Source organism: Micromonospora sp. C51, from assembly GCF_018070435.1.
Taxonomy (GTDB): Bacteria; Actinomycetota; Actinomycetes; order Mycobacteriales; family Micromonosporaceae; genus Micromonospora; species Micromonospora sediminimaris.
This window is the reverse complement of the sequence record NZ_JAGPXQ010000043.1, coordinates 1-50,102: the sequence shown is the minus strand read 5'-3', so window position 1 is coordinate 50,102 and position 50,102 is coordinate 1. Positions and strand designations below refer to the sequence as shown.

Here is a 50,102-nt window from a genome sequence, read left to right as displayed (position 1 = left end):
GGCGAGGGGGAGGCTGGCGGGAGGGTTGGGAGGGTGCGGGAGGGAGGGGGCGGGAGAGGTGTTTGGGGCGGCGGAGGTTGGCACCGCGCAGGAGGCGGACGATGTCGCGGCTGGGTACGACCTGAGCACCGAGCCAGACGGCCATCGAGAACCGCTCCGCGGGAATGTCGTAGTGATCCCGATCGAAGCCCCGCCCCGGGGCGCCCAGCATCTCGGCGAAGACGTGCACTTCGGCGAGGGAGACGTCGCTGATCAGGTGCGACCAGAGCCGGCCCCGCCCCGGCCAGGCCGGCCGGTCCACGTAGATCACCCAGCCACCGTACCCGCCGCCGACTCAGGTTGATGATCACAAGTGGCCGGTCGTAACCTCGGCCGCATGGCCACCTCCCCGCTCCTCGACGACCTGCGTGCCGCCCTCGGGCCGGACGCGGTGCTCACCGATCCTGACCTGCTGCGCGGGCACGAGCGGGACGAGGCTGACCTGTGTGCCTCGGCGACGCCGCTGGTGGTGACCCGCCCGCGCAGCACCGAGGAGGTCGTCGCGGTGGTCCGGGCGGCCGGGCGGCACGGCGTACCGGTGGTGCCGCAGGGTGCCCGCACCGGGCTGGCCGGCGCGGCGAACTCCGTCGCCGACGCGGTGGTGATCAGCACCACCTCGATGAACGCGATCCTGGAGATCGATCCGGTGAGCCGGATCGCGGTCGTCCAGCCGGGGGTGGTCAACGCCGCGCTCACCGCCGCCGTGGGTGAGCAGGGTCTGTGGTACCCGCCCGACCCGGGTTCCTGGGAGTCGTCCACGATCGGCGGCAACGTCGCCACCAACGCGGGCGGCATGTGCTGCGTCAAGTACGGCGTGACCACGGAGTACGTGCTCGGTCTGGAGGTGGTGCTCGCCTCCGGCGAGGTGCTGCGCACCGGCCGGCGCACCGCCAAGGGCGTGGCCGGCTACGACCTGACCCGGCTCTTCGTCGGCTCGGAGGGCACCCTCGGAGTGATCACCGAGGTCACCGTGGCGCTGCGCCCCGCGCCGGCGGAGTCGCTGACCCTGGTGGCCGTGTTCGGCTCGACCGCGGGCGCCGGCGAGGCGGTGGCCCGGATCGCCGCCCAGGGGCTCTCCCCCAGCCTGCTGGAACTGCTCGACCGCACCCATCTGCGGGCGATCGAGGCGTACCGGCCGATGGGGTTGCGTACCGACGCCGAGGCGCTGCTGCTGGCCGCCGCCGACACCGGTCCCCGGGCGGCGGCGGACCTGGCCGAGTTGGCTGCGGTCTGCGCGGCGGCCGGTGCCGAGGAGGTGTACGCGGCCAGCGACGCCGTGGAGGCCGCCGCGCTGTTGCAGGCCCGCCGGTCGGCTCACCCGGCCATGGAGAAGTACGCCGCGGAGGCGTACCCGGGCGGCAGCGGTGGCCTGATCATCGACGACCTGGCGGTGCCCCGGGGAGCGCTCGCCGCGCTGCTCGACGGGGTGGCCAGGATCTCGGCCGAGTGCCAGGTGCCGATCGGGGTGGTCGGTCATGCCGGTGACGGCAACATGCACCCCAACATCGTGGTCGACCGAGCCGATCCGGCGAGCCTGGAGCGTGGCCGACGAGCCTTCGACGAGATCATGCGGTTGGGGCTGGACCTGGGCGGCACCTGCACCGGTGAGCACGGCGTCGGGCTGCTGAAGCGGGACTGGCTGGCCCGGGAGATCGGTCCGGTGGGCGTACGGGTGCACCAGGCGATCAAGGCGGCGCTCGACCCGACCGGCCTGCTCAACCCCGGAAAGGTCCTCTGACCCGCTCAGCCGTCAGCCGACCATCTCGGCGGGCGTGTTCTGCGTGAGCAGCAGCAGGATCTCCTCGGCCACCGGCGGTCGCTCCTCCCCCGGACAGTCCTGCGAGGTGATCAGACCGGCTGCGGTCAGCAGGCTGGAGGTGAGTGAGCCGACGCAGCTGACCCGGTAGCCGCGGGCCTCGTCGGTCTCCCGCGCCAGCTCCGGCTCGGCCAGCAGCTGCTGAAGCCGCTCTCGCTGCTCATCGGTCAACGCGCCGGTCGAGGTGACTCCGTCGCCGGCACAGTTGGCGCACTCCCAACGCCCGTCCGGTTCCACGTTCAGGGTGCGCAGCGGACCGTCGGCCCCGTCGTTCTGGAGCAGGCTGACCCGGCCCTTTCCGGTGGTGGCCCCCGCGCCGCCGGGTTGCCCGGCGGCCGGCGCGCTCGCCTCCACGGGCGGTTCGGAGTTGTCGCCGAAGGGCGCACAGCCGCCGAGAGCGACCGCCAGTAGGACGATGCCGGGCAGGAGGGCCAGTCGTGATCGGGAAAGCGCCATCACTCGCGGAACTTACCCCACCGTAGGTAGGGAGCGTAACCCGTCGGAGAGATATCCATGCTCGACGATCTCCAGAGTGGATCTCTCAGCGGGCCACCCCCGCCGCGCCGTCGTCAGCGCCCCGATCCGCAGCGTAGCCGCGCACGTCCGGCGCGCCGAGTCGGGCGGCGTCGGCGGTCGCGTCGTCCGGCATCAGCTGGGACTGTCGCTCGGCCTCCACCCGGCCCCGGTAGTGGGTGACCTCCCGCGCCCGCCGAGCCGCGTCCCAGCCCAGCACCGCACCCATCAGCTCAGCCGCGTGCTCGGCCGACTCCAGGCCCCGGTGGTTGGTCTCGATCGAGATCCGGGTACGCCGGGTCAGCACATCCTCCAGATGCAACGCCCCTTCGGCGCGGGCCGCGTACGTCACCTCGGCGGCGAGATATTCCGGCGCGCCCGCCAGCGGGGAGGCCAGCAACGGGTCGGCGTCGATCAGGGCGAGCATGTCGAGGGTCAGGCTTCCGTAGCGCTCCAGCAGGTGCTCCACCACGCCCACCGGCAGGCCGTGGCGGCGGGCCAGGTCCGCCCGGTCCCGCCACATGGCCGCGTACCCGTCCGCGCCGAGCAGCGGCAGATCGGCCGTACGCGACACCCGTTGGCCACCGAGCCGTCGCATCGCCCGGTCGACCACGTCGGCGGCCATCACCCGGTACGTCGTGTACTTGCCGCCGGCCACCAGCAGCAGCCCGAGCATCGGCTCGATGACGGCGTGCTCCCGGGAGAGTTTCGAGGTGGAGTCCGCCTCGCCGGCCAGCAGCGGACGCAGCCCGGCATAGACCCCTTCGATGTCGGCGGTGGTCAGCGGGCGGTCCAACACCGTGTTGACCTGCCGGAGCAGGTAGTCGATGTCGCTGGCGGAGGCCGCCGGGTGTGAGCGGTCCAGCCGCCAGTCGGTGTCCGTGGTGCCGATGATCCAGTGCCCGCCCCACGGGATGACGAAAAGGACACTGGTGGCCGTACGCAGGATCAGCCCGGTCTCGCCGGTGATCGCCGAGCGGGGCACCACCAGGTGCACCCCCTTGGACGCCCGGACCCGGACCCCGGGCCGCAGCCCGACGTCGTTGAGCATGCGGGACATGTCGTCGGTCCAGACACCGGTGGCGGCGATGACCGTACGGGCGCGTACCTCGAACTCGGCTTCGGGTGAGCCGGCGGGCGCCTCCAGGTCACGGACCCGGACCCCGGTGACCTCCCGTGCCTGCCGGATCAGCCCGACCGCCCGGGCACTGCTCACCACGGTCACGCCCAGGCTGGCGGCGGTGCGCGCCAGGGTGACCACCAGGCGGGCGTCGTCGACCTGCCCGTCGTGGTAACGGATCGCGCCGGCCAGGCCGTCCGAGCGCAGGCTCGGGAAGACCCGGCGGGCACCCTCCCGGCTCAGGTGCCGGTGCAGCGGCATGCCCCGACCGCCGCCGAAGAGGCCGGCGAAGGCGTCGTACGCGGCCACCCCGGCGCCGTAGTAGGCCCGCCGCAGCAGTCGGGCGGGCAGGTCGCGGACGCCCTGCCCAGCGGGGAGCGGCACCAGGAACGGCACCGGCCGCACCAGGTGCGGCGCCAGCCGGGTGGCCAGCAGCCCGCGCTCGGTCAGCGCCTCGTGCACCAGGCCGAACTCCAACTGCTCCAGGTAGCGCAGGCCACCGTGGATCAACTTGCTGGACCGGCTGGAGGTGCCGGCGGCGAAGTCGCGGGCCTCGACCAGGGCCACCTTGAGGCCCCGGGACGCGGCATCGACGGCCGCTCCGGCACCGGTCACCCCGCCCCCGATCACCAGCACGTCGAACCGCTCGGCGCGCAACCGACGCAGGTCGGCGGCGCGGCGGGCGGGCGACAGCTGCCCGGCAACGGACCGCAGAACGTTCGGATCACGCACCCGTCCACGTTAACCGGCCCGGTCCTCCCCCGACACGTGCCGGCCCGGGGACCTCGATCCGTTGCCCGCCGGATCTGTCCGACGGCGCGGCGGCTGCGTCGTACTGTGTGCGGATGCGGGCGGAACCCACCACACCCGGCTCGACCGCCAGCCCCTGGGCGATCGTCGCGGCGGTTCTCGCCGGCTGCTGGACGGTCGCGGTCACGGTCCTGGCCCAGACCGGCGGCTGGGCCGTGGACCAGGTGGTGCTGATCGGCGGGCTGGACCGGCTGGTCCCGCTCTGGCCGGTGGCCTGCCTGCTGACCGTGCTGCTGATCGCCGCCGCGACGCTGCCGTTGGCCCTCGTTCCCCGCTCGGCGGCGGTCCGCGTCACCGGCCGGCTCTGGTTCGCCGGTGCGCTCGTACTCGGCCTGCTCGGGCTGCTGCGGACGATCCCCCCGGTGCACCACGAGGCGTACCTCGGCGCGCTGGCCCTCGTGGCCACGCTGCTGGCGGTGGTGACGACCCGGCTGCCCTCCCACGTCCTCGGCCCCGGCCGGCTCGCCGAGACCTGGCGGCCCGCGCATCCGCCCGGTGACTTGGGGGGTAAGGAAACCGCCGCGCCCGGGGACGGCTCGGGCTCAGGCACCACCGAGCACGCAGACGCCTCGGGCGTCCGGGTGGGTGTCCCGACCGGGCGTCCGGCGCGACTGGATGGACAGCCGTCGGTGGCGGCCCTGCTGGCGGTGGCCGCCGGGCTCGCCCTGCTACTGCCGTGGGTCTGGTGGGGGGCACTCGGCGGACTGGTGGAGACCGTGCTCGCCGGGCTGGCTGCGGCGGCCGTCGGCGTGCTGGCGGCGACGCTGCTCGACGTTCGGTTCTGGGGCCACTTCGGGGCCGACGAACCACCTCGACCGGCCCGGCTGGTGCTGCTGGGCGGGCTCGTCGCCGGGGTGGTGCTGCTGCTGGTCGGCGCCGGCACCGGCCATTCCGGCGCGCAGTTGCCCCTGCTGGTGACGCTGCCGCCGGCCGGTTTCGCGGTGGCCGCGTTGCGGGCCGTGAGTCGCCGGCCGGCCGCCGGCCGTGGTGTCGCCCACCCGGGCACGAGCCGTGTTCTGCCGGATCAGCCGGTCGCCGGGGGCGTCGTGGCCCACCATCCGGCCGGGCCAGGCGGTCGGACGCCGACCGCCTGGCTGGTCGGGCTCGGTGTGTTCGGCCCGCTTGCCTTCACCGACCCGGAGGAGGTCAGCCTGCTGCTGGTCGGCAGCCGCGACGTGCCGTTCTGGGTCGCGGCGGCGACCGGTGTCGGCCTCGCCGTCGGACTGGTGCTGGCGGTCGGCTACGGCCTGCTGCTGGCGCGCCGCTCGGCCCGCACGCCGAGCCGGTTGCTGGCCGCGGCGAGCGCCCTGACGCTGCTGGCCACGGTCGGTCTGGTCGGCGCGACCGCCGGTCAGCCAGGGCTGCACGGGGAGCGGCTCTTCGTACTGCTCCGCGAACAGGCGGACCTGAGCGGTGTGCCCGGCGGGCCGGGTCAAGCGGGCCGGGACGCACGCGCCGAGGAGGTCTACCGGCGGCTGGTCGACACCGCCGACCGAACCCAGGCCGACCTGCGGCGGGACCTGCGGCGGGCTCGACTGCCACACACCCCCTACTACCTGGTCAACGCGATCGACGTGGCTGGTGGGCCGGCGGTACGGGCCTGGCTGTCCAGCCGACCGGAGGTGGATCGGGTACTGGTCAGCCAGCGACTGCGTCCGTTGCCGGCGCCAGCCGACAGCGCCACCGGCAGCGCTCCGCCCCCGTCCGGCCCGCCGTGGAACATCACCATGATCGGCGCGGATCGGGTCTGGTCCGAACTCGGCGTCACCGGCGACGGAGTGACCGTGGGCAGTTCCGACTCGGGAGTGGACGGGCGGCATCCGACGCTGGCCCAGGGTTTTCGGGGCGGCGACGACTCGTGGTTCGACCCGTGGAACGGCAGCGGAGCGCCGACCGACCGCAGCGGACACGGCACCCACACGATGGGCAGCGCCGTCGGGCGGGGCGGCATCGGTGTGGCCCCCGGCGCGCAGTGGGTCGGTTGCGTCAACCTCGACCGCAATCTGGGGAACCCGGCCGCCTACCTCGACTGCCTCCAGTTCATGCTGGCGCCTTTCCCGCTCGGCGGCGACCCGTTCCGACAGGGGCGGCCCGCCCGGGCGCCGGAGATCCTGACCAACTCGTGGGGCTGCCCGCCGATCGAAGGCTGCGATCCCTCGGCGCTGCGGCCGGCCACCACAGCGCTGGAGGCCGCCGGGATTCTCGTCGTCGCGGCGGCCGGCAACACCGGCCCGTTCTGCGGCTCCGTGCAGGATCCGCCCGCACCCTACGCGGACGTGCTGACCGTTGGCGCGGTGGACGACCGGCGGCGGGTCACCGCCTTCTCCTCCCGTGGTCCGACGGTCGCCGGAGTGACGAAACCGGATCTGATGGCGCCGGGGGCGGAGGTCATCTCCGCGATGCCCGGCGGCGGGTACGCCGTGCTCGACGGCACCTCGATGGCCACACCACAGGTGGCTGGCGTGGTCGCGTTGATGTGGTCAGCCAACCCGGAACTCGTCGGCGACCTTGACCGGACGCGGCGGATCCTCCGCGACACAGCCGACCCGATCGAGACCAACGACCCGGCCCGGGCGCGGACCGACGAATGTGGCGGCCCGGCGAACATCGTGGGCGCCGGCCTGGTCGACGCGTACGCGGCCGTCTCGGCGGCCCGTGGTTGATCGCCATTCGGGCCGGTACCGGCGTCCGGGCCGAACGTAGCTTCTTACGGACGTAGCGCTCTTGACCACATCAAAAGTGCAAATAGTAAATAGATCCTGATAATGCCGTTCGCCCGTCCTGGTGCTCGGCGCGCCCTACCGTTTCGGTAGAGGAGGCAGCGATGAGCACGGACGACGATCAGGCTCGGGAAGCCCCACCAGCCACCGGGGCTGCGGTCCACGGACTCCCCGGCCAACTGCCGATCGACCGGCTCGACTACGGCGACGCCGAGCAGTTGGCCGAGATGACAGGTGTGGACGAGCCACCCGAGGAGCCGCTCATCCTGGTGGACGAGCCGGTTCAGCACCGACCACCGTACGACCGGGCCCGGAAGCGACGGAACCAGCGGCCGCTGCCGACGTAGCCGACCAGCCACGACCGCCGACGCGGGGTCGGCCGGCCACCGCCGACAAAGCGGAAGGGGCGGACCGCTGACGCGGCCCGCCCCTTCCGGCGTTGGAGCTGGACTCAGAAGTCCATGTCCCCGCCGCCCGGGCCAGCCGGTGCGGCCGGGGTCTTCTCCGGCTTGTCCGCCACGACGGCCTCGGTGGTGAGGAACAGCGCGGCGATCGACGAGGCGTTCTGCAGCGCGGAACGGGTCACCTTGGCCGGGTCGATGATGCCCGCGGCCAGCAGGTCGACGTACTCGCCGGTCGCGGCGTTGAGGCCGTGACCCGCGTCGAGGTTGCGGACCCGCTCCACCACGACGCCGCCCTCAAGGCCGGCGTTCACGGCGATCTGCCGCAGCGGGGCGTCCAGCGCGATCTTCACGATCTGCGCGCCGGTCGCCTCGTCGCCGGCCAGGTCGAGCTTGTCGAAGGCGGTCTTGCCGGCCTGGACCAGCGCGACACCACCACCCGGGACGATGCCCTCCTCGACGGCGGCCTTGGCGTTGCGGACCGCGTCCTCGATGCGGTGCTTGCGCTCCTTGAGCTCGACCTCGGTGGCCGCGCCGACCTTGATCACCGCAACGCCGCCGGCCAGCTTGGCCAGCCGCTCCTGCAGCTTCTCCCGGTCGTAGTCGGAGTCGCTCTTGTCGATCTCGGCCCGGATCTGGTTGACCCGACCCTGGATCTGCTCCGCGTCGCCGGCACCGTCGACGATGGTGGTCTCGTCCTTGGTCACCACGACCTTGCGGGCCCGGCCCAGCATGTCGAGGCTGGCGGCGTCCAGCTTGAGGCCGACCTCCTCGCTGATGACCTGGCCACCGGTGAGGATGGCGATGTCGGTCAGCATGGCCTTGCGGCGGTCACCGAAGCCCGGCGCCTTGACGGCGACCGACTTGAAGGTGCCGCGGACCTTGTTGACCACCAGCGTGGCCAGGGCCTCGCCCTCCAGGTCCTCGGCGATGATCAGCAGCGGCTTGCCGCCCTGCATGACCTTCTCCAGGATCGGGAGCAGGTCCTTGACCGACGAGATCTTGCTGTTCGCGATCAGGATGTACGGGTCGTCGAAGACGGCCTCCATACGCTCCGGGTCGGTCATGAAGTAGGCCGAGATGTAGCCCTTGTCGAAGCGCATACCCTCGGTGAGCTCCAGCTCCAGCCCGAAGGTGTTGCTCTCCTCGACGGTGATGACGCCTTCCTTGCCGACCTTGTCCATCGCCTCGGCGATGATCTCGCCGACGCTGGCGTCACCAGCGGAGATGGAGGCGGTGGAGGCGATCTGCTCCTTGGTCTCGACGTCCTTGGCGAGCTTCAGCAGCTCCTCCGAGACGTTGGCGACCGCAGCCTCGATGCCCCGCTTCAGGGCCATCGGGTTGGCGCCGGCGGCCACGTTGCGCAGGCCCTCGCGAACGAGTGCCTGGGCCAGGACGGTCGCCGTCGTCGTGCCGTCACCGGCGACGTCGTCGGTCTTCTTGGCGACCTCCTTGACCAGCTCGGCGCCGATCTTCTCGTAGGGGTCCTCGAGCTCGATCTCCTTGGCGATGCTCACACCATCGTTGGTGATGGTGGGGGCACCCCACTTCTTCTCGAGCACGACGTTGCGGCCCTTGGGGCCGAGGGTCACCTTCACGGCGTCGGCGAGCTGGTTCATGCCCCGCTCGAGGCCGCGGCGCGCCTCTTCGTCGAACGCGATCATCTTGGCCATACGGCGTTGTCCTCCTGGACACTCACGGGCCACCCGAGTGTGTGCCCCGGATGGGCCGTCTGGTGTACGCACCTTGGGACGTCGCCACCTGGCGACGGCGACGTCTCCTCGGCCGGGCCGGATAGCCCGCGACGACCGGCCACGTGCCACACCCGTGGTTATGTCACGAGCGCGACCGCAGCCCCACCGTCCCGACCAGCTGGCACTCACGCCATGCGAGTGCCAATGACTTGTTTAGCACTCTGCCCTGCCGAGTGCAAGCACGATGGCCCGGGTCAGCCGAGTTCGGCCGCCAGTTGGGCGGCGTTCACCGGGCCCTCGTGTGCCCGCTGCTCGGCGTAGGTGACGACCAGCCCGACCAGCTGCGCGAGGTACGCCGGCAGCGTCAGCACCGCGACCACCGCAATCGTCAGCACCGCGCCCACCGCCGTGCCCGGCGAGTCCAACGGAGTGGTGCCGAACGGCAGGATCGCCAGCGACTCCAGCACGCTCGCGGCCAGTGAGAAACCGATCACGGCGGCACCCACCAGCGCCACCCGGCCGAGCAGCAGCCCCAGCCGGTCACGCAGCATGCGGTGCGACCTGCTGAGCGGGTCGTGCCGCTCGAAGAGGTAGACCGGGCCGGCCAGGGCCAGCGCGAACGCCGCGTACACGCCGGGCAGGAAGCACAGACAGAACCCGAAGGTGACGATCAGGGTGATGAGCAGTGTCCAGCCCCACAGACCGAGCGCCCGACGCGCTCCGTAGCGCAGGGCGGCACCGAGACCGGCCGACTCGCCGACCGCCTGCCGGGCGATCACCCAGGTGCCGGCGGCCCAGCCGACGGCCTGCACCACACCGAGCAGCAGGCTGCCACCGAGCACCACGACCAGGAGTGTCGCGAGATCGGACCAGAAGTTCGCCGGCAGCGCGGCGGAGTCGCTGGCGAGCTGGGCGTCCCAGCGGGCCGAGGGGTCCACGGCCAGCACGAGCACCGACAGCACCGCGGCCGGCAGCGCCTGGGTGAGGACGAGAATCGGCAGCAGGGGTCGCCAACCCCGGCGGGCGGCGCCCACACACCGCGTGAACCAGCCGCCCAGCCCGGACCCGGGCGGGGTGACCAGGGCGTCGGAGGGGTCGAGGCCGTAGCCGCCCGGGGGGTACCAGCCGTAGAACGGCTGGCCGGGATACGGCGTCATGCCGGGGTGGGGCGGCTGCGTGGGATGAGCCGGCGGTACACCGTGCGGAGGCTGGCCCGGGAGGGGTGGTTGGCCGATCCATCCGGCGGGCGGCTGCGGCTCGCCCGGAGGCGGAGAGGACGGACCTGTCGGGGGCGGCTGGTCGGACATGGGACCTCCTCAGCGACGGCTGGCTCGGCCCATGATCTTCCCTTGTGGGGCGCCGGCACCGCTGCCCCCTCCGGCGATGGTCACGCCACCCCGAACGACGATCGGTCGGTGGGGTGGGTGGTCGGCGCTCAGGCGATGACGCGTACCCGCTCGGCCTGTGGGCCCTTCTGGCCCTGGGCGATCTCGAACTCCACCCGCTGACCGTCGTCCAGCGCCTTGTAGCCGTCCATCTCGATCGCGGAGAAGTGAACGAAGACGTCCTGCCCGCCGTCGACGGCGATGAAGCCGTAGCCCTTCTCGGCGTTGAACCACTTCACGGTGCCTTGTGCCACGGTGTTTTCCTCACTCTGCACGGCGTTCCACTACCTCGGGTCGCCGGCGCGCCGGCACCCGGAAACCACCGGTTTCGGCAGTCGGCGACGACCACTGAAACGGGTGACCGAAATCGCACGCTACACGAGGAGTGACGACGGCGCACGACCACAAATCGGGCGTATTACAGTCGCCCGTATCGTCGTACGTCATTGTGATAAGCATTCCGGCATGACGAGCGTCACCGACGGAACGGGCTTGCGCCGGGCCGTCATCCGCCGAGTCGAGCCAGCCGACACAGCTCGGATGCGGGCACTGCGCCTGGAGATGCTCGCGGACGCGCCGCTGGCCTTCCTGGAGACGATCGCCGAGGCCGCCGCCCGACCACACGCCGAGTACGCCGCCCGGGTCGCCCGGGTCTCCGCCGGCCCGGACACGGCGCAGTTCGTGGCGGATCCGGGCGGCCGGCTCGTCGGGCACGTCGGTGGCATGGCACACCCGGCCGAGCCGGGGGTGACCGTGCTCTACGCCGTCTACATCACGCCGAGCTGGCGGGGCACCGGCCTGCTCGCGGAGCTGGTCGGTGGGGTGGCGGGCTGGTCCCGGGCCTGCGGACGGAACGAGCTGATGCTCGAGGTGGTGGTCGGCAACGACCGCGCCTACCGGGCCTACCAGCGCCTGGGATTCGTCGACACCGGCGTCCGCGTCCCGCACCCCAGCATCCCCACCCTGCGCGAACTCCAGATGCGCAGAGCCGCGTAGATCCGACAGACGATCGCCGACCTGGGCGGCTCCGGGGAAGACCCCCGGAGCCGCATCACCGCTCAGACGTGCCGGCGGCTCTGCACGATCCGGAACCGGTTCGCCACGTACGCCCCGTCGGTCAACGCCGAGTTCGCCGCCGCGTTCGCTCCGCTGCCGTGGAAGTCGGAGAAGGCCGCCGACTGGTTCACGAAGACGCCGCCGGTGAGGTTGGCCGACAGGTGCACCCCGACCTCGATCGCCGCCGCCTCGGTGGCGTCCAGCACCGCGTCGTCGGTGGAGTAGACCGCTGCGGTGAGGGCACCCTTCTCCCCCACGGTCGAGCGCAGGATCTCCAGGCTGTGCGCGGTGGAGTCGGTGGCGATGGCGAAGGAGATCGGCCCGAACCACTCCCGCGAGTAGGTCTCGGTGTCACCGGCGTTCAGCTTGACGATGGTCGGCGTACGCACCACGGCGTCCGGGAACGAGGGGTGCTCGACGGTACGCGATTCCAGCACCGGCGAACCGACCTTGGTCACCTCGTCCAGCCGCTCCAGCACCCCGTCGTTGACGATCGCGCCGGTCAGCTCCACCCCGCGGGCCGGGTCACCGGTGAGCTTGCCGACCGCCGTGGCGATGCCGCTGGCCACCTCGTCGAAGCTCTTGTGCCCCTGGTCGGTGTCGATGCCGTCCCGGGGGATGAGGATGTTCTGCGAGGTGGTGCACATCTGGCCGCTGTAGAGCGTCAGCGTGAAGCCCAGGTTGCGGCACATCCCGGCGAAGTCGTCGGTGGAGTCGATCACGACCGTGTTGAGCCCGGCCTTCTCGGTGTACACCGCCGCCTGACGGGCGTTCGCCTCCAGCCAGTCGCCGTACTCGGTGGAGCCGGTGAAGTCGACGATCTGGACCGCCGGGTGCAGGGCCAGCGTCGAGGCGAGTTTCTCGCCGGGGGCCTCGGGGGCCAGTAGCACCAGGTTCGGGTCGAAGCCGGCCTCGGCAAGCACCTGCCGGGCGTACCGCACGGTGACGGCCAGCGGCAGCACGGCGCGCGGGTGCGGCTTGACCACGACCGGGTTGCCGGTGACCAGCGAGGCGAACAGACCCGGGTACGAGTTCCAGGTCGGGAAGGTGTTGCAGCCGATGACCAGGGCCACGCCCCGGGGCACCACGTGGAAGGTCTTGGACATCCGCAGCGGGTCGCCCTTGCCGGCGGCCTTCTCCCAGCCGGCCGTGCCCGGATGCCGGGTCATTTCCGCGTACGCGTAGGCCAGCGCCTCCAGCGCGCGGTCCAGGGCGTGCGCACCACCGGCCTGGAAGGCCATCACGAACGCCTGACCACTTGTGAACTGCACCGCGTTGGCCAACTCGAAGACGTTCTTGTGCAGCCGGTCGAGGATCTCCAGACAGACACCCACCCGGGTCCGCGGGCCGGCGTCCCGCCAGGCGGGCAGCGCCGCTGACGCGGCGGCGACCAGTCGGTCGGCGTCGGCGTGCGGGTAGCGCACGTTCAGGGCGACGCCGAACGGGCTGTGCTCGGTGGTGACCCGGTCGCCGTCCCCCGGCTGGTCCAGCGGGAAGTCTCCGCCCAGGTACGCCTCGAAGGCGGCCTTGCCGTCGGCGGCGGCGGTCTCGCCGTACACCCGTGGGCTGGGTGATTCCGGGTAGGCGGACCAGTACCCCCGCTCCGTGATCGCGGTCAGCGCGCGGTTGAGGGTCTCGGCGTGCCTGTCGTAGAGGGGGTGCGGGGTCTCCGTCATGCCCGCAATCATGCAACACGAAGCCCTCAGATCAGTAGGGGCGTGTCACAACTTCAGATGGTCAGCTGCCAATCGGTCCAGGCGTCGACCGGGCGGAACCCGAGCTGCTCGTTGATGCTGATCATGTGATCGTTGACCGCCGCGTTCCAGGTGTCGATCGCGGTCAGGGCCGGCTCGTGGGCAAGTGCGTGCCGAAGGTTCTCGACCTTGACGAGCAGGCCGAGGCGGTGCCCCCGGTGTGCGGGGTCGACGATGGTGATCTCCTGCCAGGCGTGCCACGGCGTGGACGGACCTCTGTCGATCATCGTCCAGGCGACCATCCGGCCGGTCGCCTGGTGCACCGCGCCGACGTGGTAGCGCCGTCGCCCCCGCAGCCGCTGGATCCGCTCGATCTCCCGGAACCGCGCGGCATCCACCTGCTCCGCCTCGATCGCCAGATCGCCCATCGGCGCATCGACGAGCAGCCGGCTCTCCAGCCGGGCGACGTCGACCACGTACTCCTCGGCCACCGGACCCCGCCAGGCCACCGTCCGGTAGCCGGCGGCCCGGGCGCGGGCGGCATCGTGCAGGGCGGTCAGGGTCGCCTGGTCGAGTCGCGTGGTGTCCAGTCGACGCCGCACCTCGGCCAGCGCGGCCTGCGCTCCGGCCGCCGCCGCGAAGGCCGCCCCGGGCGCCTCGCGCGCCGGTCCGCCGGGTAGCGGCCCGGGGGTCTCACCGATCAACCGCTCCCGGCCGTGCTCGGCGGCCACCTTCCGGGCGTACGCCAGCAGCGCTCGGCCCACTCCCCGCCGCCGCTGCGCCGGATCGACAGTCAGCTCGACGGTGGCGATGCCGGTGTTCTCCAGTTGCGGCAGCCGCATCCGCAGGTGGCCGGCCGCCTCGCCGTCCCGCCGGGCCAACGCCTGATGGATCACGTTGCCGTGCGGCGGATGGGCGACCAGGAGCCCGAACTCGGTCCGGTCTCCCACCGGCAGATCGGGCAGGTCGACCGCCTGCGCCGCCGCGACAACGCGGTACGCCTCGTCGAGCGCTGCCTCGTCGGCGGAGTCGTACGGCATGACGGCGATGTCCATGGCGGTGAGCGTGCCGGCGCCGCCCGGCCACCGCCACCGGTTTTCGCCGGTCAGACGTTGAGCTGCCAGTTGCTCCACCGGTCCTGCACCCGGAAACCGAGCTGCTCGTTGATGGCGATCATGTGGTCGTTGCTGGCCGCGTTGAAGGTGTCGATCACTCGTACGCCCGGCTCGTGGGCGAGCAGGTGCCGCAAGTTTTCGATCTTGGCAAGCAGGCCCAGCCGGTGTCCCCGGTGCTCCGGGTCGACGATGGTGATCTGCTGGAACGAGTGCCAGTCCGCGGAGGCACCGACGTCCAGCAGCGTCCACGCGACCAGCCGACCGGATGCCTCGTGGCGGACGCCGACGTGGTAACGGCGCCGGCCCCGCGCATCCAGCGCCAGCTCGGTGCCGCGCAGGCGATCGGCGTCGACCTGCTCCGGCTCCCACGCCAGATCGCCCATCGGCGCGTCGGCCAGCAGCCGTCCGTCGAGGTACGCCACGTCGGCGGCCAGGTCGTCGGGGGTGTACCCGCGCCAGCACAGCACCTGGTAGCCGGTCGAGCGATCCCGGGCGTCGGCCAGCAGCGCGTCAAGCTTCGCCTGATCGAGGTCGGCGGTGTCGAGGCGTCGCCGCACATCGGTCAGGGCATCGACCGCGCCCATGGCCACAGCGAACGCGTTACCCGGCGACCGGCGGCCGGGCTCGCCGGCAAGCTCAGCGCGGCTCATCGCACTCACCCGTTTACGCCCGCGCTCGCGCAGCAGGCCGAGCCCATGTTCGGCCAACGCTCGGCCGACGCCTCGGCGGCGTTGTGCCGGATGCACGATCAGCTCAGCGGAGGCGTTCTCGGTGTTGTCCAACTGCGGCAGGTCCAGCCGGAGAAAACCGGCCGGCTCACCGTCGATCCGCGCCAGCAGCATGCTGGTTTCGTAGCCCGGCATCGGATGGCGTAGCAGGGCGGTGAATCGTTGCCGGCAGAGGGGCGGGAAGTCCGGCTCGTCGGCGGCCACCTGTGCGGCACCGACCTGATACGCCTGCTCGACGGCCGCCTCGTCGGCGGCCCCGACCGGGGTGATGGTGATGGTCATGCCGGCAGCCTGCGCCAGCGACAGACGAGCGGGCCAGCGAATTTTCGCTGGCCCGCTCGGACGTTGGTCGGGAGGGACGATCGCACAACGCCTCCGGCGCTGGGTCGTAAAGACTGAAAGTCTACGGCGAAGCGCCCTCCCGCACGGAGCATCTTGCGCCGTCCGTTTGCGGTCGTCAAGTCCCTGGCGGCGTGTTTCGCTCACTCCCTGCGAAATGCCGCTTACTCATCCGTTCGTCGTCAGCTCAGCAGGCCCGCGTCGCGAGCGGCCCGCAACGAAGGCTTGATCCGGTGGGTGGGGCCGACCTCACCGGCGACCGCGTCGAGGGTCTTCAGCCCTTCACCGGTGTTGAAGACCACCGTCTCGGCGGTCGGGTCCAGTCGGCCCGATTCGACAAGCTTGCGCAGCACCGCCACGGTCACCCCGCCAGCCGTCTCCGCGAAGACCCCGGTGGTACGCGCCAGCAGGCGTACCCCCGCCCGGATCTCGTCGTCGTCGGCGTAGTCCATCCAGCCACCGGTGCGGCGCACCGCCTCCAGGGCGTACAGCCCGGCGGCCGGGTCGCCGATGTTCAGTGACTTGGCGATCCCGGTCGGCTTGACCGGAGTGATGGAGTCGGTGTCCGCGTGTAGTGCGGTGGCGATCGGGTTGCAGCCGGCCGACTGCGCCCCGAAGACCTTCCAGCCGCCGGCCGGGGCCTCCACCAGGCCGATCTCGACCAGCTCGCTGAACGCCTTGTCAATCTTGGTGAGCAGCTCGCCCGAGGCCATCGGGATGACCACCTGGGCGGGGATCCGCCAACCAAGTTGCTCGGCCACCTCGTAGCCGAGCGTCTTGGACCCCTCCGCGTAGTACGGCCGTACGTTGACGTTGACGAAGGCGGTGTCCTCGAACTCGTCGGTCTCGACCAGTTCGCCGCAGAGCCGGTTCACGTCGTCGTACGACCCGTCGATGGCGACCAGATCACCGCCGTAGACGGCGGTCGTGACGACCTTGCCCTGCTCCAGGTCGCTGGGGATGAAGACCACGGAGGGCGCACCCACCCGGGCGGCGTGCGCGGCTACGGAGTTGGCCAGGTTGCCGGTGGAGGCGCAGGCGAACCGGGAGAAGCCAAGCGCGCGGGCGGCGGTCAGCGCCACCGACACCACCCGGTCCTTGAAGGAGTGGGTGGGATTGGCGCTGTCGTCCTTGACCCAGAGCGGAGCGGTGATGCCCAACTCGGCGGCGAGCTGGTCGGCGGCCACCAACGGGGTGAAACCCGGGTCCAGGGTGACCCGGTTGGCCGGGTCCTGGCCGGCAGGCAGCAGGGCGGCGTACCGCCAGAGATTGCGCGGGCCGGCCTCGATCTGCTCGCGGGTGACGGTGGCGAGCGCGGCCGGGTCGTAGTCGACCTCCAGCGGGCCGAAACACTCGTAACAGGCGTGCTGGGCGGCGAGCGGGTAGCGGGCCGAACAAGCGCGGCAGACCAGGGCACGGGCGGGGCTGGCGGCGGTGTCGATGCCGGACGGGGCGAGCGTCGACGTCATGTCGAAGTCCTCTCATCTTTCCCCGCATCGCACCCTGCGGCGGGGACGGAATTGGCACCTGCCCCGCCGGACGCTCAACGGTGAGCGCGCGAGGTGGTTGCCGGGGCGTCGTCGGGCCGTATCCCTCAGCCCCTCTGGATGAGGTATGCAGTTGTGTCGCCGAGTCTAGGCAATCCGGACGCGGCCGTCGCCTGTCAATCTCAGCCTGTGAGCGAAACCTCAGCGGCGCCGTTCGTGCCCCCCGGCGCCGCTGAGCATCGCCGTCAGGCCGGCACGGACCGCCGTTCGCCCTCGGCCAGGGCGACCGTCGCAGCCCCGCGTCGCCAGAGCGTGTCCACCGCCCAGGTGCCCGGGCCGAGCACCGCCACCAGGAAGAACGCCCAGCAGAAGAGGACGGACAGTTCGCCGTTGTTCCGCAGCGGCAGCAGCGCCTCGGGCTGATGGACCACGAAATACGCGTAGGCCATGGAGCCCGACGCCAGCAGCGCCGCGGGCCGAGTGAACAGACCGAGGAGCACGAGGGCGCCGCAGACCAACTGGATCATCGCGGCGTACCAGCCCGGCCACTGGCCGAGCGGCACCGCCTCGCCGGTGCCACGGTTGCCGCCGAAGACGCCGAAGACGGACGACATGCCGTGAATGAGAAACAACAACCCGATGACAATGCGGAACAGGGACAGAGCCGGCCCGCCGAACCGGTCAGTGCGCATTGGTACCTCCTACGAGTGGGGTGGTGGTACCAGAATGCGGACTCTATAGATAGTTGTCGATGCAATCTCTCTTGTTGGGAACGCTCCCACACGCAGTCTAGCGGCCGGAACTTTCGGGGGTGGCCCTACGGCGGAAATCTTGTGGTCTGCTTACGTGGGTGGCGGGAGCACAAGCCGCCGTGGCCGGGTGCGACGATGCTCCGATGCCACGCACAACGGTCCGCAGCCCAGCCGCCGGTGGGCGTCGGCTCGTCACCGTCTCGGTCTCGATCGCCGCGGCGTTCGGCCTGCTCGCCGGCTGCGCCCCGGCCGGCGACATCGCGGGTGCGCCGTCCGGCCCGGTCCTGGCTTCCCGTGGATCCGGCAGCGCGCCGTCCGACGACGCCGATTCCGGCGGCACGCCCTCCCGGGACGGCGATCCCGGGGGAAGCAACGGCCCGACGTCCGGCTGCCCCGACTCCGGTGTACGGATCACCTACCGGGGCGTCAGCGCCGCGATGGGGCTGCGGGCGATGGGCCTGGAACTGGTCAACTGCGGCGACCGCCCCTACCGGCTGCGCGGCTACCCGGAACCGCGGCTGCGGGACGCGGACGGCGACGTCATCCCGGTTCGGGTGATCCGGGGCGCCAAAGGAATCACGTCCGGCTTCGACGACCCACCCCGCCCCCTGGTACTGGCCCCCGGCGAGGCGGCCGGCACCGCCCTGCTCTGGCGCAACCTGGTCGACAACCCGACAGTGGTGGCGACCAACGCCGAACACCTCGACGTCGCCCCGCTGCGCGGCCGGCCCGCACAAGAGGTCGTCATACAGGGCCGGATCGACCTGGGCAACACCGACCGGCTCGGGGTCAGCGCCTGGCAGAAACGCGAGCCGAGCACGCCGGAGCCGACGCGGGCGGCGCCCAACCCGCCGCCCACCACACCGGTCCCGCTGCTCTGACCAAACGGAGCACGGGCCGAGCGGGCACGGACAGCGTGCTCAGCTGGTGATGTCCTTGCGGGTGAAGCGCCAGAACGCCAGGCCCCAGAACACGGTCGCGTAGCAGATCGCCGAGACCGTGCCCCGCACGATGTCGTCGGTCTGTACGGGCGTGGAGAGCAGTCCCAACCACGCGGTGCTGTAGTGGGTCGGCAGGAAGGACCGGATCGCGCCGAGCGCGGTGATCTGGTCCAGGATGCTGGAGAGAATCCACAGCAGCACCGCGCCACCCACCGCGCCCAGCGCCGCGTCCGTGGTCACCGACAGCAGGAACGCCAGGCCCGCGACCACCAGCAGGACGATCGCCAGGTACCCGAGCACCGCGAGCAACCGCAGCAGCCCCTCGCCCGGCTCCAACTGCGCGGCGACCGTGCTGCGCAGCGGCGACCAGCCGTAGCGCAGGGTGCCGATGGCCAGTGCCGTGCCGGCGAGCAGGATCAGCGCCAGCGCCGAGTACGCGAGCGCGACCAGCAGCTTCACCGTGAGCAGTCGGGCCCGGGGCACCGGAATCGCCAGCAGGTAGCGCAGGCTTCCCCAACTCGCCTCGCTCGCCACCGTGTCGCCGCAGAACAGCGCGACCACGACGACCAGCAGGAACGAGGCGGACACGAAGATGGTGAAGAGGGTGAAGTTCAGCCCGCCAGAGGTAGCGAGATCGATCAGGCTGCCGAACTCGCCCCCGCCGTTGTCGTCGTCGTTGGGGTCGAACTGGAACGCGATCAGGATGATCAGCGGCAGCAGCACCATGAAGCCGAGCGCCAACTGGGTACGCCGACGCGACGCCTGCCGGCGGAACTCGGCACCGAACGGCAGCGTCCCGGCGGGCCGGTAGCCCGCCGCCGCTCCCGAGGCCGCGACGCTTGTCCTGTCCCGCGTCGGCTCGACAGTCGATCCCGCCATCACCGGTCCCCGCTTCCCCGAGAGTTCTCGCCCACCAGGGCGAGGAAGGCGTCCTCCAGGCGGCGCCGGGGCACCACCCGGTCCACCGCGATCCCGGCCCGGACCAACTCGGCGACCACCTCGCTGCGGGCGGTGCCGTTGGTGTCCACCACCAACTGCCCGTCAGCGTCGTCCAGCACCCGTACGCCGCCGAGGCCGTCGAGCACGGTCCGGGCCGCGGTCGGGTCGCTCACCTCGAACAGCACGCTGGGCGAGTCACCGACGATCTCCTCGACCGGCCCGGAGGCCACGATCCGGCCCTTGTTCACCACCACGGCGTGGGTACAGGTCTGCTCCACCTCGGCGAGCAGGTGGCTGGAGACCAGCACCGCCCGACCGTCGGTGGCGTACCGCTGGAGCACCCGGCGCATCTCGGCGATCTGCGGTGGGTCCAGCCCGTCGGTCGGTTCGTCGAGCACCAGCAGTTCCGGCAGACCGAGCATGGCCTGGGCGATGGCGAGGCGCTGCCGCATTCCGTGGCTGTACTTGCGCACCCGCCGGTGCACCGAGGAACCCAGCCCGGCGATCTCCAGTGCCTGCTCGAAGTGGGCGTCGCTCTCCGGCCGGCCAGTCGCCCGCCAGTACGCCTTCAGGTTCTCCAGGCCGGACAGATGCGGCAGGAATCCCGGCCCTTCCACCAGCGCACCGATCCGCGACAGCACCGGCGAGCCGGGCACCAGACGGTGCCCGAAGACGTAGATCTCCCCCGCAGTCGGCTGGGTCAGCCCCATCAGCACCCGCAGCGTGGTGGTCTTGCCGGCGCCGTTGGGCCCGAGCAGGCCGACCACCTGACCGGGGTGCACCTCGAAGTCCACCTCGGAGACCGCGACGAAGCCGTCGGCGTACTCCTTGCGCAGTCGGCGCACGGCCAGCGGGGTGTCCGCGTACTCCGGATGCACGGAGGTGTCCTGGCGACGGTGCCGGCGGCGCAGCACGGCCACGAGCACGACGAGCCCGACCACGATCGCGGCGAGCAGCCCGACCAGGATCCAGCGCCAGAGCGCCGCCTCGGTGGGGATCGGGTCGCTGTCGACAGTCGGCAGGCTGATCGGCGTGTCGCCGACCGCGACGGTGTAGACCGCCGGCTCGATCGGGGTCGTGTACGCCTGGTCCGAGGTGGCCACCACCAGCCGGAGCCGGTGCCCGGCCTCCACCCGGTGCACGATCGCCGGCAGTGTGACCGTGACCGGCGCGGCGGCGTCGACGCTCGCTGGCAGGCCGGTGAGCCGGAGCGGCGCGATCAGCCCGCTGGGCAGGGTGGCCGCACCCTCCGGGTCGACCACGTAGAGCTTGGCGAAGAGGACGGCCTCGCCGCTGTTCGACGCGGCGCGCAGCGACACGGTCGGCGCACCGACGATGTCGACCGCCTCGGTCAGCGGCTCGGACTCGAACCGGGCGTGCTGCCCGGGTATGTCGGCGGCGACCCCGCTGAGCAGCGAGCTCAGCGAGCCGGCGAACGGTAGGGAGGAGATGGCAGCGGGATTGCCGCCGGGCGGGTTGGCCACCGGCTGCGCTTGGCCGGCCACGACCACCTCGACGCGGGAGTCGCCGCCGAGACCGGGATAGTCGTCGGTGCGGTAGCCGGTGGCGACCAGGCCCCGGTCCATCGCGTCGAAGCCGGCGATCCGGGAGAAGGTGAAGGTGTCCCCCGGTTGGTCACCGTCGCCGGCCACGTAGTGGTCCAGCCACTGGGCGGTGAGGAACTTCACCCGGTCGGAGTCGGTCTGCGGTCCGGAGCCGCCGTCGTGGCCGCCGGTGAACCAGGCGACCCGGACCGGGGTGCCGTTCGCGGCGATGCCCCGGGCGTTGGCGTCGGCCTCGGCGAGCGGGAAGAGGGTGTCCGCCGCGCCCTGCACCAGCAGGGTCGGCGCGGTGATCCGGTCCAGCACCCCGGCCGGGCTGGACCGCCGCAGCAGGTCGACGGCGGCCTGGTCGGCCCGGCCGGTGGCGGCGATGCGCAGGTACGCGGCGCAGACGTCGGCGGCGAACCGTCCGCAGGAGGGATCGGGCAGACCGCCGACGGCCGGTGCGCCGGGTGCGGTGCCGGGCCCCTGGCCCGGGGCGGGGCTGGGCGGCCCGGCGCCGGGCGCGCCCTCCGGCGTCTCGGCGCCGGTGCCGGAGATCCCGGCCGGGCCGGAACCGACGTTTCCGCCGCCACCGAAGAAGATGCCGGCCCAGCCGGACTTGAACACTCCCTCGGTCGGCTCGCCGCCGGTGCTCTCCGGCAGGAAGGCGCGGGACAGATCGTTCCAGGTGATCATCGGAACGATCGCGTCGACCCGCTGGTCCTGGGCGGCGAGCAGCAGTGACAGGGCACCGCCGTAGGAGCCGCCGACCACCCCCACCCGGGGGTCGCCGGTGGCGTCGGTGCGGATTTCCGGACGCGCGGCGAGCCAGTCCAGCAGCCGCTGCGCGTCGCGTACCTCGTGGTCGGGACTGTCCAGGTGGATCTGGCCACCGCTGCGACCGAAGCCGCGAGCGGTCCAGGTCAGTACGGCGTACCCCCGGTCTGCCAGGTCCTCGGCGTCGGTGCGGACCGACTCCTTGGTGCCGCCGAAGCCGTGGGCGAGCAGGACCGCCGGCACCTCGCGGCCGGCGGCGGCGTCACGCGGAAGGTACAGCGTGGTGTCCAGGTCGACCGGCTCGTCACCGGCCGGTCCGGATCGGACGGTGAGCATCGCGGACTCCGTGCGGAAGCCCGGCCGGTCCGGCCAGACCGCCCACACCACGGCCGCCGCCAGCAGGACGACAGCCGCGGTGGCGGCGACGGCCCGGCGACCGGTGGGCAGGGCGCGTCGGATCCGCGCGGCCGAGAACGGCGATCTCATTGGGCACACGGTACGGCCCGAAACCTGAGTATTAGCTGAGATCCGCCGTACGTCCGTCCTGGTAGCCCGATCGTCATCCGGCGAAGGTCATCCGAACAGCATCCAGTCGGCGAACCTTTGGGATGACTTCGTATCGCGGAAATTCCTGCCTTTCGCTTCAATCTAGACTCAAGTACGCCTATCTCCCACATGAACGGCACTTACCGTGAGCGAATTGATCGCCGTGAGTCACATCGCTCGAAGTGACGCAAAGCTGACGGTTGCCGACCGACCGATAGCGCCAGCCTTCGATTAGTTTTCCGGTCCGGCGCACGGGACCGGCTCGTCGACGCCGTCGGACAACCTGCGCCATGCCGGAGGAGACAACCATGACCGTTCCCGCTCCGCGGGTCCGTCGCCGGCCCCGGACACCGGGCCGGCTGTTGCCGCTGCTAATCGCCACCGCGCTGCTGCTGCCGGTGGCGTTCCTCGTCGTACAGGCACATCAGTTCGTCGACAGCGACCGCGACGTCGTCGCGCGGGAACGACTCGGCGTCGAGTACCTCCGCGCCCTCGGTCCGGTGACCGATGCGCTGGTCGACGCGCAGAGCGCCGCCGTCACCGGCCGGTCGCTGCGCCGGGACACCCTCGACCAGGCGGTCGAGCGGGCCGCCACGGTCGACGCGCGCATCGGTGGTGAGTTGAGCACCAGCGAGCGGTGGGCCGGGCTCCGCGCGAAGTTGGAGGCGCTCCCCGAACGTTCACTGGCCGACCCGGAGACCGCCTTCACCGTGTACGGCGAGGTCACCGACCTGCTGCTGGCCCTGCACGCCAAGGTCCGGGAGACCTCCGGCCTGATCCGGGATCCTGGTGTCGACGCTTACTTCCTCCAGGACGGCGTCGCGGAGGAGATGCCGGAGGCGATGGTGGCCGCCGGCCGCCTCACCGACCTGGCCGTCCTGATGAACCGTCGGCCCGCAGCCGAACGGATCCAGTCGCTCAGCCAGCTGGCCACCCTCCGGGCTGCCGCCCTGCAACCCGCCAACGACCTGGCCAACAACCTGCGGGCGGTGGTGGAGAACACGGAGAGCGCCGACCTGGGTGCGAACGTGCTCACCCCCTTCGACGCATACCAGCGTGCCGTCGAGACGATGGCCCTGCACTCCCAGCCGATCGATCGGGCCGGCACGGTCGACACGACCCGGCTCCTCGCCGCCCGCAACGAGGCGCAGCAGGCCACGAAGCAGCTCCACCCGGTCCTTCTCGACGAGATCGACCGGCTGCTGGTGGAGCGACTCGACGGGTTGGACCAGGATCGCCTGCTGATCCTCGGCGCGGGTGGCTTCGCCGCACTGCTGCTGGTCGGTCTCGCGGTGAGCGGCTGGATGTCCCGTCCGAGAGACACCTCCGCCCCGCCGGCAGGCGGCGGCGTGCCGACTCCGCCGTCCGGCGTCCAGTGGGGTGCCGTCGGGTCACGTCCCGCCGCACCACCACCGGTGCTGCAGCCGGTGGGACAGGTCCACGAGCCGGATCGGTGGAGGCCCTTCGATGCTGCTCGGTAGGCTCCGCATCCGGGGCAAACTCAGCCTGCTGGTGACCATTCCCCTGCTCTGCATGCTGGGGCTGACCCTGCCGGTGGTCTGGGAACGAGCCGGGGTGGCCCAGCGGGCCGCCGACATCGACCAGACCGTCCAGCTCGCCAGCCGGGTCGGCACCCTCCTTCAGCACCTGCAACGGGAACGGATGCTCGCCGTCGGGCTCCTGCTCGGGCAGGTCGAGCGCAGCACGCTGGTGCAGGAGATCGCGGAGGTGGACGACCGGATCGTCGATCTGCGGGCCGATTTCGACGGTGACCTTCCGGCCGAGGTGGACACGGCACTCGACGGCGTTGCGCAACTCGCCGAGGTACGCACGGCCGTACTGGCCGGACAGGCCGCGCCGCCACAGGTCATCGGCGCGTACGGGCCGGTCCATCTCGCCCTGATCGACTCGTTGCGGCTGCCGCACGACGTGGACACCCGGACTCCGGCCGGACGGCAGACGCTGGCCCTGGACAGCATCCTGCGCAAGAGCGAGGGCCTCAGCAGCGGCGGTGCCCTGATCGTGCTGGTCGCTGCCGCACCGAACCCACAGTTCGCCACCGCCTTCGTGGCCAACATGGCCACCCTCCAGTCGGAGAGCAACAAGATGCTCGGCCTGCTCACCCCGGAGCAGCAGGCGCTGGTGAACATCGAGCAGACCGCGGTCGACGCCCGAACCAGCCCGGAGTTCCTCCAACAGAGCGCCCAGGACCCGGCGGCCGCGGTGGCGGGCATCCCCATCCAGGCCCTCTTCCCGACCGTTTCCTCGCTGATCACGCTCGGCCAGTTCGTCGAGAAGAAACTGGTCGCCGACGTGACCGCCGAGGTACGCACACAACGGCAGACGGCGCTGTCCGGGGCGTACTGGGTGACCGCGCTGGTCGCGGTGATCCTGGTCGGCGTGGTGCTGCTCGCCCTGGCCATCGGCCGCACGGTGACCGGGCCGCTGACCCGGCTCACCCGCTCCGCGGACCGGGTCGCCCGGGTCGCCGAGTCCGAACTGGTCCGGGTGGCCGACGACGAGGTCGACAACGCCCAACCCGTTCGCCTCGATCCCGTCGATGTCCGCGCCAGGGACGAGGTCGGCGACCTGGCCCGCGCCTTCGAACGGGTACAGAACACGGCCGCACGGCTGGTGGAGCGGCAGGCGGCGAGCCGACGCAACGTCGCCCAGATGTTCGGCCACGTCGGCCGGCGTACCCAGAACCTGGTCGGTCGGCAAATCGCCCTGATCGACCGGTTGGAGCAGCAGGAGACCGATCCGGGGCGGCTGGAGAACCTGTACCGGCTCGACCACATCTCCAGCCGGCTGCGACGCAACGCGGGCAACCTCGTGGTGCTCTCCGGCGCGGTGGGTGACGTCGCGCACGTCGCGCCGGTTCCGCTGGCCAACGTGGTCCGCCTCGCCCTCGGTGAGATCGAGGACTACACCCGGGTGGACGTCCAGGTGCCGACCGAGGCCGCCGCCGCACCCGCGATCGTCGGCGACCTGGTGCTGGCGCTCGCCGAACTGATGGAGAACGCCACAGTCTTCTCGCCGCCGCAGACCAGGGTGCTGGTCAGCGGCGAACTCGCCGAGAACGGCGTACAGCTCACCGTGGTGGACCACGGCATCGGCATGACCGAGGCGCGGCTGACCGACGAGAACGCCCGCATCACCCGACCGGAGCGGCTGGACCTTGCGCCGACCGAGGTGCTGGGGCTGTTCGTGGTGGGTCGGTTGGCCCGCCGGCACCGGTGGGCGGTAGGTCTCTCCGCCACCCCGGGCGGCGGCGTCACCGCGACCCTCCAGATTCCCCGTACGTCGCTGGTCGTCGGGACGCCCGAGCCGGCCGGCCTCCCGGTTCCACCGGTCGGCCGGGCCGAGCCGGTGGCCGCCCTGCCGGCCCGGCACCAGCTCGAACCGGTGCCACCGACCCGGGACACCCCGGCGTCGGTGGACCTGGCCACCCCCGTGCCGGAACCGGTCGGGTTCAACCCCACGTTGCTGACCCGGGCGACCGAGAGCATGGAACTGTCCGAGTCCTGGGACGCGTTCGGCACCGGCCCGGAGCCCGCCGGGAAGACCGACGAGCAATCGGCCGCAATCGACCCGGCGACCGTGACGGTGCCGCAGGTCGCACCGGCGTCGGCCATCCCGCCGGCCCCGATGCCCGGCATCCGGCAGCGGGTGCCCGGCGCCAGCCTGCCGAGGACGGCACCGAAGGTGGGCCGGGTCGACTCCAGCGGCGTGGACCCGAGCGCCGCCCGCGCCGCCGTCGAGGCGTTCGAGTCGGGGGTACGCCGGGCCGAGTTGAGCCAGGCCGACGCGCTGCCGCAGCCGGTCGAGCCGCCCGCTCCGCCGGGGCTGTCCCAGCTGTCCCGCAGGGTGCCCGGCGCCAACTTGATCGCGCAGCTACCGCAACAACCGCTCACCCAGGACCCGGGCGATCCGGCCGAGGTCCGCGATCGCATCAACGCGTTCGAGACGGGCGTCGCCCGGGCTCTACGCGACGTCCGTAACGACCGCAGCGACGACGAAGGAACGCCACGTTGACCAGCCCGCACGTGCACGAGAACCTCGACCACCAGAGCCACCCCGCCGGCGACCTCAGCCCCGAGGCCCGCACCTTCAACTGGCTGCTGGATTCCTTCACCTCCGGGACCGCGGGGGTGCTGGAGGCGATCGCCGTGTCGTCGGACGGCCTGCTGATGGCCATGTCCGCGATCAAGGACAGGTCCAACGCGGAGCGGCTCGCCGCGGTCGTCTCCGGGATGACCAGCCTGGCCGGCGGGGCCGCCAGTTGGTACGCGTTGGGCGGTCTCAACCGGGTCGTGGTGGACATGGCCGAGGGTTATCTCCTGATCAGTGCGATCAGCAGCGGTTCGGTGCTCGGCGTGGTCGCCGACCGGTCGGCGAACCTGGGCACCGTTGCCTACGAGATGACCCTCTTCGCCGGTCGGGCCGGTGGTGCGCTCACGCCGCGTCTGATCGCCGAGCTCAAGAACTCCGTACAGCAATGAGTCCCGACGCCGCCGGCGCCGAACAGGAGCCGGTGATCCGCATCCGGCCCTACCTGCGCGAGTCCTCCCCGGCCGGCTCCGCCGGCCCGGCGGGCGCACCGGCGGCGATCGGACCAGAGCCCGAGGAGGCGGGGCCGACCGGGCCTCGCCCCTTCGTGCTGACCGCCGGCCGGGTGGCCGGCGCCGACCCCACGATCGGCCTGGAGACCCAGGTGACCGCCCGACCGACCACCGAACCGTGGCACGTCACGGCCACCCGGCTGAGCCCGGAACTCCAGGCGATCGTGGCGCTCTGCGGTGAGCCGATCTCGGTGGCCGAGATCTCCGCCAAGACCAGGTTGCACTTCGGTGTGACCCGGGTGCTGGTGGGCGATCTGCGCGCCGCCGGCCACCTGGACGTACACGTGACCGACGCCGACGACGCCCTCGACCCCGACGTCATCCTGCGAGTGATTGATGGACTCCGTGCAATCTCCTGACTGGCCCGCCGCGCCACCGGGCGCGCTCGCCGCCAACAGCGCCGCGGCCCGCTACGGCGGTCCGACACCGACCCCACCGTCCATTGGCCGGGCCACCGCGCCACCGCCACCGGCCCACGCCGCCCCGGCGCCGCCGCCGTACCGGCCGCCGGCCGCGACGCCCGCCACCACGGGTACCCACCGGGCGACACCGCCGATCCCGGTGAAGATCCTGGTGGCCGGCGGCTTCGGGGTGGGCAAGACCACCACCGTGGGCTCGATCTCGGAGATCGCCCCGCTGACCACCGAGGCGGAGATGACCACCGCCGGGATCGGCGTCGACGACCCTGGTCAGCGCTCCGGAAAGACCACCACCACGGTGGCGATGGACTTCGGTTGTGTCACCATCGATCGAAGCCTGAAGCTCTACCTGTTCGGCACACCGGGCCAGACCCGTTTCGGCTTCATGTGGGACGACCTGGCCCGGGGTGCGCTCGGCGCGCTGGTGGTGGTCGACAGCGCCCGGCTCGACGACTGCTACCCGGCGATCGACTTCTTCGAACGGGCGGGACTGCCGTTCGTGGTCGGGGTCAACGCCTTCGACGGGCGGTTGGCGCACGACCTGGGTGCGATCCGGTGGGCTCTGGCGATCGGCGAACATGTACCCCTGGTGCAGTTCGACGCGCGGGACCGGCTTTCGGTCCGGGACGCCCTGCTGGTGGTCCTGGACCGCGCGCTGGATCGGGCCACCCGGGAGAAACGGGCCTGAGCCGACCGGCTCGCAGGCCCCTCGTGGGAAGGGGTGAGGCGGATGAGAGGCGGACTGGACGAGACTCTGGCCCGGATGCGTCGGCGTGAGGAGGCGCTGCGTCGACGGGCCACGGACCCGACTGTGCCGGCCGACGACCAGCCCGGCCCAGAGCCGGGTCCGGGCGACGGTTCCGGCTGGAGCCGTACCGACAGCCGCAATGCGGGACCCGGCTGGGCCGGGGTCCACGAACCGGTCCACGAGGCAGCGCCACGGCACCCGGTGGAGGACGTGGCCGAGGCGCTACGCGCGGCCGTCGCGGCGCATCCGGGGGCGTCCGTCGCCGCCCGGGTCGAGCACGACGGGCAGGCGTACGACCTGCGGGTGGCCTGGGCCGGCCAGGAGGTGACCGTCAGCGGACAGCCGGCCGCGCCGCCACCTTCGTGGCCGCTGTCGGTCAAGACGGTGCCCGGCTGGTCCTCCGCCCAGGACGGGCTGAACGAGGACCCGGCAGCCCGGCTGGCCGAGCTGATCCGCCGCGACCCGTCCCTGCTCACCGGGGAGGAACCCGCAGGCTGACCAGGGGCTTCCACCCGCACGCTAGGGTCGGGCGGTGGGCCAACCCGAGCTGACCCTGATCGCGAGCCTGCGGCCGGCCGCACTGGACGCCCGGCGCGGCATCGTCCGGCTGCACCCGGAGGCGCTCACCGCCCTCGCGCTGCGCCCGGGTGACCCGGTCCGGCTCGCGGGACGACGGGTGACCGTCGGCCTCGTCGCGGCGGCCGAGGGCACCGCCAGCGCGGCCCTACTGCACGCCGACGACCTGATGCTGGGCAACCTCGGCGTACGCGACGGCGCGCAGGTGAAACTGAGTCCGACTCCGGTCACCCCGGCCCGCCGGGTGCTGCTCGCCGGGCCGGCCGAGGTCGTCGCGGTGGTCTCCCCCGAGATGCTGCGGCTGGCACTGCTCGGCAAGGTGGTCACCACCGGCGACGACGTCTCCCTGCTGCCTCAGGATGTGTTGCCGGACGCCTCGACCCGCACGCTGGTCGAGGCGGCCCGGCGCAGCCTCGCCACCCGGGTCGGCTACGCCTGGACCAGCACCCTGCTGCGGGTACTGGCCGCCGAACCGGATCCGGGCGCGCTGGTGACCATGGACACCCTCGTCGCCTGGGAGCACGGTCCCGCGACCCACGGTGGCGCCGGGACCGGCTCGGTTGCTCCCAGTCCCACCGGAACAGACGGGCCGGGCGTCGGCGGCACAGGGGGCACCGGGACCAATGGCGGCCGGCCGACGGGCGCCGGGACGGTGGCCGGCGACGGGAGCGCGACCGGTCTTGACGTGCCGTCGGTGGACGAGCTGCCCGGTCTGCGCACCCAGGCCGAGGAACTGACCGAGCTGCTCGACCTCGGTTTCCACCACCGGGAGGTGCTCAGCCGGCTGGGCACCACAGTGTCGCTGGGGGTGCTGGTGAGCGGGCCGGCCGGCTCCGGCAAGGCGGCCCTGGTGCGGGCGGTGGCCGCCCAGGTCGGTGCCCGGGTGCATCCGCTCTGGGCACCGGAGGTCGCGGCGTTGACCAACGACTCGGCGGCGGCCCGGCTGCGGGCGCTGACGGCCGAGGCGCTGGCCGGCGGGCCGGCCGTGCTGCTGGTCACCGACGTGGAGGCGCTGGCCCCGGCGGAGGCTCCCGGACCGGTGGCGACCGTGTTCCGGCAGTGCGTGGCACAACTCGTACAGGCCGGCGCGGCGGTGGTCGGCACCAGCAGCCGGCCGGAGGCGGTCGACCCGGCCCTGCGCTCGCCCGACCTGCTCTCGTTGCGGATCGACGTACCGCTGCCCGACGCCGTTCTGCGCCGGGAGCAGCTGACCGTGCTGACCCGTCCGGTGCCGCTCGCCGACGACGTACGGCTGGACGAGGTTGCCACGCGTACCCCCGGGTTCGTCGCCGCCGACCTGGCCGCGCTGGTGCGCGAGGCCGGGGTGCGCGCGGCGCTGCGGCAGAAGTCGGCGCAGACCCCCACGGTGCTGATGGCGGACTTCACCGCCGCCCTGGAGGTGGTGCGGCCGACCAGCATGGCCGCCGCCACCCTCGAACTGGCCCGGGTCACCCTGGACGACGTCGGTGACCTGGTGGAGGTCAAGCAGACGCTTACCGAGTCGGTGCTGTGGCCGTTGACCTACCCGGACACCTTCGCCCGGCTCGGCGTGCAGCCGCCACGCGGGGTGCTGCTCTACGGCCCGCCGGGCTGCGGCAAGACCTATCTGGTGACCGCGCTGGCCGGGACCGGCCGGGCGAACGTGCTGTCGGTCAAGGGCGCGGAGCTGCTGTCCAAGTGGGTCGGCGAGAGCGAACGCGCGGTACGGGAGCTGTTCCGTCGGGCCCGGGAGGCCGCCCCGACGCTCGTCTTCCTCGACGAGGTGGACGCCCTCGCCCCGGTACGCGGTCAGGCCACCGACGGTGGTACCGCCGACCGGGTGGTCGCCGCGTTGCTGACCGAGCTGGACGGGGTGGAGTCGCTGCGCAACGTCGTGGTGGTCGGTGCGACGAACCGTCCCGACCTGGTCGACCCGGCGCTGCTGCGTCCGGGTCGGCTGGAGCGGCTGGTGTACGTGCCACCACCGGACGCGGAGGCCCGGACGGAGATCCTGCGCGCCGCCGCGCGCAACGTGCCACTCGCCGAGGGCGTCGACCTTCCCGCCCTCGGCGCGGAGTTGGACGGGTTCTCGGCCGCCGACTGCGCGGCGCTGGTCCGGGAAGCCGCGCTGGCCGCCATGCGCGAGTCGCTGACCGCCTCCACGGTCACCGCCGAGCACGTCGCCACGGCCCGGTCCCGGGTACGCCCGTCCCTGGACCCGGCCCAGGTCGCCTGGCTCGCCGCGTACGCCGAACAGCGGGGCTGAGCACCCTGGTCAACAGGGAGCTGCGTCGTCCAGCGAGATCTCGGCGTACACCCGGTCATCGGCCTCGCGCAGCTTCGCGCCACACTTCCCCAGCACGGACAGTGCGCCGCGGTTCTCCGGTGTGGTGTCCGCGACCACGGTCCGCAGGCCAGCCGCCGCCGCCAGGTGCAGCAGTTCGCGTAGCGCTGCCGCGCCGATCCCCTGGCCCCGGGCCGACCGGCCGAGCCACATGCCGACCTCGGCAACGCCGGGCTCGTCCCGTCGGCTCATCCGGATCATTCCGACCACCTCGCCGCCCGCCACGATCGCGTACATCGCGCTGCGGGCGGTCGCGTCGAGCCCACCGAAGCTGGCCCGATGGAACTCCCGGAACGCCTCCCGCCGCGCGTTCGACCAGCCGGCCGGCGCCTCCACCGGCGGCATCACGTCGGCCGGCTCCGCCTCGGCCACCGCCACCGAGAGCAATGGTTCGAGGTTCCGCTCGTCCACCGGCTCCAACCGGACCGCACCAGTCACGTGCCGCAGTCTTCCTCGCCCGGCGTCGCGCGTCCACCCGGTTGGAAGCGACCGGCCCCTCCGGCGGACCGGTCCGACCGGTCGGGTCGAATCACCTCCCGGGTCACGCTCCGCGATCGTCCGGCCGGGCGAACTCGCAGTAGACGGCGGAGGCGTCGTCGGCCGCCTTGTGCCGGCGTCGCCGGTCGGGATGGTCCCGTTCGGCGGCGCGGACCCGGTCGAGCAGCCCGTCCGGGCCCTCCGTGGTCACCACGTCCAACAGGCCGGACCAGTCGAGCAGCCCGAATTCCTCAACCGCGGCGGAGGCGCCGTCGGAGAGCAGTACGGCGCGACGCAGCGCCGTCGGGCCGTGCCGCGGCACCGTGCCGACCACCGCGTGGTAGGCGGCGTCGGGATCGGCGGCGGCGACCCAGTAACCGTGGGTGGTGTTCATCCGCTCCCGCTGCACCGTCACCGCGCGCCGGAACCGGGTGGCCCAGTCGGTCGGCTCGGGCAGCAGGTCGGCGGTCTCGCGCAGGTTTTCCGCCGAGGCGGCCAGCCGATCGTCGGCCACCACGTCGACGCGACCACCGGTGTCGAGCACCAGCGGGCTGTCGCAGAGCACGAGATAGTCGACCTGGTCGCCGCCGTCGCGAAGCAGGCACACCGTGCTCGACGGGGTACCGGGGTGGTCGAGGTCACACTGCTCGCCGTGGTCCGAACGGACCGCGAGGATCGCCGCGGCCAGGTTGCTCACCAGCGTCGCGGCCGGGCGGGCGGCCTCCGCCAGACCGAGCCGGGCGGCCAGGTGCCGGACGTACCACTGCGGCCCGTGCACGCAGCCGGTGTCGAAGCCCTCCGGCACGGTGGCGCCGTCGAGCACCCCGACCAACGGCCCGAACCGGAACACCAGGTCCTCGTTCACCGCCCGGCCCGGCGGCGGGGCGGACGCGGACCGTACCCGCATGGTGGGTGCGGTCCCGACCACCGCACCCCGGCGGCGCTCGTCCGAGGCCGCCTCGGGCACGCCGGTGTCGGGATGCGCCGTTCGTCCCGGCTGTCTGGGCCCCCCGCCGCTCATCGCCACCTCCCCGCGCCCCGGCTACCCACCCAGCACCGGACGACACTCGTTGGTCATGTCAGCGGCGTCGGTTGCGGGCGCGGGAGGCGCGCAGCCGCACCAGGCGGCCCACCAGCACCGGGTCGGCAGCGAGGGCCGCCGGATTGTCGAGCAGTGCGTTCAGCAGTTGGTAGTAGCGGGTGGCCGAGAGCCCGAACTGGTCCCGGATGGCCTGCTCCTTGGCACCGGCGTGCCGCCACCACTGCCGCTCGAAGGCGAGCATCTCCCGTTCCCGCTCGTCGAGTGGCGCGGGTTGCGGCGGCGCGGCCGGTGGCGGCGGCGCGGCTGCCGAGGGGGTTTCCGGTGACGTCGACTCGACCTCGGGGGCGGACCTCGGCGGCGGCACCGTGACGGCGTCCGAACCGGTCTGCGCTGCCGGGGTGGCGTCGGCGGGCTGCATCGTGCTCCTCATCCGGGGGCGGCCGGCACGGCAACGCCAACCTGGCCCATCAGCCTAACGAGGGCCACCACCTGCCGCATCCCACCGACCGGCGGGCCATCGCGACAAGGAGAGGCAGTGGCGGACCGCCCGGCGAGGACGGTCCGCCACCGGCCGACTCAGGTGATGTCGCGCCGGCGCATCGTCCACAGCGCCGCGCCGAGGAAGAGCACGATCCCGACGCTGAACAGCACCGACGAGTGCTGCCAGGTGATGTCCAGGGTGGCCGGCTCGCACTCACCCGTGTAGGTCGCGTTGCATGCCTGCCAGTCCTGGAGCGTGACCGTCTTGGTCATCCAGGCGTAGGCGTAGGTGGGCAACAGCCACGCCTCGGCGAAGCGCACCTGCGCCATGGACAGCAGGATCCCGAGCCCGATCTGACCGACCACCATGACCGCGATCGCCCCGCCGAGCGCCATCGCGGTGTGCCGGCCGAGCGAGGCCAGGGCGAAGCCCACCGTCGCCGCAACCAGTGCCAGCACGATGCCGCGCAGCCCGGTGATGAGGAACGACTGCCAGGTACCCGAGGTCATCCCCTGCGTGGTGCCGCGCAGGTTGGCGACCAGCCACATACTGCCGAACCAGGCCGCCGTGGCGGGCAGCGCCAGCGCCAGCAGACCGGTGAGCAGCGCGCCCAGCTTGGTCAGCAGAACGGTCAGCCGTTTCGGCCGCCAGAGCAGCAGGTTCATCATCCCGCCGGTGTTCCACTCGGCGCCCACGAACGAGGCACCGACCACGAACCCGACAAGCGCCAGAATCGCGGCGAGCGGAATCAGCATCTCGCCGAAGCTCTTCCGGAAGTCGAAGGTCGAGGGCAGGAACCACTGCTCCTCGATCGACTCCCGAGGTGGCGGGGTGATCTCGGCGCAGTCGGCCGGGTAGTAGTCGACGTTCTCGCCCGCTGCCTTGGCCCGCTCGCAGTTTGCGCGCTCCTGCTCCGCCCAGCGGATCTGCTCCTGATGCTGCCGGTCGGCGGCCTGCCGCGCTTCCGCAAGCTGGTCCGGGCCGATCTTCTGGTTACTCAGGAACATGCCGGCCGCCACCAGCAGCAGCACCAGCAGGCCACCGGCGGTCATCCAACGGGCGAAGCGCCGCTTGGCCAGCCGGCGTAGTTCGGTACGGAAGAGACTCACGCGCCCCAACCTCCTCCGGCGGGCGCGGACGGCGCCGTCCCGTCGATTCGTACTGACTGGTCGACCTGCCGGTGCTGGCCGGGTACCGGCGCGGTGGCGGTCAGTTCGAGGAAGACGCTCTCCAGGTCGACCGCGATCGGCGCGAGTTCGCTGACGTAGAGGCCCTGTTCGGCCAGGATCCGGGTGACCGTGGCCGGCTTGTCCACCCCGGCGAGCATCAGGTGGTCGTCGTTGGTGGTGACGCGTACGCCGGCCCGGGTCAGCGCCGTGGCGGCGACCGGAAGGTCGGTCACCGCCTCCAGCCGCACCCGGACCGCGCCGGAGGAGTGCTGTGCCAGCACCTCGTCGACCGGGCCGAAGGCGACCCGCCGGCCCAGCGAGATGATGGTGACCGAATCGCAGATCAGCTGGATCTCGCCGAGGATGTGGCTGGACAGCACCACCGTCATTCCGGCCTCGGAGAGGTTACGCATCAGCGTGCGCATCTCCCGGATGCCGCCCGGGTCGAGACCGTTGGCCGGCTCGTCCAGGATCAGCAGCCGCGGGTTCTTGAGCAACGCCGAGGCGACCGCGAGCCGCTGCTTCATGCCGAGCGAGTACGTCTTGACCCGCTCACCGGCCCGATCGCGTAGACCGACCAGCTCCAGCACCTCGTCGACCCGCTGCTCGGGCAGGTCACCGGCACCGGCCAGCAGCGACAGCGTGTCGCGCGCGGTGAAGTGCGGGAAGAACTGCGGGCTCTCCACGATCGCGCCGATCTGCGGGGCGACCTGATCCAGCGTCCCGGGCACCTCGTGCCCGAGGATCGCCATCCGGCCGCCGTCCGGCCGGATCAGGCCGAGCAGCGTACGCAGCGTGGTGGTCTTGCCGGAGCCGTTGGGACCGAGGAAGCCGTGCACCTGGCCCGCCTCGACCCGCATGTCGAAGCCGTCCAGGGCGTTGCGGGTGCCACGGCGTCGACTTCGGTACGTCTTTCGTAGACCTTCGATTTCCAGGACAGCTGGCAAGCTGCACCTCCCCCGTTGGTGTGTGGGCGACGACGACACCATACGCGGTATGCAGCCGTAGGCAATACCCGGTATGCAGCGCCACGCCGAAACGGGAAATTTCAATACCGTGAGCGTCGACGACGCGACGCCACGTCAGCCTCGGGGTCGGAGCACTCAGGCGCAGACGACGTGGACCCCGGCGACGCGGAAGGCGTCGACCACCTCGGGCGCGGCCCCGGAATCGGTGACCAGCGTCTCGACCCGGTCGACCGGGCAGATCCGGGCGAAGGCGTGACCGCCCAGCTTGGACGAGTCCGCGATGATCACGACCCGCTTGGCCCGCGCCACCATGAGGTTGTTCATCGCCGCCTCGCCCTCGTGATGGGCCGCGGCACCGAGCAGTGGGTCGATGGCGTCCACCCCGAGCAGCGCCACGTCCAGCGTGACCTCGCGTAGCAGCGCCCCGCCCAGCGGGCCGACCAGTTCGAAGGACTTGGGCCGCACCACGCCGCCGGCCACCACGACCTTCATCCGGGACCGGACGAGCAACTCGTTGGCGATGTTCAGGGCGTTGGTGACCACGGTCAGCTGGGCACCCTCGGCGTTGGTGTTGAGGTCCGGACGCACCGCCAGCGCCCGAGCCACCTCGGTGCTGGTGGTGCCGCCGTTGAGGCCGACCACCGTGCCCGGCGAGACGAGCGCGGCCGCCGCCGCGCCGATGCGCTGCTTCTCCGCCGAGTGCTTGGCCGTCTTGTAGCGCAGCGGCAGGTCGTACGAGACCCCGTTGGCGACCGCCCCACCCCGGGTACGCGTGATCATCTGCTGTTGCGCGAGTTGGTCGAAATCCCGGCGGATGGTCGCCTGGGAGACGTCGAGCCGTTCGGCGGCCTCTTCCACGGTGACCCGGCCCGAGTCGGTAAGCATTTCGAGCAGGGCGTTCCATCTCGCGTAGCGGTCCACCCCGGGCCTCCCGTGTCTGCACGATCGGTGATTGGTTGCGTGCACAGTAGTGCTCGAAACTACGAAGAGGCAAAAACCATCGCTGCGCGATCGCTCCCGCGGTTGCCATTTCCGGTAAGTTTCACGCAGAATGGCGCGCGAAAGACGGGATTAACGAGCCGTAATGCGCAAGGCTCTGCCCTGCGAGGAGTTCTCATGGCGTACGTCCACGCGGAGATCGCGAGCCAGCCGGACTGCTGGCGTCAGGCGACCGAGCTGGCCCCGGCGATGCTCGACCGCCTCCCCCGCCCCGGTGAGCGGGTCGCCGTCGTCGGCTGCGGCACGTCGTGGTTCATGGCCATGGCGTACGCGGCCCGCCGCGAGGCGGCCGGCCAGGGCGAGACCGACGCCTTCCAGGCCAGCGAGTTTCCCGCTGGCCGCCACTACGACCGGCTGTTGGCGATCACCCGCTCCGGCACCACGACGGAGGTGCTGGACCTGCTCGCCGCGCTGCGTGGCCGGACACCGACCACGGTGCTGGTCGGCGATCCCGGCTCTCCGGTGGTGGAGATCGCAGACGCCGCCGTCACCCTGCCGTTCGCCGACGAACGCTCCGTGGTGCAGACCCGCTTCGCCACCACCGCGCTGGCGCTGCTCCGCGCCCACCTCGGCGACAACATGACCGCACTGGTCGCCGACGCGGAGGTCGCCGTCCGGGCCCCACTGCCGATCGACCCGAGCCTGATCGAGCAGGTCACCTTCCTCGGCCGGGGCTGGACGATCGGCCTGGCCCAGGAGGCCGCGCTGAAGTGCCGCGAGGCGGCCACCTTCTGGGCCGAGGCGTACCCCGCGATGGACTACCGGCACGGCCCCATCTCGGTGGCCGCTCCCGGCCGGCTGGTCTGGGCCCTCGGCGAGCTGCCCGACGGGCTACCCGAGGACGTCGCGGCCACCGGCGCATCCTTCGCACACAGCCGCACCCACGGCTACCGCACGGTGCTCGGCCGGTGGGCCGCCGGGCGTACCCCGGTCGACCCGATGGCCGACCTGATCCTGGCCCAGCGCTTCGCCGTCGCGCTGGCCACCAGTCGCGGCCTCGACCCCGACGCGCCCCGGCACCTGAGCCGGTCCGTGGTTCTCACGTGATCGGAGAGGTTGCCGTCGCGCTGGACGTGGGCGGCACCGGGATGAAATGTGCGCTTGTCGACCCGGATGGTGTGGTGCGGCACGCCGAACGACACCCCACCGACGCCGGGCGCGGCCCGGACGCCGTGGTCGAGACGATTTTGACGGTGGCCGAGGGACTGGCCGGCAAGGCACGCGCCGACGGGCTCACCCCGATCGCGCTCGGCATCGTGGTGCCCGGCGTCGTGGACGAGGCGCGCGGCGTCGCGGTCTGGTCGGCGAACGTCGGCTTCCGGGACGTACCGCTGCGCGACCTGGCGTCCACGCGACTCGGCCTGCCCACGGCGCTCGGCCATGACGTGCGCGCCGGTGGCCTCGCCGAGGCGCGGTTGGGTGCCGGCCGAAACACCGGGCACGTGCTTTTCGTGGCGATCGGCACCGGCATCGCCGCCGCGCACGTGGTGGCCGGCTCGGCCGCCACCGGGGCGCACGGTGCCGCCGGGGAACTCGGTCACATCCTGATCCGCCCGGACGGGCCGGTCTGCGGTTGCGGACGGCTGGGCTGCCTGGAGGCGCTCGCCTCCGCCTCGGCCGTCGCCCGCCGCTACGCCGAACTCACCGGCACCGCGACGGACATCGGCAGCGCATCGGACGATGGGTCCGCCGCGGAACCGGGCCCGGGGCGGACCATGGTGACCGCCGCCGAGGTGGCCTCCCGGGCGGCGGCCGGCGAGGAAGTGGCCACCCGGGTCTGGCGGGAGACAGTCGAGGCACTGGCCGACGGCCTCGCCACCGCCCAGGCCCTGTTCGACGTGGCGACCATCGTCCTCGGTGGCGGCCTGGCCCAGGCCGGTGCCGGACTGTTCGACCCGCTGCGGGCCGCGCTGCGGGACCGGCTGACCTTCCACCGGGAGCCGCACCTGGTCCCGGCCGTCCTCGGCGACGAGGCGGGCTGCCTCGGCGCCGCCCTACTCGCCCTCGACCAGTTGGAGACGCCATGACCGTACGGGTGAACGGCAAGGTGGTGACCCCCGGCGGGGTGATCTGGCAGGGCTGCGTCGAGGTCAGAGGCGACCGGATCAGTGCGGTCGCGGAGTACCCGTCGGTGCGCGACGGGCACTGGATCGTGCCCGGGTTCGTGGACATCCACAGCCATGGCGGCGGCGGCCACACCTTCACCACCGGCGACGCCGACCAGGCCCGGGCCGCCGCCGCATTCCATCTGGGGCATGGCACCACCAGCCTGCTGGCCAGCCTGGTCAGCTCACCGTTCGAGCTGATGCGCTCGGCCACCGCCGCCTTCGCGCCGCTGGTCCGCGACGGGGTGCTGGGCGGCATCCACTTCGAGGGGCCCTACCTCTCCGCTGCCCGGTGCGGCGCGCAGAACCCGGAGTTCCTGCGGGACCCCTCCGCCGAGGAGCTGACCGAGCTCATCAAGATCGGTGACGGCGCGGTCCGGATGGTCACCCTCGCTCCCGAGCGTGCGGGCGCGCTGGAGGCCGTGGAGCTGCTCACCCGACACGGTGTGGTCGCCGCCGTCGGCCACACCGACGGCACGTACGACCAGACCCGCGCCGCCCTGGCGGCGGGCGCGACCGTCGGCACCCACCTGTTCAACGGGATGCGCCCGGTGCACCACCGCGAGCCCGGCCCCGTGGTGGCGCTGCTCGGCGCGCCGAACGTGATCTGCGAGCTGGTCGCCGACGGGGTGCACCTGCACGAAGGGACGCTCACCTTCGCCACCTCGACCGCCGGACCGGAACGGTGTGCGCTGGTCACCGACGCGATGGCCGCCGCCGGGATGCCGGACGGCGAGTACGAGCTGGGCGGCCAGGCGGTGACGGTGAGCGACGGGGTGGCCCGGCTCTCCCGCGACGGGGCGATCGCGGGGAGCACGCTGACCATGGACGCGGCGCTGCGCCGTGCGGTCGCCGCCGGGGTCTCGGTCCCCGACGCGGTACGCATGGCGTCCACCACGCCGGCCCTCGCCGTCGGCCTCGGCGACGAGGTCGGCACCCTCCAGACCGGGCTCCGCGCCGACCTGGTGGTGCTCAACAACGAGCTGGAGATCGTCCGGGTGATGCGGGCCGGCGCCTGGGTGGAGTGACCCGGCAGCCGCCAGGTCAGCCCGCGGAGATCTCCACGCCGAGAACGGCCTGTTCGTCGGGGCGGTGCACCAGTACGTCCGACAGGAACGACTGCACCGCGTGACGCATCCCCACGTCCCGACCAGCCTGTTCGGAGAGCAGCCACTTGTGCTCGATGATCTGGGCGAACAGCTCCTGCGGCTCCAGCTTGCGCCGCAGGTGTGCCGGCACCGCCCGGACCACCGGCTCGAACACCTCGGTCAGCCAGCGGTGGGCGGCCTGCTGCTCGTCGGTCAGGTCGCTCTCCGCCCGGTATGCGTCGAGGTCGTTGAGCAGCTTGCGGGCCTGGTTCTCCTCCGCGTCCAGCCCGGTGAGGCGGAGCAGCCGGCGATGGTGGTACCCGGCGTCTACCACCTTCGGCCGGATCAGGTACCTGCCGTTGTCGATGCTCGACATGGCCACCTCCGCCACGTCGAAGCCCAGCTCGTTGAGCCGGCGGATGCGCCCTTCGATGTCGTGCCGGGCCGCGCGCTCGACCTGCTGCTCGTAGGTGATCTCGTGCCAGAGCCGCTCGTAGCGCTGCACCACCTCCTCGCAGACCACCTCGGGGTCAATCGAGTCGTGCAGCAGGCCGGCCGCTTGCAGATCGAGCGCCTCGCCGAAGATGTTGACCCGGGCGATCTCCAGGTCCTCGCCACGCTGGCCGTTGGAGAGCACGCTGCGCAGCGCACCGGTCTCGGCGTCGACCAGATACGCGGCGAAGGCACCCGCGTCCCGCCGGAACAGCGTGTTCGACAGCGAGCAGTCACCCCAGAAGAAGCCGGTCAGATGCATTCGGACCAGCAGCGCGGCGAGCGCGTCGAGCAGCCGCCCCATCGTCCCCGGGCGCAGCGTGTGGGAGAAGAGCGCCCGGTACGGCAGGGAGAACTGGAGATGACGGGTGATCAGCACCGGGTCGAGCGGCTCACCCGCGTCGGACTCCCGGTCGGCGACGATCGCCACCGCCTTCACCGACGGGAAGTCGATCCGTTCCAGGGCACGCAGCAGGTCGTACTCCCGCTCGGCCACCCGCTCGCCGGTCTCCTTCACCGCGTAGACGTGCCCGCCCAACTGCACGAACCGCACCACGTGGCGGGAGATGCCCTGCGGCAGCGCGACCAGGTGCTCGGCCGGCCACTGCTCCAGCGGTGTCGACCAGGGAAGGTCGAGCAACGCCGGGTCGACGAGGGCCGAGGTGATCCGCACGGCGTCAAGTTTGACGTTTCCTCGGCCGGAACGCCTCCCTACGTGGCTCGGCCCACAGTCGCCGCCCGCCGGAGGCACCGCGCGGGCCGGTAGCGTGATCGGGGTGCGGGAGACGACATCGGTACGTCGGCGGATCCGCCCGGCACCGGTACGCCCGGCCGGCTGGTGGTTCGACGCCGCCCTGCTGGCCGGGTTCATGGCGCTGACCGCCGCGCTCGCCAGCGGTCAGCTGCTCGATCTCGACCTCGCCGTCAGCGAGTGGGCCTTCACCCACGACCCGGCCCCGCTGTACTGGACCGCCCGGGTGTTCAACCTGCTCGGACAGGGCGGCGGTCTGCTGCTGCCGCTCTCCGGCGCGCTGGCGGTGGCGGTGGCCTGGCGTCGCCGGACGATCCGGCCGTTCCTGCTGGTCGCGGGTGCCCTCCTGATCACCATGGTGACCATCGGTCCGCTCAAGCTCTGGACCGACCGGGCGGCGCCCACCGCCTCGGTCAAGGAGCCGTTCCTGGCTCCGGAGGAGGCCGTGCAGGTCTTCAACCACCTGCCGGCCGGCGCCTACTCGATGTCGTACCCGTCGGGGCACGTGGCCAACGCGATCGTCTGGTACGGCGTGATCGCCCTGCTGCTGGTGTCGCTGACCGTCGGTCGGCTGCCGGCCGGCCTGTACCGGCTGGTGCGGTACGCGCCGCCGGGGATCCTGCTGGTCACCACCACCTACCTCAACTTCCACTGGCTCACCGACGGGCTGGCCGCCCTGCTGCTGGGGTTGCTGCTGGACCGGCTGCTGCACCGGGTGCCCTGGGACGACCTGCCGCTGCCCGGGCACCTTCGGCGGTGGGACGGCCCGTTCGTCCGGCACCGGTAAGGTGTCGCCGTGGACCGACTCGCGCGCCGGCTGGGGGTGCCGGACGCCGTCGTCATCGGTCTCGGGTCGATGCTCGGCGCGGGCATCTTCGTGGTCTTCGCACCCGCCGCCGCGGCGGCCGGCGGCACCGGGCTGCTTGTCGCCCTGGCCCTGGCCGGGTTCATCGCATTCTGCAACGCGACAAGTTCCGCCCGGCTGGCCGCCCGCTACCCCGAGTCCGGTGGCACCTACGTCTACGGTCGGGAGCGGCTGAACCCGTTCGCCGGGTTCCTCGCCGGCTGGGGCTTCGTGATCGGCAAGACGGCCAGCTGCGCGGCGATGGCGCTGACCATCGGCGCGTACCTCTGGCCGGGGCAGGCCCGGCTCGTCGCGGTGCTGGCGGTGGTCGCGGTGACCGCGGTGAACCTGCGCGGCATCGGCAAGACCGCCGCCGCCACCCGGATCCTGGTGCTCCTGGTGCTCGCCGTGCTCACGCTCGTCGCCGTCGCCGGCGCGACGAGCGTCTCGATCGACCGGATCGACCAGCCCGGCGGCACCGTCCGGGGTGTGTTCACCGCTGCCGGGCTGCTCTTCTTCGCGTTCGCCGGGTACGCCCGGATCGCCACCCTCGGCGAGGAGGTACGCGACCCGCAGCGCACCATTCCCCGGGCGGTGCCGTTGGCACTCGGTCTGGTGCTGGTGATCTACCTGATCCTGGGGGTGATCGCCGTCGGCGTCCTCGGCGCGGACCGGCTGGCCGCCTCCGCAGCGCCCCTGGCCGACGTGGTGGGCGCGGTCGGGCTGCCCGGCCTGGAGTGGGTGGTCCGGGCCGGCGCGACGGTCGCGGTCACCGGCGTGCTGCTCTCCCTGCTGGCCGGGGTGGGTCGCACCACCCTGGCGATGGCCCGCCACCGAGACCTGCCCGCCGGGCTGGCCGCGGTGCACCCCGTGCACCAGGTGCCGCACCGGGCCGAGCTGGCGGTGGCCGCCGTGGTGATCCTCGTCGTCGTGCTCGGCGACGTGCGCGGGGCGATCGGCTTCTCCGCCTGCACGGTGCTGGTCTACTACGCCATCACCAACGCGGCGGCGTTGACCCTGGGACGGGAACCGGAACGGAGACTGCCCGTGCAGGCACTCGCGGCAGCGGGGCTGGTCGGCTGCGTACTGCTCGCGGTCAACCTGCCACTGTCCAGCGTGCTCGCCGGTTTCGGTGTGCTCGCCCTCGGCGCCGCCTGGTACGCCGTCAGGTCAGCCCGCCGCTGACGAGCGTCACTCCGTCGCTTCGCGCGGCACCGGTGTGCCGGCGGGCGGTGCCGGCTCCGGTGGTGCGACCTCGCGGAGCAACGCGTTCAGACCTGCCCGGCGGGCCACCACGGTCAGCCGGTCGCCCGCCACGATCACCATGCGCGGATCCGGTGACCAGTCGAGGCGCTGCCCGGCCCGGGCGTGGGCGAGCAGACGTACGCTGCCGGCCCGCCCGACGGTGGCGAGCGTACGACCGTCGAGGTCCGATCCGGCGGCCACCGGGACCTCGGTGACCAGCAACGCGTGCCGGCCAACCGGGATGGTGGCGATCACCGCTCGGTCCAGCAGGGCGGCGGCGAACGACGGTGCCGCGAGGTAGGAGACGCTGCGCGAGGTGCCGATGCCGAAGGCCCGTTGCACGCGTTCGGCGAAATCGCCGTCGAAGAGCCGCAGCACCACGCGGAGCTGGTCGTCGAGGGCACGGGCATTGAGCGCGGCCCGGAGGTTGGCCCCGTCGTCGGTGGAGACCACCACCAGCGCCTGGCAGGTCGCCACCGAGGCGGCCCGCAGCGTCTCCTCCTGCGCCGCGTCACCCACCACCAGGGGGACGCCGAGCCGCCGGGCCAGCCCGGCACCGCGCGCGTCCGCGCTCTTGTCGATCGCCACCACCTCGACGCCGAAGTCGTTGAGCTGGGCCATCACCCGGGTGCCGATGTTGCCGAGCCCGACCACCACCACGTGCCCGGAGCGCTCCGGCTGGATCCGCCCGGTGTGCAGGGCCAGCCGGGCATTGACCACCCCGTCGACCACCACCGCCGTGATCAGCGGGATCAGCGCCAGCCCGGCGAGATTGAGCACCACCTGCATGACCTGCTCGGCTGCCGACTTGGCGGTGTCCGGATCCTGCCCGGTCAGGGTGGTGACCAGCGTCAGGTAGAGCGCGTCGCCCCAGCCGACGTGGGCCGCGTTGGCGTACAGCCCGCCCAGGGCGGCCACCATGGCGAGCAGCACGATCACCGCGATCCCGATCTTCCGGGTGGCGAAGCTGCGGATCGCCCGGAGCACCATCGCGACCGGCCGACGCCGCCGCCGGGCCCGGACCAGCCGCCGCGCGGCAAGTTCGGTGCCGGCCGGCCGTCCGACCGCCTCGGCGAGTACCACGTCGGCTTCCCGGTCGTCGGCCGGCAGCACCAGATCCTGCTGCGCGTCGCGGGTGTCGGCCACCCCGCAGACGATCTCGCTCGGGCGTACGTCGTCGCGGCGGGCCACGTAGAGGGTGCGCCCGCCGTGCCGGAAATGCGTCGGCGCGATCTCGCCGAGCGCGGCCGCCACGAAGGCCGGCGCGGCCATCGAGGCGTCCGAGAGCACCGCCGAGTCGGGAAAGATCTGCCGTACGCCGTTGGCCAGGCCGGTGTTGAACATCCGCACCACCAGACGCAGCCGAGGCTCCACCTCCTGCGCGCAGAGCGCGGCGTGCATGTTGCCCACGTCGTCCTGATGCAGCAGGGCCAGGCCGGCGGCCTCGGCCAGCCCCGCCCGGCGGAAGGTGACCTCGTCCAGCCGGTCGGCCCTGATCACCTCGATGCCCGGCAGGTCACGGCCGTCCGGCCCGGGCGAACGCCGACGCTCCGGCACGATCAGGGTGATCCGCACCCGGCCGGCCTGTGTCTCGCCGGCCAGCATCGTCCGCACCACCCAGTACGCGAGCGGATCCTGCCCGCAGATCACGTAGTGTGCCCGGGACTCCCCGTTGACCCGCAACCGGCGGCTGGCCCGCAGGGCCCGATCGAGCAGCGGCTCCGCCATGCCCCGCATGGTAGTCAGCCCGTCGCAGCCCGCGCAGCCCGTCATGATCGTGGACTGCCGCGCCGCCGCATGTCCGGGCCGGTGACGGGTAGGGCAGCGGCATGCAGACCTTCCTGCCGTACCCGGACTTTCTGGCCAGCGCCCGGGCGTTGGACCAGCGACGGCTCGGCAAGCAGCGGGTGGAGGCGATCCAGGTGCTACGCGGGCTGACCTGGCCCACGTACGGCTGGCGCAACCACCCGGCGGTGAAGATGTGGGCCGGGTACGAGGAGGCGCTGACCCGGTACGGGCTGGACGTCTGCTCGGTCTGGTGCGCGGCCGGCCGGGCCGACACCTGCGCCACCACGTTGACCGTCGACCTGGCCGCGGCCTGCGGCGTCGAGCAGGTCCGCTCCCAGCAGGAACTCGCTCTCGCCGGAGAGCTGCCGCCGTGGCTCGGCCGGACCGACGTGCATCTGAGCCACCGTTCGTCGCTGCTCCGCAAGGATCCGGCGCACTACCGCCCCCTCTTCGGCGACGACGTCCCCGACGACCTGGACTACGTCTGGCCGACCTCCGACCGCCCCCGCCGCTGCCTGCCCTGACCCGAGGAGCACACTGGGCCGGGAGGTCAGATGACGCTGTCGCAGTTGGTCGGACGGTTCATCGGCGTACGTCGGCACCCGGTCGACCCCGGCGGAGGTGGCGCCCCCGGGGTGCCGCATCCGGTCACCGCCGTGGTCGTCGGCGGCGGCATCGCCGGCATGTCCGCCGCGGTGGTGCTCGCCGAACGCGGCGTCGAGGTGACCGTGCTGGAGGCCGCGCCCACCCTGGGCGGCCGGCTCGGCGCCTGGCCGGAGACGCTCGCCGACGGGACCGGGCAGGTCAACGAACACGGCTTCCACGCCTTCTTCCGGCAGTACTACAACTGGCGGAACATCCTGCGCCGGGTCGACCCGACGCTGCGCTTCCTGCGGGCCGTTCCCGGCTATCCGGTGCTCAGCGCCGAGTGGCCGACCGAGGAGTTCGGGCGGCTACCACCCGCGCCACCGGCGAACCTGCTCACCCTGCTGGTCCGCAGCCCCAGCCTCCGGCTGCGGGACCTGCGCGGGATGGACCGGGACGCGGCGCTGCCGCTGCTGACGTACGACCCGGTACGCACCTACGCCGAGTTCGACCACACCACCGCCGACGAGCTGCTCGACTCGTTGCGCCTGCCCGACCGGGCCAGAGCGATGCTCTTCGAGGTCTTCTCCCACTCGTTCTTCAATCACGAGGCGGAGATGTCGGCCGCCGAGATGATCGCGCAGTTCCACTTCTACCTGCTCGGCAACCCGGAAGGGCTGGCCTTCGACTGCCCCGACGAGGACTACGCCACGTCGATCTGGAAGCCACTGGCCCGGCACGTCGAGCGGCACGGCGGCCGGATCCGCACCGGGGAGCCGGTCACCGGTCTGCACCGCGGTCCCGACGGTTGGCAGGTGCACAGCACGCACGGCACCTACCGGGCCGGACACGTCGTGCTCGCCGTCGACCCGCCCGCGCTCGCCGCGCTGGTCGCGGGCTCTCCGTCGCTGGCCGAGCAGGCACCGGCGCTGGCGGCGGCGATGCCCGCGTACGGCCGGCCCGGCCCGCCGTACGCGGTCGCCCGCTACTGGTGCGACGGGGACGTCGACCCGGGGCGGGCGATCTTCAGTGGGGTGTCCCGACAGGCCACGTTGGACTCGGTGACGCTGTACCACCGGCTGGAGCGCGAGTCCCGCCACTGGGCCGAGCGGACCGGCGGCTCGGTGATCGAGTTGCACGCGTACGCCTGTGAGCCGGACGTGCCCGCCACCGAGCTGGCCGAGCGGATGCGCGCCGAACTGGCGCTGCTCTGGCCGGAGACGACCCGGCTGCGGGTACGCGAACTGCGTGCCCGGGTCGAGGCGAAGGCACCGGCCTTCACCCCGGGCAGCCACGCGGGGCGCCCGGGGGTTCGCACCGACGCCGCCGGTCTCTACCTGGCCGGCGACGGCATCGGCACCGACTTCCCCAGCGCCCTGATGGAACGGGCGGCGGCCACCGGCATCCTCGCGGCGAACCACATCCTGCGCGCCGAGGGCGGTGCCGCCGAGCCGATCCACTCGATCCGGCCGCGTGGTCTGCTCGCCCGAGGCTGACCTCCAGGTACCGGCCGGGACGGCACGCAGTGCCGACCGGGCCATCGAAATGCGTTGCCGCCTCACCTCGGCCGCACCTACCGTGATCGCGCGAGGTCAACCGCGGTTGCGGGATACCGCCAGTTCTGGGCCGGCCGGCGGGCACAGGGGGCGGCGTTGCCACATTGGCGCCGCGCCCGCCGGCCCCTTCCGCCGCTCCGGGCGTCGCTGGCTGATCCGAGGCCGAATCGGTTGACGGCTCAGTGTGCGGCAGGCGGCGTCCAACCGAATTGCGGCGCACGGCGCTCGTGGAAGGCCGCCACGCCCTCCCGGGCCTCGCCGCTGGCTCGCACCTGCCCGTGCCACCAGGCCATCCGATCCTCGTCCGCCCGTCCGTCCACGATCTCCTTGGCGGCGGCGACGCTGAGCTGCGAACGCTCGGCGATCACGCCGGTGAGGCCGTCGACCCGGGCGGCCAGGTCGGCATCGGGCAGCACCTCGTCGACCAGGCCGATCCGCAGCGCCCGCTCGGCGGCCACCAACTCGCCGGTGAAGAGCAGGTGTTTCGCCGCCGCCGGGCCGATCAGTCGGGCCAGCCGGTGAGTGGTGGGTGCCGGGTATACCAGCCCCAGCCGGGCCGGCGGCACACCGAAACGTGCGTCGGCCGCGGCTATCCGCAGGTCACAGGCGACCGCCAACTGGCAGCCGCCACCGACGCAGGCGCCGCGGACGGCGGCCACGGTCGGCTTGGCGAAGGTGGCCAGCCGTTCCTCCGCCGCGACGGCGATGCTGCCGTCACCAGCGGCCAGCAGCTCGTCCAGATCACCCAAATCGGCGCCGGCGCAGAAGGTGCCGTCGGCGCCGGTGAGCACCACGGCGCGTACCGCCGGGTCGGACTCCAGACCGTCGAGCAGCACCGGCAGCCGCCGCCACATGGCCGGGGTCATCGCGTTACGTCGCCCCGGGTTGCGGATCACCACCGTGGCCACCGCACCCGCGACCTCGACCACCAGGTCCGCGTTCACCACCGCCCACCGTCCCTCCGCCGCGCCACGCCGTACGCCACCTGCGGCGACCTTAGCGACGTCCGCTCCGCGCCGGGCCGGGTGGGCCGATCCGGTCGGCGACCGCCGCTGTACGCCTGAACGCCGCCCGGCATTCACCTCAGGGCCGCCCGCGACCCCTAACGTCACCGTTCGCGCACGTCGTAGCCGACACGAGTGAGCAGGTGGTCATGCCATCCACACCCGAGGTCAGCGTGGTCATCCCCACCTTCGCCCGCCCGGAGCTGGTGAGCCGCGCGGTCCGCAGCGCCCTCGCGCAGACCGTCACCGACATCGAGGTGATCGTCGTGGTCGACGGTCCGGACGAGGAGACCGGCAAGGCCCTCGCCGAGATCGGCGACCCCCGGCTGCGCGTGGTCGAGCTGCCCGGCAAGGGTGGCGCGCCCAACGCCCGCAACACCGGCGTACGCGAGGCCCGTGCCCCCTGGACCGCCCTGCTCGATGACGACGACGAGTGGCTGCCCAGCAAGCTCGCCGCACAGCTGGCGCTGGCGCGCAGCGCCACGGTGGGCAGCCCGATCCTCGCCAGCCGGCTGATCAACAAGACGCCCCGGGCGCAGTTCGTGATGCCCCGGCGGCTGCCGGAGCCGGGCGAGCCGATCTGCGAGTACCTCACCCTGCGGCGCGGCCTGTTCCACGGTGACGGGTTCATTCAGACCTCGACCATCATGGCGCCGACCGAGCTGCTGCGCCGGGTGCCGTTCACCGTCGGGCTGCGCCGGCAGCAGGAACTGGACTGGACCGTACGCGCGATCAGTCATCCGGACGTCGAGCTGCTCATCGCCGCCGAGCCGCTGGTGCTCTGGCACCAGGACGAGGACCGGCCACGGATCAGCCTCAGCTCGCCGTGGGAGGCCCAGCTGGAGTGGCTGCGCGGGATCCGGCCACTGATCACGCCACGGGCGTACGCGGCCATCACGATGAGCATCATCAGCTCGATGGCCGCGCCCACGCGCAGCTTCCGGGTGTTCCGGCTGCTGCTCGCCGAGGCACGCCGGCACGGGCGGCCCGGTCTCGTCGACTACCTGACGTTCCTGCAGATCTGGCTGCTCCCACCGCAGCTGCGGCATCGGGTACGGGACCGGATCCTCGGCCGTGGCCGGCGCGGCGGTCCGGCCTCGACCGGGGAGCCCGCGAGCACGGGGCCTGGCGTCGATGCCAGCGTACGAGCGCCGGGTGGCGCGACGGCCGACGCGGCGGGGATCGCCGACACGTCGACGGGCACGGCCGGCACGTCAACGGGGATCACCGACACGTCGACGGGCATGGCCGGCACCGCCGGGGCGGCGGGGATCGGGGCCGATGTCCGGCGATAGGGTCGCCGTGATCTGGCGCAGCTGCCTGCTACCCGGCTCGGAGACGTTCATCCGCAACCAGGCCGACGCGCTGTCCACCTGGCGTCCGGTCTACCTGGGCGCCGTCCGGGTGGCCTCACCGCTGTCCCGGGACAGCGACGTGGTGCTGTGCCCGGCCACGCCGCGTGGCCGCCGCGAATGGCTGCGGTTGCGACTGACCGGCGGCTCACCCCGGCTGCGTCGGCTGCTGGCCCGGCTACGCCCCGGGTTGGTGCACGCGCACTTCGGTGGGGACGGCTGGTTGGTCAGCCGTACCGCCGAACAGCTGGGCATTCCGTTGGTCGTCACCCTGCACGGTCTCGACGTCACCCGGCAGGCGGCGGCACCCGGGCCGCGCGGCGCTCGGCACCGGCGGAACCTGCGGTCCATGTTCGGCCGTGCCGCGCTGATCCTGGCCGTCTCCGGGGCGATCCGGGACCGGGCGGTGGCGCTCGGAGCGGATCCGGCGAAGATCCGCGTCCACCACACCGGAGTACCGGTGCCACCCGAGCCGGCGGCCGGGCCGAAGCGGTGGGACGTCGTGTTCGTCGGGCGGTTCGTCGAGAAGAAGGGGGTCGAGGATCTCGTCGAGGCGCTGGGCATGCTGTCCGAACTGCGCCCCCGCGTGCTGCTCGTCGGCACCGGGCCACTGCATGAGCGGGTACGTGTCCGCGCCGCCCAGTTGGGCGTGGACGCCACGTTTCCTGGCGCGCTGCCGCCGCCCGAGGTGATGCGGCACATCGCCGAGGCCCGGCTGCTCGCCGCGCCGTCGCGTACCGCGTCGGACGGCGACACCGAGGGACTGCCCACCACGATCCTGGAGGCGTTCAGTCTCGGCGTGCCGGTCGTCGCGACCTACCACAGTGGCATTCCCGAGGCGGTCACCCACGAGTCGAACGGCCTGCTCTGCGCGGAAGGCGACCGGCCGGCCCTCGCCGCCAACCTCCGCCGCCTGCTCACCGACGCTCCATTGCGCGACCACCTCGGCAAGGCCGCCCGCCACCGCGCCGAGACCGACTTCGACCTGCACCAGCAGACCCGCCGCCTCGAATCCCTCTACGACTCCCTCCTCCCCCCACCCTGACCCCCAC

Annotated in this window: 43 protein-coding genes and 1 riboswitch; of the genes, 21 read left to right on the top strand and 22 right to left on the bottom strand. The window is 72.4% G+C overall.

Annotated features, from left to right (window positions below; genetic code table 11):
• Positions 1–310 (bottom strand): DUF4031 domain-containing protein (locus KBX50_RS27735; RefSeq protein WP_210940722.1); only part of this gene is annotated, 310 nt, incomplete at its 3' end.
• 66 nt (positions 311–376) lie between these two features.
• Here KBX50_RS27735 and KBX50_RS27730 point away from each other — a divergent pair.
• Positions 377–1,777, top strand: coding sequence for an FAD-binding oxidoreductase (locus KBX50_RS27730; RefSeq protein WP_210940720.1), 1,401 nt, complete (start codon positions 377–379; stop codon positions 1,775–1,777).
• A 12-nt stretch (positions 1,778–1,789) separates the two neighbouring features.
• Here the strand turns inward: KBX50_RS27730 and KBX50_RS27725 are convergent, their stop codons facing one another.
• Both KBX50_RS27725 and KBX50_RS27720 read right to left on the bottom strand, forming a co-directional pair.
• Positions 1,790–2,311: a hypothetical protein gene (locus KBX50_RS27725; protein ID WP_210940718.1), complete on the bottom strand. Its 522-nt coding sequence runs from the start codon at positions 2,309–2,311 to the stop codon at positions 1,790–1,792.
• A gap of 85 nt (positions 2,312–2,396) precedes the next feature.
• Complete coding sequence (locus KBX50_RS27720; RefSeq protein ID WP_210940716.1) at positions 2,397–4,220, bottom strand: glycerol-3-phosphate dehydrogenase/oxidase; 1,824 nt, start codon at positions 4,218–4,220, stop codon at positions 2,397–2,399.
• 113 nt (positions 4,221–4,333) lie between these two features.
• Here KBX50_RS27720 and KBX50_RS27715 point away from each other — a divergent pair, with 113 nt between their 5' ends.
• Together KBX50_RS27715 and KBX50_RS27710 are read left to right on the top strand one after the other, a co-directional pair.
• On the top strand, positions 4,334–6,961 hold the full coding sequence (locus KBX50_RS27715; RefSeq protein ID WP_210940714.1) for a S8 family serine peptidase: 2,628 nt from the start codon (positions 4,334–4,336) through the stop codon (positions 6,959–6,961).
• A 161-nt stretch (positions 6,962–7,122) separates the two neighbouring features.
• On the top strand, positions 7,123–7,365 hold the full coding sequence (locus KBX50_RS27710) for a hypothetical protein (RefSeq protein WP_210940731.1): 243 nt from the start codon (positions 7,123–7,125) through the stop codon (positions 7,363–7,365).
• 104 nt (positions 7,366–7,469) lie between these two features.
• Here KBX50_RS27710 and groL read toward each other — a convergent pair whose 3' ends face one another.
• The 3 genes from groL to KBX50_RS27695 form a co-directional block, all read right to left on the bottom strand.
• Positions 7,470–9,092, bottom strand: coding sequence for a chaperonin GroEL (gene groL, locus KBX50_RS27705; protein ID WP_210940712.1), 1,623 nt, complete (start codon positions 9,090–9,092; stop codon positions 7,470–7,472).
• Between the two features lie 275 nt (positions 9,093–9,367).
• Complete coding sequence (locus tag KBX50_RS27700; protein ID WP_210940710.1) at positions 9,368–10,270, bottom strand: hypothetical protein; 903 nt, start codon at positions 10,268–10,270, stop codon at positions 9,368–9,370.
• A 278-nt stretch (positions 10,271–10,548) separates the two neighbouring features.
• Entirely contained in the window at positions 10,549–10,752 is a 204-nt protein-coding gene (locus tag KBX50_RS27695) for a cold-shock protein (protein ID WP_013288855.1), read from the bottom strand.
• Between the two features lie 211 nt (positions 10,753–10,963).
• Between KBX50_RS27695 and KBX50_RS27690 the strand changes: the two genes are divergently transcribed.
• Positions 10,964–11,494: a GNAT family N-acetyltransferase gene (locus KBX50_RS27690; protein ID WP_210940708.1), complete on the top strand. Its 531-nt coding sequence runs from the start codon at positions 10,964–10,966 to the stop codon at positions 11,492–11,494.
• Between the two features lie 62 nt (positions 11,495–11,556).
• On the opposite strand, the gene paaN is transcribed toward KBX50_RS27690, so the two are convergent.
• The 5 genes from paaN to KBX50_RS27665 form a co-directional block, all read right to left on the bottom strand.
• Entirely contained in the window at positions 11,557–13,230 is a 1,674-nt protein-coding gene (gene paaN / locus KBX50_RS27685; RefSeq protein WP_210940706.1) for a phenylacetic acid degradation protein PaaN, read from the bottom strand.
• Positions 13,231–13,283: 53 nt separating this feature from the next.
• Positions 13,284–14,303 carry a GNAT family N-acetyltransferase gene (locus KBX50_RS27680; RefSeq protein ID WP_210940704.1) on the bottom strand — a complete coding sequence of 340 codons (1,020 nt, stop codon included), beginning with the start codon at positions 14,301–14,303 and terminating at the stop codon, positions 13,284–13,286.
• A 50-nt stretch (positions 14,304–14,353) separates the two neighbouring features.
• Positions 14,354–15,373, bottom strand: coding sequence for a GNAT family N-acetyltransferase (locus KBX50_RS27675; RefSeq protein WP_210940702.1), 1,020 nt, complete (start codon positions 15,371–15,373; stop codon positions 14,354–14,356).
• 239 nt (positions 15,374–15,612) lie between these two features.
• Positions 15,613–16,899, bottom strand: a complete 1,287-nt coding sequence (gene thrC / locus KBX50_RS27670; RefSeq protein WP_210940700.1) for a threonine synthase — start codon at positions 16,897–16,899, stop codon at positions 15,613–15,615.
• A 9-nt stretch (positions 16,900–16,908) separates the two neighbouring features.
• Positions 16,909–17,044, bottom strand: a riboswitch (SAM riboswitch).
• Positions 17,045–17,162: 118 nt separating this feature from the next.
• Entirely contained in the window at positions 17,163–17,609 is a 447-nt protein-coding gene (locus KBX50_RS27665) for a DoxX family protein (protein WP_210940698.1), read from the bottom strand.
• A gap of 203 nt (positions 17,610–17,812) precedes the next feature.
• On the opposite strand from KBX50_RS27665, the gene KBX50_RS27660 reads away from it, so the two are divergent.
• Positions 17,813–18,550 (top strand): DUF4232 domain-containing protein, encoded by a 738-nt coding sequence (locus KBX50_RS27660; RefSeq protein WP_210940695.1) that lies wholly within the window; start codon positions 17,813–17,815, stop codon positions 18,548–18,550.
• A 39-nt stretch (positions 18,551–18,589) separates the two neighbouring features.
• On the opposite strand, the gene KBX50_RS27655 is transcribed toward KBX50_RS27660, so the two are convergent.
• Together KBX50_RS27655 and KBX50_RS27650 are read right to left on the bottom strand one after the other, a co-directional pair.
• Positions 18,590–19,489 carry an ABC transporter permease gene (locus KBX50_RS27655; protein ID WP_210940693.1) on the bottom strand — a complete coding sequence of 300 codons (900 nt, stop codon included), beginning with the start codon at positions 19,487–19,489 and terminating at the stop codon, positions 18,590–18,592.
• Positions 19,489–22,356, bottom strand: a complete 2,868-nt coding sequence (locus tag KBX50_RS27650) for an alpha/beta fold hydrolase (protein WP_210940692.1) — start codon at positions 22,354–22,356, stop codon at positions 19,489–19,491. Before KBX50_RS27650 ends, KBX50_RS27655 begins: the two co-directional genes overlap by 1 nt.
• Before the next feature lie 368 nt (positions 22,357–22,724).
• On the opposite strand from KBX50_RS27650, the gene KBX50_RS27645 reads away from it, so the two are divergent.
• Genes KBX50_RS27645 through KBX50_RS27615 form a run of 7 tightly spaced genes read left to right on the top strand, consistent with a single transcriptional unit; the run spans position 22,725 to position 31,026 of the window.
• Positions 22,725–23,897, top strand: a complete 1,173-nt coding sequence (locus KBX50_RS27645) for a hypothetical protein (protein WP_210940690.1) — start codon at positions 22,725–22,727, stop codon at positions 23,895–23,897.
• Positions 23,884–26,451, top strand: coding sequence for a nitrate- and nitrite sensing domain-containing protein (locus KBX50_RS27640; protein ID WP_210940688.1), 2,568 nt, complete (start codon positions 23,884–23,886; stop codon positions 26,449–26,451). Before KBX50_RS27645 ends, KBX50_RS27640 begins: the two co-directional genes overlap by 14 nt.
• Positions 26,448–26,918 carry a roadblock/LC7 domain-containing protein gene (locus KBX50_RS27635; RefSeq protein ID WP_093403345.1) on the top strand — a complete coding sequence of 157 codons (471 nt, stop codon included), beginning with the start codon at positions 26,448–26,450 and terminating at the stop codon, positions 26,916–26,918. The genes KBX50_RS27640 and KBX50_RS27635 overlap by 4 nt, the downstream gene beginning before the upstream one ends.
• Positions 26,915–27,397 (top strand): DUF742 domain-containing protein, encoded by a 483-nt coding sequence (locus KBX50_RS27630; RefSeq protein ID WP_210940685.1) that lies wholly within the window; start codon positions 26,915–26,917, stop codon positions 27,395–27,397. Before KBX50_RS27635 ends, KBX50_RS27630 begins: the two co-directional genes overlap by 4 nt.
• Positions 27,375–28,145 carry an ATP/GTP-binding protein gene (locus KBX50_RS27625; RefSeq protein WP_210940683.1) on the top strand — a complete coding sequence of 257 codons (771 nt, stop codon included), beginning with the start codon at positions 27,375–27,377 and terminating at the stop codon, positions 28,143–28,145. Before KBX50_RS27630 ends, KBX50_RS27625 begins: the two co-directional genes overlap by 23 nt.
• A 42-nt stretch (positions 28,146–28,187) precedes the next feature.
• Positions 28,188–28,703: a hypothetical protein gene (locus tag KBX50_RS27620; RefSeq protein WP_210940682.1), complete on the top strand. Its 516-nt coding sequence runs from the start codon at positions 28,188–28,190 to the stop codon at positions 28,701–28,703.
• Positions 28,704–28,737: 34 nt separating this feature from the next.
• Positions 28,738–31,026 (top strand): AAA family ATPase, encoded by a 2,289-nt coding sequence (locus KBX50_RS27615; RefSeq protein WP_210940680.1) that lies wholly within the window; start codon positions 28,738–28,740, stop codon positions 31,024–31,026.
• A gap of 9 nt (positions 31,027–31,035) precedes the next feature.
• On the opposite strand, the gene KBX50_RS27610 is transcribed toward KBX50_RS27615, so the two are convergent.
• From KBX50_RS27610 to KBX50_RS27585, 6 genes are all read right to left on the bottom strand, one after another.
• Positions 31,036–31,542: a GNAT family N-acetyltransferase gene (locus tag KBX50_RS27610; protein ID WP_093403339.1), complete on the bottom strand. Its 507-nt coding sequence runs from the start codon at positions 31,540–31,542 to the stop codon at positions 31,036–31,038.
• A 103-nt stretch (positions 31,543–31,645) separates the two neighbouring features.
• A complete protein-coding gene (locus tag KBX50_RS27605) occupies positions 31,646–32,602 on the bottom strand; it encodes a hypothetical protein (protein WP_247674551.1) in 957 nt (318 codons plus the stop codon).
• A gap of 58 nt (positions 32,603–32,660) precedes the next feature.
• Complete coding sequence (locus KBX50_RS27600) at positions 32,661–33,041, bottom strand: DUF3263 domain-containing protein (RefSeq protein ID WP_210940677.1); 381 nt, start codon at positions 33,039–33,041, stop codon at positions 32,661–32,663.
• Positions 33,042–33,199: 158 nt separating this feature from the next.
• Positions 33,200–34,213 carry an ABC transporter permease subunit gene (locus tag KBX50_RS27595; RefSeq protein WP_210940676.1) on the bottom strand — a complete coding sequence of 338 codons (1,014 nt, stop codon included), beginning with the start codon at positions 34,211–34,213 and terminating at the stop codon, positions 33,200–33,202.
• Positions 34,210–35,220, bottom strand: a complete 1,011-nt coding sequence (locus KBX50_RS27590) for an ATP-binding cassette domain-containing protein (protein ID WP_282101662.1) — start codon at positions 35,218–35,220, stop codon at positions 34,210–34,212. The genes KBX50_RS27595 and KBX50_RS27590 overlap by 4 nt, the downstream gene beginning before the upstream one ends.
• A 156-nt stretch (positions 35,221–35,376) precedes the next feature.
• Positions 35,377–36,162, bottom strand: coding sequence for a DeoR/GlpR family DNA-binding transcription regulator (locus KBX50_RS27585; protein WP_210940674.1), 786 nt, complete (start codon positions 36,160–36,162; stop codon positions 35,377–35,379).
• Positions 36,163–36,357: 195 nt separating this feature from the next.
• Here KBX50_RS27585 and KBX50_RS27580 point away from each other — a divergent pair, with 195 nt between their 5' ends.
• Genes KBX50_RS27580 through nagA form a run of 3 tightly spaced genes read left to right on the top strand, consistent with a single transcriptional unit; the run spans position 36,358 to position 39,373 of the window.
• Positions 36,358–37,287 carry an SIS domain-containing protein gene (locus tag KBX50_RS27580; protein WP_210940673.1) on the top strand — a complete coding sequence of 310 codons (930 nt, stop codon included), beginning with the start codon at positions 36,358–36,360 and terminating at the stop codon, positions 37,285–37,287.
• A 41-nt stretch (positions 37,288–37,328) separates the two neighbouring features.
• Positions 37,329–38,267 carry an ROK family protein gene (locus tag KBX50_RS27575; RefSeq protein ID WP_247674554.1) on the top strand — a complete coding sequence of 313 codons (939 nt, stop codon included), beginning with the start codon at positions 37,329–37,331 and terminating at the stop codon, positions 38,265–38,267.
• On the top strand, positions 38,264–39,373 hold the full coding sequence (nagA, locus tag KBX50_RS27570) for an N-acetylglucosamine-6-phosphate deacetylase (protein ID WP_210940670.1): 1,110 nt from the start codon (positions 38,264–38,266) through the stop codon (positions 39,371–39,373). The genes KBX50_RS27575 and nagA overlap by 4 nt, the downstream gene beginning before the upstream one ends.
• A gap of 16 nt (positions 39,374–39,389) precedes the next feature.
• Here the strand turns inward: nagA and KBX50_RS27565 are convergent, their stop codons facing one another.
• Positions 39,390–40,598 (bottom strand): DUF4032 domain-containing protein, encoded by a 1,209-nt coding sequence (locus KBX50_RS27565; protein ID WP_210940669.1) that lies wholly within the window; start codon positions 40,596–40,598, stop codon positions 39,390–39,392.
• Between the two features lie 103 nt (positions 40,599–40,701).
• Here KBX50_RS27565 and KBX50_RS27560 point away from each other — a divergent pair, with 103 nt between their 5' ends.
• Both KBX50_RS27560 and KBX50_RS27555 read left to right on the top strand, forming a co-directional pair.
• On the top strand, positions 40,702–41,463 hold the full coding sequence (locus KBX50_RS27560) for a phosphatase PAP2 family protein (RefSeq protein ID WP_307871094.1): 762 nt from the start codon (positions 40,702–40,704) through the stop codon (positions 41,461–41,463).
• 9 nt (positions 41,464–41,472) lie between these two features.
• On the top strand, positions 41,473–42,705 hold the full coding sequence (locus KBX50_RS27555) for an APC family permease (protein ID WP_210940667.1): 1,233 nt from the start codon (positions 41,473–41,475) through the stop codon (positions 42,703–42,705).
• 6 nt (positions 42,706–42,711) lie between these two features.
• Here the strand turns inward: KBX50_RS27555 and KBX50_RS27550 are convergent, their stop codons facing one another.
• Complete coding sequence (locus tag KBX50_RS27550; protein WP_210940666.1) at positions 42,712–44,502, bottom strand: TrkA family potassium uptake protein; 1,791 nt, start codon at positions 44,500–44,502, stop codon at positions 42,712–42,714.
• Between the two features lie 92 nt (positions 44,503–44,594).
• Here KBX50_RS27550 and KBX50_RS27545 point away from each other — a divergent pair, with 92 nt between their 5' ends.
• Both KBX50_RS27545 and KBX50_RS27540 read left to right on the top strand, forming a co-directional pair.
• Complete coding sequence (locus KBX50_RS27545) at positions 44,595–45,077, top strand: MSMEG_6728 family protein (RefSeq protein ID WP_210940664.1); 483 nt, start codon at positions 44,595–44,597, stop codon at positions 45,075–45,077.
• Positions 45,078–45,107: 30 nt separating this feature from the next.
• Positions 45,108–46,634 (top strand): FAD-dependent oxidoreductase, encoded by a 1,527-nt coding sequence (locus tag KBX50_RS27540; protein WP_210940662.1) that lies wholly within the window; start codon positions 45,108–45,110, stop codon positions 46,632–46,634.
• Positions 46,635–46,873: 239 nt separating this feature from the next.
• Here KBX50_RS27540 and KBX50_RS27535 read toward each other — a convergent pair whose 3' ends face one another.
• Positions 46,874–47,641, bottom strand: a complete 768-nt coding sequence (locus tag KBX50_RS27535; protein WP_210940660.1) for an enoyl-CoA hydratase/isomerase family protein — start codon at positions 47,639–47,641, stop codon at positions 46,874–46,876.
• 206 nt (positions 47,642–47,847) lie between these two features.
• Here KBX50_RS27535 and KBX50_RS27530 point away from each other — a divergent pair, with 206 nt between their 5' ends.
• Together KBX50_RS27530 and KBX50_RS27525 are read left to right on the top strand one after the other, a co-directional pair.
• Positions 47,848–48,993, top strand: coding sequence for a glycosyltransferase family 2 protein (locus tag KBX50_RS27530; RefSeq protein WP_210940659.1), 1,146 nt, complete (start codon positions 47,848–47,850; stop codon positions 48,991–48,993).
• Positions 48,980–50,095, top strand: coding sequence for a glycosyltransferase (locus KBX50_RS27525; RefSeq protein WP_210940657.1), 1,116 nt, complete (start codon positions 48,980–48,982; stop codon positions 50,093–50,095). Before KBX50_RS27530 ends, KBX50_RS27525 begins: the two co-directional genes overlap by 14 nt.
• The last annotated feature ends 7 nt before the right edge of the window (positions 50,096–50,102 follow it).

Excerpts from the sequence above, each read along its gene's own strand:
- KBX50_RS27550 (WP_210940666.1), bottom strand. The coding sequence starts at position 44,502 with ATGCGGGGCATGGCGGAGCCGCTGCTCGATCGGGCCCTGCGGGCCAGC.
- thrC (WP_210940700.1), bottom strand. The coding sequence starts at position 16,899 with ATGACGTCGACGCTCGCCCCGTCCGGCATCGACACCGCCGCCAGCCCC.
- KBX50_RS27545 (WP_210940664.1), top strand. The coding sequence starts at position 44,595 with ATGCAGACCTTCCTGCCGTACCCGGACTTTCTGGCCAGCGCCCGGGCG.
- KBX50_RS27530 (WP_210940659.1), top strand. The coding sequence starts at position 47,848 with ATGCCATCCACACCCGAGGTCAGCGTGGTCATCCCCACCTTCGCCCGC.
- KBX50_RS27580 (WP_210940673.1), top strand. The coding sequence starts at position 36,358 with ATGGCGTACGTCCACGCGGAGATCGCGAGCCAGCCGGACTGCTGGCGT.
- KBX50_RS27620 (WP_210940682.1), top strand. The coding sequence starts at position 28,188 with ATGAGAGGCGGACTGGACGAGACTCTGGCCCGGATGCGTCGGCGTGAG.
- KBX50_RS27700 (WP_210940710.1), bottom strand. The coding sequence starts at position 10,270 with ATGACGCCGTATCCCGGCCAGCCGTTCTACGGCTGGTACCCCCCGGGC.
- KBX50_RS27710 (WP_210940731.1), top strand. The coding sequence starts at position 7,123 with ATGAGCACGGACGACGATCAGGCTCGGGAAGCCCCACCAGCCACCGGG.
- KBX50_RS27575 (WP_247674554.1), top strand. The coding sequence starts at position 37,329 with ATGAAATGTGCGCTTGTCGACCCGGATGGTGTGGTGCGGCACGCCGAA.
- KBX50_RS27730 (WP_210940720.1), top strand. The coding sequence starts at position 377 with ATGGCCACCTCCCCGCTCCTCGACGACCTGCGTGCCGCCCTCGGGCCG.
- KBX50_RS27605 (WP_247674551.1), bottom strand. The coding sequence starts at position 32,602 with ATGAGCGGCGGGGGGCCCAGACAGCCGGGACGAACGGCGCATCCCGAC.
- nagA (WP_210940670.1), top strand. The coding sequence starts at position 38,264 with ATGACCGTACGGGTGAACGGCAAGGTGGTGACCCCCGGCGGGGTGATC.
- KBX50_RS27690 (WP_210940708.1), top strand. The coding sequence starts at position 10,964 with ATGACGAGCGTCACCGACGGAACGGGCTTGCGCCGGGCCGTCATCCGC.
- KBX50_RS27625 (WP_210940683.1), top strand. The coding sequence starts at position 27,375 with ATGGACTCCGTGCAATCTCCTGACTGGCCCGCCGCGCCACCGGGCGCG.
- KBX50_RS27645 (WP_210940690.1), top strand. The coding sequence starts at position 22,725 with ATGACCGTTCCCGCTCCGCGGGTCCGTCGCCGGCCCCGGACACCGGGC.
- KBX50_RS27665 (WP_210940698.1), bottom strand. The coding sequence starts at position 17,609 with ATGCGCACTGACCGGTTCGGCGGGCCGGCTCTGTCCCTGTTCCGCATT.
- KBX50_RS27540 (WP_210940662.1), top strand. The coding sequence starts at position 45,108 with ATGACGCTGTCGCAGTTGGTCGGACGGTTCATCGGCGTACGTCGGCAC.
- KBX50_RS27660 (WP_210940695.1), top strand. The coding sequence starts at position 17,813 with ATGCCACGCACAACGGTCCGCAGCCCAGCCGCCGGTGGGCGTCGGCTC.
- KBX50_RS27715 (WP_210940714.1), top strand. The coding sequence starts at position 4,334 with ATGCGGGCGGAACCCACCACACCCGGCTCGACCGCCAGCCCCTGGGCG.
- KBX50_RS27650 (WP_210940692.1), bottom strand. The coding sequence starts at position 22,356 with ATGAGATCGCCGTTCTCGGCCGCGCGGATCCGACGCGCCCTGCCCACC.
- groL (WP_210940712.1), bottom strand. The coding sequence starts at position 9,092 with ATGGCCAAGATGATCGCGTTCGACGAAGAGGCGCGCCGCGGCCTCGAG.
- KBX50_RS27655 (WP_210940693.1), bottom strand. The coding sequence starts at position 19,489 with ATGGCGGGATCGACTGTCGAGCCGACGCGGGACAGGACAAGCGTCGCG.
- KBX50_RS27640 (WP_210940688.1), top strand. The coding sequence starts at position 23,884 with ATGCTGCTCGGTAGGCTCCGCATCCGGGGCAAACTCAGCCTGCTGGTG.
- KBX50_RS27630 (WP_210940685.1), top strand. The coding sequence starts at position 26,915 with ATGAGTCCCGACGCCGCCGGCGCCGAACAGGAGCCGGTGATCCGCATC.
- KBX50_RS27600 (WP_210940677.1), bottom strand. The coding sequence starts at position 33,041 with ATGCAGCCCGCCGACGCCACCCCGGCAGCGCAGACCGGTTCGGACGCC.
- KBX50_RS27725 (WP_210940718.1), bottom strand. The coding sequence starts at position 2,311 with ATGGCGCTTTCCCGATCACGACTGGCCCTCCTGCCCGGCATCGTCCTA.
- paaN (WP_210940706.1), bottom strand. The coding sequence starts at position 13,230 with ATGACGGAGACCCCGCACCCCCTCTACGACAGGCACGCCGAGACCCTC.
- KBX50_RS27675 (WP_210940702.1), bottom strand. The coding sequence starts at position 15,373 with ATGACCATCACCATCACCCCGGTCGGGGCCGCCGACGAGGCGGCCGTC.
- KBX50_RS27680 (WP_210940704.1), bottom strand. The coding sequence starts at position 14,303 with ATGGACATCGCCGTCATGCCGTACGACTCCGCCGACGAGGCAGCGCTC.
- KBX50_RS27525 (WP_210940657.1), top strand. The coding sequence starts at position 48,980 with ATGTCCGGCGATAGGGTCGCCGTGATCTGGCGCAGCTGCCTGCTACCC.